56 protein-coding genes (2 of these 56 only partly in view) are annotated in these 55853 nt (G+C 60.6%); 21 read left to right on the top strand and 35 right to left on the bottom strand.

The genetic code is table 11. The annotated features are described in order from the left end of the window. Positions 1-988, bottom strand: partial view of an L-cystine transporter gene (locus ACWKV5_RS24515; protein WP_483843361.1) — the 5' portion only. The gene continues 404 nt to the left of window position 1, outside the view; only the first 988 of its 1392 coding nucleotides appear in the window; it begins with the start codon at positions 986-988; its stop codon lies beyond the left edge, outside the window. A 257-nt stretch (positions 989-1245) separates the two neighbouring features. Here ACWKV5_RS24515 and ACWKV5_RS24520 point away from each other — a divergent pair, with 257 nt between their 5' ends. Further along, positions 1246-2301, top strand: a complete 1056-nt coding sequence (locus ACWKV5_RS24520; protein WP_483843362.1) for an HAD family hydrolase — start codon at positions 1246-1248, stop codon at positions 2299-2301. A 192-nt stretch (positions 2302-2493) separates the two neighbouring features. Here ACWKV5_RS24520 and ilvD read toward each other — a convergent pair whose 3' ends face one another. The 5 genes from ilvD to ACWKV5_RS24545 all read right to left on the bottom strand — a co-directional run bounded on the left by ilvD (position 2494) and on the right by ACWKV5_RS24545 (position 9470). Next, complete coding sequence (gene ilvD / locus ACWKV5_RS24525; RefSeq protein ID WP_214379546.1) at positions 2494-4335, bottom strand: dihydroxy-acid dehydratase; 1842 nt, start codon at positions 4333-4335, stop codon at positions 2494-2496. A 258-nt stretch (positions 4336-4593) separates the two neighbouring features. Further along, complete coding sequence (locus tag ACWKV5_RS24530) at positions 4594-5802, bottom strand: MFS transporter (RefSeq protein WP_483843363.1); 1209 nt, start codon at positions 5800-5802, stop codon at positions 4594-4596. Next, positions 5795-6772 carry a diiron oxygenase gene (locus tag ACWKV5_RS24535; protein WP_483843364.1) on the bottom strand — a complete coding sequence of 326 codons (978 nt, stop codon included), beginning with the start codon at positions 6770-6772 and terminating at the stop codon, positions 5795-5797. Before ACWKV5_RS24535 ends, ACWKV5_RS24530 begins: the two co-directional genes overlap by 8 nt. Beyond that, complete coding sequence (locus ACWKV5_RS24540; RefSeq protein WP_483843426.1) at positions 6769-7848, bottom strand: SagB family peptide dehydrogenase; 1080 nt, start codon at positions 7846-7848, stop codon at positions 6769-6771. The genes ACWKV5_RS24535 and ACWKV5_RS24540 overlap by 4 nt, the downstream gene beginning before the upstream one ends. A gap of 425 nt (positions 7849-8273) precedes the next feature. Further along, entirely contained in the window at positions 8274-9470 is a 1197-nt protein-coding gene (locus ACWKV5_RS24545) for a class I SAM-dependent rRNA methyltransferase (RefSeq protein WP_007945535.1), read from the bottom strand. A 229-nt stretch (positions 9471-9699) separates the two neighbouring features. On the opposite strand from ACWKV5_RS24545, the gene ACWKV5_RS24550 reads away from it, so the two are divergent. Genes ACWKV5_RS24550 through ACWKV5_RS24560 form a run of 3 tightly spaced genes read left to right on the top strand, consistent with a single transcriptional unit; the run spans position 9700 to position 11734 of the window. Further along, the gene (locus ACWKV5_RS24550) at positions 9700-10515 is read left to right on the top strand and encodes an HDOD domain-containing protein (RefSeq protein WP_483843427.1); all 816 of its coding nucleotides are present in this window, start codon (positions 9700-9702) and stop codon (positions 10513-10515) included. 28 nt (positions 10516-10543) lie between these two features. Further along, on the top strand, positions 10544-11356 hold the full coding sequence (gene mutM, locus ACWKV5_RS24555; protein ID WP_483843365.1) for a bifunctional DNA-formamidopyrimidine glycosylase/DNA-(apurinic or apyrimidinic site) lyase: 813 nt from the start codon (positions 10544-10546) through the stop codon (positions 11354-11356). Between the two features lie 54 nt (positions 11357-11410). After that, positions 11411-11734, top strand: coding sequence for a multidrug transporter (locus ACWKV5_RS24560; protein ID WP_483843366.1), 324 nt, complete (start codon positions 11411-11413; stop codon positions 11732-11734). Positions 11735-11856: 122 nt separating this feature from the next. Here ACWKV5_RS24560 and ACWKV5_RS24565 read toward each other — a convergent pair whose 3' ends face one another. The 5 genes from ACWKV5_RS24565 to ACWKV5_RS24585 all read right to left on the bottom strand — a co-directional run bounded on the left by ACWKV5_RS24565 (position 11857) and on the right by ACWKV5_RS24585 (position 16501). Further along, complete coding sequence (locus ACWKV5_RS24565) at positions 11857-12108, bottom strand: YfhL family 4Fe-4S dicluster ferredoxin (RefSeq protein ID WP_007945532.1); 252 nt, start codon at positions 12106-12108, stop codon at positions 11857-11859. A 139-nt stretch (positions 12109-12247) separates the two neighbouring features. Next, a complete protein-coding gene (coaD, locus tag ACWKV5_RS24570) occupies positions 12248-12727 on the bottom strand; it encodes a pantetheine-phosphate adenylyltransferase (protein ID WP_007945531.1) in 480 nt (159 codons plus the stop codon). Positions 12728-12842: 115 nt separating this feature from the next. Next, positions 12843-14438 (bottom strand): GMC family oxidoreductase, encoded by a 1596-nt coding sequence (locus ACWKV5_RS24575; protein WP_483843367.1) that lies wholly within the window; start codon positions 14436-14438, stop codon positions 12843-12845. A gap of 58 nt (positions 14439-14496) precedes the next feature. Continuing rightward, positions 14497-15042, bottom strand: a complete 546-nt coding sequence (locus ACWKV5_RS24580; RefSeq protein WP_483843368.1) for a twin-arginine translocation pathway signal protein — start codon at positions 15040-15042, stop codon at positions 14497-14499. A gap of 28 nt (positions 15043-15070) precedes the next feature. Then, complete coding sequence (locus tag ACWKV5_RS24585; protein WP_483843369.1) at positions 15071-16501, bottom strand: coniferyl aldehyde dehydrogenase; 1431 nt, start codon at positions 16499-16501, stop codon at positions 15071-15073. Positions 16502-16647: 146 nt separating this feature from the next. On the opposite strand from ACWKV5_RS24585, the gene ACWKV5_RS24590 reads away from it, so the two are divergent. After that, positions 16648-17319, top strand: a complete 672-nt coding sequence (locus ACWKV5_RS24590) for a TetR/AcrR family transcriptional regulator (protein ID WP_483843370.1) — start codon at positions 16648-16650, stop codon at positions 17317-17319. Positions 17320-17352: 33 nt separating this feature from the next. Beyond that, positions 17353-18207: a sulfurtransferase gene (locus tag ACWKV5_RS24595; RefSeq protein ID WP_483843371.1), complete on the top strand. Its 855-nt coding sequence runs from the start codon at positions 17353-17355 to the stop codon at positions 18205-18207. 31 nt (positions 18208-18238) lie between these two features. On the opposite strand, the gene ACWKV5_RS24600 is transcribed toward ACWKV5_RS24595, so the two are convergent. From ACWKV5_RS24600 to ACWKV5_RS24620, 5 genes are read right to left on the bottom strand one after another with little or no spacing between them, the layout of a single operon-like run. Next, positions 18239-19078: an AraC family transcriptional regulator gene (locus ACWKV5_RS24600; RefSeq protein ID WP_483843372.1), complete on the bottom strand. Its 840-nt coding sequence runs from the start codon at positions 19076-19078 to the stop codon at positions 18239-18241. 3 nt (positions 19079-19081) lie between these two features. Further along, the gene (locus ACWKV5_RS24605; RefSeq protein ID WP_483843373.1) at positions 19082-20080 is read right to left on the bottom strand and encodes a hydrolase; all 999 of its coding nucleotides are present in this window, start codon (positions 20078-20080) and stop codon (positions 19082-19084) included. 55 nt (positions 20081-20135) lie between these two features. Further along, positions 20136-20747 (bottom strand): 16S rRNA (guanine(966)-N(2))-methyltransferase RsmD, encoded by a 612-nt coding sequence (gene rsmD, locus ACWKV5_RS24610; protein ID WP_033060498.1) that lies wholly within the window; start codon positions 20745-20747, stop codon positions 20136-20138. After that, entirely contained in the window at positions 20747-22237 is a 1491-nt protein-coding gene (locus ACWKV5_RS24615; protein ID WP_483843374.1) for a M16 family metallopeptidase, read from the bottom strand. Before ACWKV5_RS24615 ends, rsmD begins: the two co-directional genes overlap by 1 nt. Beyond that, positions 22230-23585 carry a M16 family metallopeptidase gene (locus tag ACWKV5_RS24620; RefSeq protein WP_123434745.1) on the bottom strand — a complete coding sequence of 452 codons (1356 nt, stop codon included), beginning with the start codon at positions 23583-23585 and terminating at the stop codon, positions 22230-22232. Before ACWKV5_RS24620 ends, ACWKV5_RS24615 begins: the two co-directional genes overlap by 8 nt. A 345-nt stretch (positions 23586-23930) precedes the next feature. Here ACWKV5_RS24620 and ftsY point away from each other — a divergent pair, with 345 nt between their 5' ends. The 4 genes from ftsY (at position 23931) to rpoH (ending at position 28069) form a co-directional block, all read left to right on the top strand. Continuing rightward, positions 23931-25415 (top strand): signal recognition particle-docking protein FtsY, encoded by a 1485-nt coding sequence (gene ftsY, locus ACWKV5_RS24625; RefSeq protein WP_483843375.1) that lies wholly within the window; start codon positions 23931-23933, stop codon positions 25413-25415. Continuing rightward, a complete protein-coding gene (ftsE, locus tag ACWKV5_RS24630; RefSeq protein WP_123434743.1) occupies positions 25412-26083 on the top strand; it encodes a cell division ATP-binding protein FtsE in 672 nt (223 codons plus the stop codon). The genes ftsY and ftsE overlap by 4 nt, the downstream gene beginning before the upstream one ends. Further along, the gene (gene ftsX, locus ACWKV5_RS24635; RefSeq protein WP_483843376.1) at positions 26080-27102 is read left to right on the top strand and encodes a permease-like cell division protein FtsX; all 1023 of its coding nucleotides are present in this window, start codon (positions 26080-26082) and stop codon (positions 27100-27102) included. Before ftsE ends, ftsX begins: the two co-directional genes overlap by 4 nt. A gap of 112 nt (positions 27103-27214) precedes the next feature. Beyond that, positions 27215-28069 (top strand): RNA polymerase sigma factor RpoH, encoded by an 855-nt coding sequence (gene rpoH / locus ACWKV5_RS24640; protein ID WP_007897890.1) that lies wholly within the window; start codon positions 27215-27217, stop codon positions 28067-28069. Positions 28070-28180: 111 nt separating this feature from the next. Here rpoH and mtgA read toward each other — a convergent pair whose 3' ends face one another. Next, positions 28181-28903, bottom strand: coding sequence for a monofunctional biosynthetic peptidoglycan transglycosylase (mtgA, locus tag ACWKV5_RS24645; RefSeq protein ID WP_027926549.1), 723 nt, complete (start codon positions 28901-28903; stop codon positions 28181-28183). Between the two features lie 74 nt (positions 28904-28977). Between mtgA and ACWKV5_RS24650 the strand changes: the two genes are divergently transcribed. The 4 genes from ACWKV5_RS24650 to trmB all read left to right on the top strand — a co-directional run bounded on the left by ACWKV5_RS24650 (position 28978) and on the right by trmB (position 31230). Then, complete coding sequence (locus ACWKV5_RS24650) at positions 28978-29349, top strand: DUF423 domain-containing protein (protein WP_483843377.1); 372 nt, start codon at positions 28978-28980, stop codon at positions 29347-29349. Between the two features lie 90 nt (positions 29350-29439). Beyond that, complete coding sequence (thiS, locus tag ACWKV5_RS24655; protein WP_008026157.1) at positions 29440-29640, top strand: sulfur carrier protein ThiS; 201 nt, start codon at positions 29440-29442, stop codon at positions 29638-29640. Positions 29641-29700: 60 nt separating this feature from the next. Further along, complete coding sequence (locus ACWKV5_RS24660) at positions 29701-30495, top strand: thiazole synthase (protein WP_483843378.1); 795 nt, start codon at positions 29701-29703, stop codon at positions 30493-30495. A gap of 9 nt (positions 30496-30504) precedes the next feature. Then, on the top strand, positions 30505-31230 hold the full coding sequence (trmB, locus tag ACWKV5_RS24665; protein WP_483843379.1) for a tRNA (guanosine(46)-N7)-methyltransferase TrmB: 726 nt from the start codon (positions 30505-30507) through the stop codon (positions 31228-31230). 132 nt (positions 31231-31362) lie between these two features. Here trmB and ACWKV5_RS24670 read toward each other — a convergent pair whose 3' ends face one another. The 10 genes from ACWKV5_RS24670 to ACWKV5_RS24715 all read right to left on the bottom strand — a co-directional run bounded on the left by ACWKV5_RS24670 (position 31363) and on the right by ACWKV5_RS24715 (position 38352). Continuing rightward, complete coding sequence (locus ACWKV5_RS24670) at positions 31363-31686, bottom strand: DUF3392 domain-containing protein (protein WP_140671083.1); 324 nt, start codon at positions 31684-31686, stop codon at positions 31363-31365. Positions 31687-31708: 22 nt separating this feature from the next. Next, complete coding sequence (gene hemW, locus ACWKV5_RS24675) at positions 31709-32914, bottom strand: radical SAM family heme chaperone HemW (protein ID WP_483843380.1); 1206 nt, start codon at positions 32912-32914, stop codon at positions 31709-31711. Then, positions 32911-33507 (bottom strand): RdgB/HAM1 family non-canonical purine NTP pyrophosphatase, encoded by a 597-nt coding sequence (gene rdgB, locus ACWKV5_RS24680; RefSeq protein ID WP_483843381.1) that lies wholly within the window; start codon positions 33505-33507, stop codon positions 32911-32913. Before rdgB ends, hemW begins: the two co-directional genes overlap by 4 nt. Then, positions 33504-33938 carry a DUF4426 domain-containing protein gene (locus tag ACWKV5_RS24685; protein WP_483843382.1) on the bottom strand — a complete coding sequence of 145 codons (435 nt, stop codon included), beginning with the start codon at positions 33936-33938 and terminating at the stop codon, positions 33504-33506. Before ACWKV5_RS24685 ends, rdgB begins: the two co-directional genes overlap by 4 nt. A gap of 26 nt (positions 33939-33964) precedes the next feature. Then, positions 33965-34585 (bottom strand): methionine biosynthesis protein MetW, encoded by a 621-nt coding sequence (gene metW / locus ACWKV5_RS24690; RefSeq protein WP_027926558.1) that lies wholly within the window; start codon positions 34583-34585, stop codon positions 33965-33967. A gap of 7 nt (positions 34586-34592) precedes the next feature. Next, positions 34593-35732: a homoserine O-succinyltransferase MetX gene (metX, locus tag ACWKV5_RS24695; RefSeq protein WP_483843383.1), complete on the bottom strand. Its 1140-nt coding sequence runs from the start codon at positions 35730-35732 to the stop codon at positions 34593-34595. Between the two features lie 181 nt (positions 35733-35913). Beyond that, complete coding sequence (locus tag ACWKV5_RS24700; RefSeq protein ID WP_483843384.1) at positions 35914-36210, bottom strand: DUF167 domain-containing protein; 297 nt, start codon at positions 36208-36210, stop codon at positions 35914-35916. Continuing rightward, positions 36210-36797, bottom strand: coding sequence for a YggT family protein (locus ACWKV5_RS24705; protein ID WP_027926561.1), 588 nt, complete (start codon positions 36795-36797; stop codon positions 36210-36212). Before ACWKV5_RS24705 ends, ACWKV5_RS24700 begins: the two co-directional genes overlap by 1 nt. A gap of 24 nt (positions 36798-36821) precedes the next feature. Further along, positions 36822-37640 (bottom strand): pyrroline-5-carboxylate reductase, encoded by an 819-nt coding sequence (gene proC / locus ACWKV5_RS24710; RefSeq protein ID WP_483843385.1) that lies wholly within the window; start codon positions 37638-37640, stop codon positions 36822-36824. A 25-nt stretch (positions 37641-37665) separates the two neighbouring features. After that, positions 37666-38352, bottom strand: a complete 687-nt coding sequence (locus ACWKV5_RS24715) for a YggS family pyridoxal phosphate-dependent enzyme (protein WP_483843386.1) — start codon at positions 38350-38352, stop codon at positions 37666-37668. A 57-nt stretch (positions 38353-38409) separates the two neighbouring features. Between ACWKV5_RS24715 and ACWKV5_RS24720 the strand changes: the two genes are divergently transcribed. Beyond that, complete coding sequence (locus ACWKV5_RS24720; RefSeq protein WP_483843387.1) at positions 38410-39444, top strand: type IV pilus twitching motility protein PilT; 1035 nt, start codon at positions 38410-38412, stop codon at positions 39442-39444. 137 nt (positions 39445-39581) lie between these two features. Here ACWKV5_RS24720 and ACWKV5_RS24725 read toward each other — a convergent pair whose 3' ends face one another. Continuing rightward, positions 39582-40199, bottom strand: a complete 618-nt coding sequence (locus tag ACWKV5_RS24725; RefSeq protein WP_123434727.1) for a C40 family peptidase — start codon at positions 40197-40199, stop codon at positions 39582-39584. A 250-nt stretch (positions 40200-40449) separates the two neighbouring features. On the opposite strand from ACWKV5_RS24725, the gene ACWKV5_RS24730 reads away from it, so the two are divergent. Beyond that, positions 40450-40881, top strand: coding sequence for an NINE protein (locus ACWKV5_RS24730; protein WP_483843388.1), 432 nt, complete (start codon positions 40450-40452; stop codon positions 40879-40881). Between the two features lie 92 nt (positions 40882-40973). Here the strand turns inward: ACWKV5_RS24730 and ACWKV5_RS24735 are convergent, their stop codons facing one another. From ACWKV5_RS24735 to gshB, 7 genes are all read right to left on the bottom strand, one after another. Next, positions 40974-42245 (bottom strand): dihydroorotase, encoded by a 1272-nt coding sequence (locus tag ACWKV5_RS24735; protein WP_059182019.1) that lies wholly within the window; start codon positions 42243-42245, stop codon positions 40974-40976. Beyond that, positions 42242-43246 (bottom strand): aspartate carbamoyltransferase catalytic subunit, encoded by a 1005-nt coding sequence (locus ACWKV5_RS24740; RefSeq protein WP_046029744.1) that lies wholly within the window; start codon positions 43244-43246, stop codon positions 42242-42244. Before ACWKV5_RS24740 ends, ACWKV5_RS24735 begins: the two co-directional genes overlap by 4 nt. Positions 43247-43273: 27 nt before the next feature. Next, on the bottom strand, positions 43274-43777 hold the full coding sequence (pyrR, locus tag ACWKV5_RS24745; RefSeq protein ID WP_483843389.1) for a bifunctional pyr operon transcriptional regulator/uracil phosphoribosyltransferase PyrR: 504 nt from the start codon (positions 43775-43777) through the stop codon (positions 43274-43276). Between the two features lie 99 nt (positions 43778-43876). Next, complete coding sequence (gene ruvX, locus ACWKV5_RS24750; RefSeq protein WP_007945492.1) at positions 43877-44314, bottom strand: Holliday junction resolvase RuvX; 438 nt, start codon at positions 44312-44314, stop codon at positions 43877-43879. Further along, entirely contained in the window at positions 44314-44886 is a 573-nt protein-coding gene (locus ACWKV5_RS24755; RefSeq protein ID WP_483843390.1) for a YqgE/AlgH family protein, read from the bottom strand. Before ACWKV5_RS24755 ends, ruvX begins: the two co-directional genes overlap by 1 nt. 98 nt (positions 44887-44984) lie before the next feature. Then, the gene (locus ACWKV5_RS24760) at positions 44985-45884 is read right to left on the bottom strand and encodes an energy transducer TonB (RefSeq protein ID WP_483843391.1); all 900 of its coding nucleotides are present in this window, start codon (positions 45882-45884) and stop codon (positions 44985-44987) included. 77 nt (positions 45885-45961) lie between these two features. Next, positions 45962-46915: a glutathione synthase gene (gene gshB / locus ACWKV5_RS24765; protein ID WP_123434720.1), complete on the bottom strand. Its 954-nt coding sequence runs from the start codon at positions 46913-46915 to the stop codon at positions 45962-45964. Between the two features lie 224 nt (positions 46916-47139). On the opposite strand from gshB, the gene pilG reads away from it, so the two are divergent. From pilG to ACWKV5_RS24790, 5 genes are all read left to right on the top strand, one after another. Beyond that, a complete protein-coding gene (pilG, locus tag ACWKV5_RS24770) occupies positions 47140-47544 on the top strand; it encodes a twitching motility response regulator PilG (RefSeq protein ID WP_027926573.1) in 405 nt (134 codons plus the stop codon). Between the two features lie 57 nt (positions 47545-47601). Then, positions 47602-47967, top strand: a complete 366-nt coding sequence (gene pilH, locus ACWKV5_RS24775; protein ID WP_027926574.1) for a twitching motility response regulator PilH — start codon at positions 47602-47604, stop codon at positions 47965-47967. Positions 47968-47977: 10 nt separating this feature from the next. Next, positions 47978-48511, top strand: a complete 534-nt coding sequence (locus ACWKV5_RS24780; protein WP_483843392.1) for a chemotaxis protein CheW — start codon at positions 47978-47980, stop codon at positions 48509-48511. A 72-nt stretch (positions 48512-48583) separates the two neighbouring features. Beyond that, entirely contained in the window at positions 48584-50641 is a 2058-nt protein-coding gene (locus ACWKV5_RS24785) for a methyl-accepting chemotaxis protein (protein WP_483843393.1), read from the top strand. A gap of 49 nt (positions 50642-50690) precedes the next feature. Beyond that, positions 50691-55853, top strand: the 5' portion of a protein-coding gene (locus tag ACWKV5_RS24790) for an Hpt domain-containing protein (RefSeq protein WP_483843394.1). It continues 738 nt past the right edge of the window; the window shows 5163 of its 5901 coding nt (coding positions 1-5163); it begins with the start codon at positions 50691-50693; its stop codon lies off the right edge, out of view.

Here is a 55853-nt window from a genome sequence, read left to right on the forward strand (position 1 = left end):
TGGACTGGGGAATACCCAAGCGGCGAGTCTGCGCTTCGATACTCAATGGAATCGTTGCCGCGCTCGAGCGGCTGGTGAACGCAAACGTCAGCACCGGCCAGACTTTGCGGAAGAACCGCAGCGGGTTGATCCCGGCTGCCGACACCAGCAGGCCATGCACCACAAACATCAGACCCAGGCCGATGTAGGACACCACGACAAAACTGCCGAGCTTGATGATGTCTTGCAGGTTGGAACCGGCGACCACTTTGGTCATCAGCGCCAGCACGCCGTACGGGGTCAGCTTCATCACCAGGCGCACCAGACGCATCACCCAGGCTTGCAGGGTGTCGATGGCATTGATCACTTTCTGCCCTTTCTCGACGTCATCCTTCAGCAATTGCAGGGCGGCGACGCCGAGGAACGCCGCAAAAATCACCACGCTGATGATCGAGGTCGGTTTGGCGCGCGCCAGATCGGCAAACGGGTTTTGCGGGATGAACGAGAGCAACAGCTGCGGCACGTTCAGGTCCGCCACCTTGCCGGCGTAGTCGGTCTGGATGGTTTGCAGGCGCGCCATTTCTTGCGTGCCGGCGATCAGGCCTTCGGCGGTCAGGCCAAACAGATTGGTCAAACCGATGCCGATCAACGCCGCGATGGCGGTGGTGAACAGCAGCGTGCCAATGGTCAGGAAGCTGATCTTGCCCAATGACGACGCGTTGTGCAGACGGGCCACTGCGCTGAGGATCGAGGCGAACACCAACGGGATCACGATCATTTGCAGCAACTGCACGTAACCATTGCCCACCAGATCGAACCAGCCGATCGAGGCTTTCAAGACCGGATTGCCGGCGCCATAAACGGTGTGCAGCGCCACACCAAACACCACGCCCAACACCAGCGCAAGCAGGACTTTTTTCGCCAGGCTCCAAGTGGTGTGGCGGGTTTGTGCCAGGCCGAACAGCAGGGCAAGGAACACCAGCAGATTGAGGATCAGCGGCAGATTCATAAAAACTCCGATCAGACATGTGCCAGCTACCTTCCGGGGCAGCCGCGAACCGGCAAGCCTAACAGCTTGATATCTAATGAATTAATATCAAAATCAGAGGTGAGCTGTCGTTTTTGGAATAAGCCGGTGTCGCTGTCAGGAATGCAGCTGGCGCGATGGGTACGGTAGCGGTCGCTGACAGACGAGGACTGTCACACTTATTTGTTAGCGTGGATGTCTTCCAAATTCAGGGACTTTTAATAAGGAGAAGCAGGTCGATGAAATTCATACCAAAAATACTGGCTGCAGCCATTTGCCTGGGCCTTGCGGGCCAGGCATTCGCCACCGACTTGAAACACTGGCCGGCCGATCAGGCCAAGGCGCTGGACGCAATGATTGCCGCTAACGCCAACAAAGGTAACTACGCGGTGTTCGACATGGACAACACCAGTTACCGCTACGATCTGGAAGAGTCGTTGCTGCCATTCATGGAGAACAAGGGCCTGATCACCCGCGACAAACTCGACCCTTCCCTGAAACTGATTCCGTTCAAGGACACCGCTGACCACAAGGAAAGCCTGTTCAGCTACTACTACCGCCTCTGCGAAATTGACGACATGGTGTGTTACCCATGGGTCGCGCAAGTGTTCTCCGGCTTCACCCTCAAAGAACTCAAAGGCTATGTCGACGAGCTGATGGCGTCCGGCAAACCGGTGCCGGCCACTTATTACGAAGGCGACGTGGTCAAAAAACTCGACGTCAACCCGCCGAAAGTCTTCACCGGCCAGGCCGAGCTGTACAACAAGCTGATGGAGAACGGCATCGAGGTCTACGTGATGACCGCCGCCTCCGAAGAGCTGGTGCGCATGGTCGCTTCCGATCCGAAGTACGGCTACAACGTCAAGCCGCAGAACGTCATCGGCGTGAGCCTGCTGCTCAAGGATCCGAAGTCCGGCGAGCTGACCACTGCGCGTAAACAGATCACCGCAGGCAAGTACGACGAGAAGGCCAACCTCGGCCTCGAACTGACCCCGTACCTGTGGACCCCGGCGACCTGGATGGCCGGCAAGCAAGCCGCAATCCTGACCTACATCGATGAGTGGAAAAAACCGGTACTGGTCGGCGGCGACACCCCGAGCAGCGATGGTTACATGCTGTTCCACAGCGTCGACGTGGCAAAGGGCGGCATTCACTTGTGGGTTAACCGCAAGGACAAATACATGACTCAGATTAACGGCATGATGGCCAAGAACGCGGCGGCCCAGGCCAAGGAAGGGCTGGAGGTTACTGCGGACAAGAACTGGGTGATCGTGAAGCCGGAAGAAATCCAGTAAGCCCACACAGATCCAAATGTGGGAGCGAGCCTGCTCGCGAAGACGGTGTGTCAGTTGTCATCTCTGTTTCTGACATACAGCTTTCGCGAGCAGGCTCGCTCCCACAGGGGGTCTACAGTGTTTGGGAGGTTTTGGTCAGACAAAAAAAATGCCCCGCACTTGGCGGGGCATTTTTATTTCTGCGATTGACGCTTACAGCCCGTCGAGCATCGCCTTGTTACGCACGGCACCCTTGTCGGCGCTGGTCGCCAGCAGGGCGTAGGCTTTCAGTGCGGTGGTCACCTTGCGTGGACGTTTTTCCACAGGCTTCCAGCCTTTCTGATCCTGCTCGGCACGACGCCCGGCCATTTCTTCGTCGCTGATCAGCAGGTTGATCGAGCGGTTCGGAATGTCGATCAGCACTTTATCGCCGTCCTGTACCAGACCAATCGCGCCGCCCGCTGCCGCTTCTGGCGAAGCGTGGCCGATGGACAGGCCTGAGGTGCCGCCGGAGAAGCGACCGTCGGTGAGCAGGGCGCAGGCTTTGCCCAGGCCTTTGGATTTCAGGTAAGACGTCGGGTACAGCATTTCCTGCATGCCCGGGCCGCCTTTCGGGCCTTCATAACGAATGATCACGATGTCGCCGGCCTTCACTTCGTCAGCGAGGATGCCGCGTACGGCGCTGTCCTGGCTTTCGAAGATCTTCGCGTTGCCTTCGAAGACGTGGATCGATTCGTCGACGCCTGCGGTTTTCACTACACAGCCGTCCAGTGCAATGTTGCCGTAGAGAACGGCCAGGCCGCCTTCTTTTGAGTAAGCGTGCTCGACACTGCGGATGCAGCCGTTCTCACGGTCGTCGTCGAGGGTTTCCCAACGGGTCGACTGGCTGAACGCGGTCTGCGTCGGAATGCCTGCCGGGCCGGCCTTGAAGAAGTGATGCACGGCTTCGTCGTCAGTCTGGGTGATGTCCCACTTGGCGATGCCTTCGGCCAGGGTCTTGCTGTGCACGGTCGGCAGGTCGGTGTGCAGCAGGCCGCCACGGGCCAGCGAGCCGAGGATGCTGAAAATCCCGCCAGCACGGTGCACGTCTTCCATGTGGTACTTCTGGATGTTCGGCGCGACTTTGCACAGTTGCGGCACGTGGCGGGACAGGCGGTCAATGTCGCGCAGGTCGAAATCGATCTCGGCTTCCTGGGCCGCGGCCAGCAGGTGCAGGATGGTGTTGGTGGAACCGCCCATGGCGATGTCCAGCGTCATGGCGTTTTCGAACGCCTTGAAGTTGGCGATGTTGCGCGGCAATACCGACTCGTCGTTGTCGGTGTAGTAACGCTTGCACAGCTCGACGATGGTGCGGCCCGCTTGCAGGAACAATTGCTCGCGGTCGCTGTGGGTGGCCAAGGTCGAACCGTTGCCCGGCAATGCCAGGCCCAGGGCTTCGACCAGGCAGTTCATCGAGTTGGCGGTGAACATGCCGGAGCACGAACCGCACGTCGGACAGGCGCTGCGCTCGTACTCAGCGACTTTCTCGTCAGAAGCGCTGGAGTCGGCGGCGATCACCATGGCGTCGACGAGGTCGAGACCGTGGCTGGCCAGTTTGGTCTTGCCGGCTTCCATCGGGCCGCCGGAAACGAAGATCACCGGGATGTTCAGGCGCAGGGACGCCATCAGCATGCCTGGGGTGATCTTGTCGCAGTTGGAGATGCAGACGATGGCGTCGGCGCAGTGGGCGTTGACCATGTACTCGACGGAGTCGGCGATGATCTCGCGGCTCGGCAGCGAATACAGCATGCCGTCGTGGCCCATGGCGATGCCGTCATCCACGGCAATGGTGTTGAATTCTTTTGCCACACCGCCGGCGCGTTCGATTTCGCGGGCGACCAGTTGGCCCAGGTCCTTGAGGTGGACGTGGCCCGGTACGAACTGGGTGAAGGAGTTGGCAATGGCGATGATCGGCTTTTTGAAGTCGTCATCTTTCATCCCCGTGGCGCGCCACAGTGCGCGGGCGCCGGCCATGTTGCGGCCGTGGGTGGATGTTTTCGAGCGGTAATCAGGCATGAAGCACTCCGGGCGGCTAATCAGGTATCAAAAGGGAAGTGAGCTTCTATTGACGTCTGGAACACTCAGAAATGGCCGTGTGTCCGGAAGTTGCCGATAACTTTGCGGGATCGCCGCGCGCTTCAGCTTGAGCTCATAAACCCGCCGGGGGATGACTGGCGATGAATGTCGCGATTCTACACGGCTGGCGTCAGGAGGGAATGCCGGCAAGCGTTGATCCAGTGCTGACTGCGCGGGCGAGATGACGACTGGCACGTATCACCCGGTATTGAGTGCCTGTTCAGTCTTGTGGTTGATCACGGCGTTCACCCCAAGTCCTGCAACGCTCAGCATCAGGAAGCCCAGGGCCAGAGTCGTGGTCAGGTTGTCGGGCGTCAGATTGATCACCGAACTGATTACACCGCCGAACATGAAAATCAGCATGGCCCCGACCGAGGTGGAGGCACCGGCATTCTCCGGGTGAAGGCTCATCGCCTTGGAGTTGACGATTGGCCTGGCGATAGTGGTGCCGATGGTGCAAACCAGCATCGAAATCAGCACCGTCGCCGTAGAAAGACCGAACTGGCGAGTCAGCCACAGCATGAGCCCGCCTGAAACGGCGATCAGGCCCAGGCCGATAATGATCTGGGTGTTGGCCTTCAGGTATCGATGCAACACGCTGGCTAATACCCCACCGAACACATAAGCCACGCCATACAGCAGCAACGCCCAGGCGAATTCATATGGCGAGAGCGCCAGACGCTCCATGAAAATGATGGGCGAAGAAACGATGAACGAAAAATGGCAAGCGAAGGCCAGGGCTGAAATCAACCAGTAACCCATGAAGCGAACATCCGAACACAAGCGCCAATAAGCACTAAAAACCCCCGTATGCGCAGCCCGGCGCACTGGCGGTATTTGCTTGAGCAGCCGGTAGGTGCCGACCCATGCAACAAATGCCAGTGCCATGAATACATAGAAACTGCCTTGCCAGCCGAGGCACGATTGCAGCCAGGTTCCCAGCAGGGGCGAAATCGAAATGAATACTCCGCCTGCCGTCACCATCCAGATTCTGATGCGCTCTCGTTCACGACCGACGAACAGGTCCTGGATCAGTGCCTGCGACAATGAAAATGATCCGCAGCCGATCGCCTGAACCATGCGAAACGCCAGAAACCAGCGGTAGTCGCTGGCGAACACGCAGCCAACCGCTCCAATTGCCGCGATGGCAATACCTCCCAGCAGCAGCTTCTTGCGCCCCCACGCATCCGACAATGGCCCGACCAGCATCACGGAGAGTGCCAGGCTGATGGCGAACACGCTGACGGACAGGGAAATCCCGGACGACGAGGTCTGAAAGTAATCGCCAAGATCGGGAAAGGACGGGAGCACGACATCGAGGGGAAAGACACCCAGCAGCGTCATGGTCATCAACAGCGTGACCGTGGCCCGGCGTTTGACGCTGGCCGCATCGTTTCCTTCACTCATCAAGAAGCCCGGCCTGGGTGAACAGTTTCCGGTTAGAAGACAGATCGAAGAACCCGGCGTTTTTCAAGGCATCCAGGGTAGCGCTGGCGCCCGAACGGGCCCGTTGCAGAGTGGCTTGCGCATCGGACAGTCCTTCGATGATTTCCAGGCAGGCTGTCTCGCTGAGACCGACACTGCGAAGGCTCGTCCTCAGCCAGCGCTCATCGACCTCAAAGAAAACCCGGATGAGCTCCGGCAGCAGACTGGCGCAGAACAGGCGTTGAGCGCTGGTCAGGTGCAGCCACAGATAATGGAACACTTCGCAGAAATAGCGACTGTGTCGCGCCTCGTCGGCGAGGTGGTCCCTGAGCATTTCCTGAACGCCGTCCACCAACGCATCGCGACAGATGTCGAGCAGATCCTTGGCGATGATCGTCTCGGAGACAAAACCGGTGAGGAACCAGGCCAATGGCTTGTGCCGGTCAGGTGCGCGCTCGAGCAGGGCGTGCAGCCGGCTGATTCGCTGCGGCATGACGGGCCGATCAAACATGCCGTAGAACTCGGCAATCTGCTCGGCGAGGCTGTTGGAAAAGAGCGCGTGATAGCCCTCGTCGGTGTAGAGCTGCAGCGCAGCGTTTTTCATCCGCTGTGGAATGCTCACACCGAGCTCGTCATGGACGATGGTTTCGACCGATCGATTGACGATGCGGTGTTCGAGCAAGGTGGTGTAGTCGAGGAAATACACCAGGTGATTGGCTGACAGTCGATGAGTGATCTCCGGGCCGGCGTCTTTGACGGCCAGGTGATTCAAATAAGGCAGGAAGGCCGGCGGGAACCAATGCCGGGTTTCCAGTTGCTGTTCAATATCGGGCGGCAATAAATAGGTGTGTTTGCTGGTTCGCACCGCGGCGCGGTTATCCCAGTCGCCGAGGGTAAAGCGATCGGCCCAGCCAGTGGGAGGCGTTGCCTGTTCAAGGCGCGTGTCGGTCATGATGGCGAGTCCTGACGGTTCAGCAGCGCCTTCAATTCCTTGCACAGCACGTCCCCGTTGCTCTTGCCGCAACCGACAAAAAACAAGGGCTGCTCCGGACTGTCATTGAGTCCCAGCAGCATTTCAACCTGATCGTCCGTCAGTGCTCCGGTCAGCCAGGTGTTCAGGCCCAGCGAAGTGGCCACCAGCTGAAAGGTCTGGGAGATATGCCCGGCTTCAACGTAGGCCATTCGGTACGCGCGTGAGTGTTCATATTTCCACCACAGCTTGTCGAAACGGCTGGTGATGAACAGCCCCACGGGCAGGTTGTTGATGAAGTGCTGCCCGCACAGAAGTTGCCCCAACGGCCAACCGGGCAGTGGGTTGACGAATCTCAGCGCATGCCCGGTTGGAAGGTAGGCATAGAGCCCGGGCTTCAGGCCGCTGACATTTTGAACAAGCAGGAAGCCTTCACAGGCGTTTAGCCCGCCGCCGGAGGGACTGGTACGCCGGGCGCCAAATCCTTCGACACAGTTTTCGTCAATGGCGTCTTCACGTTCTCGCAAGTAGCCCAGCGACAAGTAGAGCAACGTGCTGACCACTTCAAGCGAGAGGGCGTCCCCGGTGAAGGTGCGGCAGGTTTTTCGGTCGATCAGGGTGTTGGCCAACGTGCCTTCTGGCAGGCATGCAGGTTTTGGCAGCGAAATCAGTTCGCCTGCCAGGCGTTCGGCAAGCCTGTTGCCGGGAACCGGTGTGGCCAGAACTTCGTTGCAATGGTCCAGATACTCTCTCGACCACTCGTGAATATCTTGTGGTGTATGTTGGCAGGGGATGTTCTTGGTGCCGATATGGAATATTTTCGACAGTTCATCCCAGCCCCATTCAATAATGACAGGTGCTGAAGAGGTGAGTATTCCGGCATCAAGAAGTTGTATGTCTATGCTGTTGCTGTTACTGAACTTGTCGGGGTTGCTGATAAGTTCTGCAAGTCGGGTTGAATACTCTAGATCCAGTTCGTATTGTTTGTGGTTTTTGTAATCCCAGACTATTTGACCGGGCGTGCGTGGAAGTATGAAGAGATGAGGGTTTATCTGCATGATAGGCGGTTTGCTCTGGAGTTTTTTCATGGAAAACGCTGGGTAGCCGGCACTCCCCAGCGCTTCATCTACTTAGCGGGCTTTCGGGGCAACCAGGAAAGACAGGTTGGCGATGGCGTTTGCTTCCAGAGTAATTGCTTTCATGTTTGTAACTCCTTGTCATTGATAATGAGCGTCACTTCAATGTGACAACTCAATCATAGTTGGTAATGAATCCTTATCAAGGAGAAATTGAGTAGGAATATTCTAGTAGTTTTGTCGGATCAGTCGCGGGCACGAGCCAATTTTGTAAGGCGTATTCTCTTAAATAAAAGATACAGAGAAATGTCCTGCATATCGTCCGGATTGCAAGTGTAGGAAGTTGTAGGAATGTATTTCGAATAATAGAACGGGGAGCCGATGGGCTCCCCGTCAAACCGGCGTAATCAGCTGTTTGGCAGCAGGCGGCAAGTGATGCTCTTGATGTAGCGGGTTTCAGCGATGGCCGGGTGAACCGGGTGATCCGGGCCCTGAGCGCCACGCTCCAGCAACTGGATGTTGCGGTCCAGGTGACGGGCGCTGGTCAGCAGGATGTTTTGCAGGTCGTCTTCTGGCAGGTGCATCGAGCACGAAGCGCTCACCAGGATGCCGTCCTTGCTGAGCAGGCGCATGGCTTGCTCGTTCAGGCGACGGTAGGCGCCTTCGCCGTTCTTCATGTCTTTCTTGCGTTTGATGAACGCCGGCGGGTCGGCCACGATCACGTCGAAGCGTTCTTCGCTGGCTTTCAGCTCTTTGAGGGCTTCGAACACATCGCCTTCAATGCAGGTCATTTTGTCGGCGAAACCATTCAGGGCGGCGTTACGCTCGACGCCGTCGAGGGCGAAGGCCGACGCGTCGACGCAGAACACTTCACTGGCGCCGAAGGCGGCTGCTTGTACGCCCCAACCACCGATGTAGCTGTACAGGTCGAGCACGCGTTTGCCTTTGGCATACGGGGCCAGGCGTGCGCGGTTCATGCGGTGGTCGTAGAACCAGCCGGTTTTCTGGCCTTGCATGACCGGGGCTTCGAATTTCACGCCGTTTTCTTCCAGCGCGACCCACTCCGGCACCAGGCCGAACACGGTTTCGACGTAGCGGTTGAGGCCTTCGGCATCACGGGCGGCGGAGTCATTCTTGAACAGAATGCCGCTTGGCTTGAGCACTTGGGTCAACGCGGCGATCACGTCTTCTTTATGAGCTTCCATGGTCGCCGAGGCGATCTGTACCACGAGGATGTCGCCGAAACGGTCGACCACCAGGCCTGGCAGCAGGTCGGAGTCACCGTAGACGAGGCGATAGAACGGCTTGTCGAACAGGCGATCGCGCAGCGACAGGGCGACGTTGATGCGGTGAACGAGCAACGACTTGTCCAGCGGCAACTTGATGTCGCGCGACAGCAGGCGGGCGCAGATCAGGTTGTTCGGGCTCATGGCAACAATGCCCAGCGGCTTGCCGCCGGCGGCTTCGAGGATCGCCTGATCACCGGCCTTGAAGCCGTGCAATGGGGTGGCGGCGACATCGATTTCGTTGCTGTAGACCCACAAGTGGCCGTTTCGCAGGCGACGGTCGGCGTTGGCTTTGAGGCGCAGGCTAGGCAGGGACATGACGTCGCTCCGGAAAAAAGAGCGGGAGTATAGCGTGTTGCGCAAGGCCACGGTTTGGCGGATGGACATGCGGTGAAGGGCGCGCCAAAGATGAAACTTCAGCAGATGCACCCTCCAAGGTGTCGGATCCAACTTTTAGAAGCTAGAATCTGCGCCTGGCCCAGAGTGTGTACTTATGTCCCAAGAGCTGACTACCGAACAGATTCAACAGTCCCTGCAAGGCATCAGCGTGCCCGCCCAGCCGCAAATCATGGTGGATTTGCAGATGGAGCAGTACATGCCCGACCCGGACCTGGAAGTGATCGCGAAACTGATCTCCCAAGACCCGGGCCTCTCTGGCGCCTTGCTGAAGATCGTCAACTCGCCGTATTACGGCTTGAGCAACAAGATCGCCTCGATCCAGCGAGCGGTGAACCTGTTGGGTAGCCGTTCAATCATCAACCTGATCAACGCCCAGTCGATCAAGGGCGAGATGAATGACGACACCATCGTCACGTTGAACCGCTTCTGGGACACGGCTCAGGATGTGGCGATGACCTGCCTGACGCTGGCCAAGCGCATTGGTGCCCAGGCCGGCGACGAAGCGTACGCGTTGGGCCTGTTCCACGACTGCGGCGTGCCGCTGATGTTGCAGCGTTTCCCCAACTACATGACGGTTCTGGAAGAGGCCTATGCCAACGCCAGCGCCGAATGCCGAGTGGTGGACACCGAGAACCGCGAGTTCAACACCAACCATGCCGTGGTCGGTTACTACACCGCCAAATCCTGGCGCCTGCCGGACCATGTGACCGCCGCGATCGCCAATCACCACAACGCGTTGGCGATTTTCAGCGATGAGTCGTCGCGCAATGCCCAGCTCAAGAACCTGCTGGCGATCCTCAAGATGGCCGAACACATTTGTGCATCCTATCGAGTGCTGGGCAACCAGAACGAAGACCACGAATGGAACAGCATCGGGCATCTGGTGCTCGACTATGTCGGCCTCTCGGATTACGACTTCGAGACGCTCAAGCAATCCATTCGCGACCTTGGCGCTCACCACTGAGTCCCGGATAGCCTGATTCGAGTGCACCATGCCTGAACTGCCGGAAGTCGAAACCACCCGCCGCGGAATTGCGCCGCACCTGGAAGGCCAGCGGGTCAGTCGGGTGATCGTGCGTGACCGGCGCCTGCGCTGGCCGATTCCCGAAGACCTCGATGTGCGGTTATCCGGGCAGCGCATCGTGCTAGTGGAGCGGCGCGCCAAATACCTGCTGATCAATGCCGAAGTCGGCACGTTGATCAGCCATTTGGGTATGTCGGGGAATTTGCGCCTGGTGGAAGTTGGCCTGCCGGCGGCCAAGCATGAGCACGTGGACATCGAGCTGGAATCCGGCCTGGCGCTGCGTTATACCGACCCGCGACGGTTTGGTGCGATGCTCTGGAGCCTTGACCCGCTCAACCACGAATTGCTGATTCGCCTGGGGCCGGAGCCGTTGACCGACCTGTTCGATGGCGAGCGCCTGTTCCAGCAATCTCGCGGGCGTTCCATGGCGGTCAAGCCGTTCATCATGGATAACGCCGTGGTGGTCGGTGTCGGCAATATTTACGCGACCGAAGCGCTGTTCGCCGCTGGCATTGATCCGCGCCGCGAAGCCAAGAGCATTTCCCGGGCGCGTTATTTGAAACTGGCGATCGAGATCAAACGCATCCTCGCCGCCGCCATCGAGCGCGGCGGCACCACGTTGCGCGACTTTATCGGCGGTGACGGCCAACCGGGTTACTTCCAGCAGGAACTGTTCGTGTACGGCCGGGGCCATGAGCCCTGCAAGGTCTGCGGCACGGAGCTGCGGGATGTGAAACTCGGGCAGCGCGCCAGCGTCTTTTGCCCGCGCTGTCAGAGCTGAGAACTCCCACGGTCTATAGTCAGTGTTCTCACTGCCTCGCATAAGGACCGTGCCATGAACCTGTTCCGAACCCTTGTCGTTGTCTGGCTGCTGGGCGCCAATGCCTGCGCGCTGGCGGCAAACAACGGCAGCGGCGACCCGCTCTACACCATCCAGAATCCCCCGGCGTACGCCATGATCGGTGATTTGCTGATTGCCCGACCGTTGCTGGTCGTGGCGACGGTGATTGGTGCTGGGGTGTTTGTGGTGTCGTTGCCGTTTACCGCGCTCGGTGGCGGCGTTGGCGATGCGGGGCAGGCGTTGGTGGTTGACCCGGCGAAAGCGGCGTTTGTGCGGTGTCTGGGGTGTATCGGGGAGGGGTTTGAGCAGCGGGAGTGAAGGCAGGTATATCTTGGTGTGGCTGATGACGCCTTCGCGAGAAGGCTCGCTCCCACATTAGACCGCGATCAACTGTGGGAGCGAGCCTGCTCGCGAAAGCGAGAGGGCAGGCTGCAAAAATCTCAAGCCTTACCGGTAATCTTCCGGTACTTCTCCATCAACTCGTCTTCAGTCTCCGGATGCGCTTCGTCCAGCGGAATGCAATCCACCGGGCACACTTGCTGGCACTGAGGTTCGTCGTAGTGGCCGACACACTGTGTGCACAGGTTCGGGTCGATCACATAGATCTCTTCGCCTTGGGAAATGGCGGCGTTTGGGCACTCGGGTTCGCAGACGTCGCAGTTGATGCAATCGTCGGTGATGATCAGGGACATGCTAACTCCAGCCAGGGCGGCAGGCCCGGGCGCAATAAACCAATGCGCGCAATTGTGCCGCATTGGCGCCCGCAGTGCACGCGGGCGCGACGTTTTGCGGATCGCAGGCTTCGCCAGCTCCTACAGTCGGCGTCCGGCTTTATTTCTTGAAGCGTTCCGTGAGGGCATCCGCCACCGCAGGGTGGACAAACTTGGTGATATCACCGCCCAGCGCCGCGATTTCACGGACCAGCGTCGAGGAAATGAACGAATAACGCTCGGAAGGCGTAAGAAACAGGCTCTCCACATCCGGCGCCAGCTGACGGTTCATGTTGGCCAGCTGGAATTCGTATTCGAAGTCCGACACCGCACGCAAGCCACGCAGGAACACGTTGGCGTTCTTCTCTTTGGCAAAGTGCGCGAGCAGCGTCGAGAAACCGACGACTTCAACGTTCGGCAGATGTTTAGTGACCTCGCGGGCCAGCTCCACACGCTGTTCCAGAGGAAACAACGGGTTTTTCTTGGGGCTGGCGGCGACGGCAATGATCACATGATCGAACAGGCGCGCGGCGCGTTCGACCAAGTCGCCATGGCCCTTGGTAATCGGGTCGAAGGTACCTGGGTACAACACTCGGTTCATCGCGTCGTCCTGGCGGGAGTCCGTTGGGGAGTCGGATGGTATCGCAGCCTTCCCGGTCGGCCAAGTCGCCTGTTGGGTAAGAAAGCACTATAGACGATACGAATATTCTCCCTTTTCATGGGTTTTTCAAACGTTCGGCCAGCGAAGTGGCCAGTTGCGCCGTCAGCCCGTACACCGACAACTGCGGGTTGGCGCCAATGCTGGTGGGGAACAGCGAGCCGTCATGGATCGACAAATTGCTCAGCTGGTGATGACGGCCGAGGCTGTCGGTCACGGCGTTTTTCGGGTCTTCGCCCATCGCACAACCGCCCATTACGTGGGCGCTGCCCAGGCGTGTGCGGTACAACTCAAGGCTCAAGCCATCGATCAGCGTGCGCGCTTCCGCCAGGGTTTTCACGTAGCGTGCATCGGCGTGCATCGGCATTACCGCGTTGGCGCCCCCGGCGAACTGGATTTCGGCCATGGTGTGGAAGGCTCGGCGCAATCCGTCCCAGGCATAGGGCGAGACCTGATAGTCGAGCACCGGCGTATTGTCGCCGCGCAATTCGACGCTGCCGCCGGGGCTGTCCGGGTGGAAACCGTCGCGCAACAACGCGAGCATCGCGTGGGTATGGGGCAGGTGCTCCATGTGCTGGGCGTTTTCCTTGCCGAAACCGCCGAGCAGGGTGGTCGCCAGCGCCGGGTGCAGCGGCGGGACTTCGAGTTTGTAGCCCATTTTCCCGGTGGTGCCGTCCTGCCATTGGAAATGGTCGGAATAGATCGACTGCGGTGCGCCGTAGAACGGGTTGATCACTTCGTCGAACAGCCCGGCGGACATGTTCACCAAATGCAGGAATGTGCGTTTGCCCAGACGTTTGTGCGGGTCCGGCGCGTCGGAGCGCAAGAGCAGCGCCGGGCTGTTGATCCCGCCGCCGGCCAGGACGTAATGGCGCGCCTTGACCGTGATCGTGCGCCCGGTCGGCGCGACGCAACGGTCGTCCATCGCCACGCATTGCAGGCCGGTGACCTTGCCATCCTTGATCGACAGCTTTTCGGCGCGGGCCAGGTACAACAGCTCGCCACCTTTTTCCAGCGTCGCCGGAATGGTCGTGACCAGCATCGACTGCTTGGCGTTGGTCGGGCAGCCCATGCCGCAATAGCCGAGGTTCCAGCAGCCGCGCACGTTGCGCGGGATGACGTGCCAGCTGTAGCCGAGTTTTTCACAGCCTTTGCGGATCACGTCGTTGTTGGCGTTGGGCGGCACCATCCACGGCGCGACGCCGAGGCGTTGTTCCATTTTCTCGAACCACGGCGCCATTTCGGCGGGAGAGTGGCCTTTGACGTCGTGCTCGCTGGCCCAGTGTTCAAGCGTCGGCGTGGGCGTACGAAAGCTCGATGTCCAGTTGATCAGCGTGGTACCGCCCACCGCGCGGCCCTGGAGGATGGTGATCGCGCCATCCTTGCTCATGCGCCCGATGCCTTCCTGATAGAGGCTGGTGTAGGCCTGGTCTTCGAGCATCTTGAAGTCGCTGCTGGTCTTGAGCGGGCCTTCTTCGATCAGCAGCACTTTGTAGCCGGCCGCGCTGAGGATTTCCGCCGTGGTGCCACCGCCGGCACCGCTGCCGATGATCGCGACGTCCGCTTCGAGGGTCAGGTCTTGGGTCAGTTGCGCGCCGTTGTAGGTTTTCCAGCCACGGGACAGGCCTTCTCGGAACGGGTCGGGTACAGGCATTCTCAGGTTCTCTTTTTTATTTTGTTTTGGGTGGTGAGGCGATGGCATCGACCCGGTCTCAAACCGCAGGTGGACCGGGATACCCGCAATGCACCCATGATTCCGCCCGGGTGTACCACGCCATCATCACCAGTTGCTGCAGCGAGCTATGCCCCATGCGCAACAAGCTCAACGAACTGTTTTCCCAGCGATCAAGAAAACGCCGGATCTCATCACCACTGGCATTTTCCCAACTGCCCCAGATCCCGGTCAGCGGTCCGCGCGTTACGGCCATCCCCAGCACATCGAACAGTTGCTGAGTCAGCTTGAGCATTTCCGGCGACAGGTGATTCAGGCTGTTATCCAGGCAGTGCAAGGTCTGGTCGACCGACGCCGGCATTTTCTCGGCAGCGATAGCGCCCTCGAGCATCACCGGGATCAGTGCGCGCAAAAACAGCAGGTCGCCGCTGCGCAGGATCACGAAACCGTTCGCCGCAGTGCTCGACGAGCAGCCGCTGAGGCTTGCGCCCAACCCGGCCGTGGCCAGGAAGGCGCTGGCGCCGAGGCTGAATTTCAGCAGGCCGCGGCGTGACAGCGCGGGTGTATCGGTCAGGCTTGGGCTCATTATTGTTGTTACCCGGTGGTGGTGATCGTTAGCGGATGAACAGCTTCTGGATCAGTTTCTGGATGGATTTTCCGTACGGTGGGTAGATCAGCTTCGAGGCGTTGAAGCGCTGCTTGATCAACACCCCTTTGGCCTTGCTGAAGGTCAGGAACCCTTCGTGGCCGTGGTAATGGCCCATGCCCGACGCACCGATGCCACCGAACGGCATGTCGTCCTGAGCGACGTGCAGCAGCGTGTCGTTGAGGCAGACGCCACCGGAGTGGGTTTCGTGGAGCACACGGTTCTGTTCGCGCTTGTCGTAGCCGAAGTAGTACAACGCCAGTGGGCGAGGGCGTTGGTTGATGTAGGCAAACGCCTCATCCAAATGCTTGTACGGCACGATCGGCAGCAGCGGGCCGAAGATTTCGTCCTGCATCACGGTCATGTCGTCGGTGACATTGAGCAGCAGGCTGTGACTCATGCGCCGGCCCTGACCCTGGTCGAACAGCGGAATCAGCTGTGCCCCTTTGCCGGTGGCATCGCTGATGTAGCCGTTGAGACGCGCCAATTGCCGCTCGTTGATGATGGCGGTGTAGTCCGGGTTGTCAGCCAGTGTCGGATAAAACCCCCGAACCACCTGACGATAAGCCTCGACGAAACCCTCGACGCGGTCTTCCGGCACTAATACGTAGTCCGGGGCCACGCAGGTTTGCCCGGCGTTCAGGGTTTTGCCGAAGGCGATGCGTTCGGCGGCGTCTTTCAATGGCACGTCATGCGACACAATGGCCGGGGACTTGCCGCCGAGTTCGAGGGTCACCGGGGTGAGGTTCTCGGCCGCCGCACGCATCACGTGTTTGCCGATGCTGGTGGCGCCGGTGAACAGCAGGTGATCGAAACGCAGGCGGGAGAACGCGACACCGACATCGGCTTCGCCCAACACCACGCAGACCAGGTCTTCAGGGAAGACCCGGGCGAGCAATTCCTTGAGCAGCAAACCGGTGACGGGGGTTGATTCGCTGAATTTGAGCATCACCCGATTACCGGCCGACAGCGCGCCCACCAATGGGCCGATGGCCAGGTACAGCGGGTAGTTCCACGGCACGATCACGCCGACCACGCCCAGCGGTTGGTAAACGACTTTGGCCGCCGCCGGTTGAAATGCGATGCCGACCTTGCGCCGCGAGGCTTTCATCCAGCCTTTGAGGTGCTGGCTGGCGTAATGAATGCCGTGCAGGCTGGGCATCAGTTCGGCGAGCAGGGTTTCATCGGCGCTGCGGTGACTGAAATCCTGACTGATCGCCTCGATCAGTGCCTGGCGCTCGCTGCTCAACAGGTCGCGCAGGGCTTTGAGCCATTGCTGGCGCTGGGCGGCCGGCGGCATCGGGTTGGCGGCGTAGGCGGCGCGTTGGGCGTCGAACAGGGTTTGCAGTTCTTCCAGAGGCTGATTCAGGTTCTGAAGGTAGGCGATGTCGGCAGTCATGGTCGGCTCCGGATTTATTGTAATGAGTGACTTTTTAGAGTCTATGCTCTAGAAAGTCAAATGACATCCTGGAACAGCATTGTTTTATCCACTCGCGGATAGGTCGTAAGATGCCTGTCATCGCACTCTGAATTAAAGCTCAAGCCATGGCCCCTCGGATCAAAACCAGCGAGCGCATCGTGCAGAACAGCCTGGAGCTGTTCAATCAGCAGGGTGAGCGCAGCATCAGCACCAACCACATTGCTGCCCACATGGAAATTTCACCGGGCAACCTGTACTACCACTTCCCCAACAAGCAGGCGATCATCGCCGTGTTGTTCAGTGAGTACGAAAGCCTGGTGGACAGCTTCCTGCGCCCGCCTCAGGGGCGTGCCTCGACGGTGGACGACAAGCGCTTCTACCTTCAGGAACTGCTGGCGGCCATGTGGCGCTACCGGTTTTTGCATCGCGATCTCGAGCACTTGCTCGACAGCGATGCGGAACTCGCCGCCCGTTACCGACGGTTTTCCCAGCGCTGCCTGATCCATGGCACGCACATCTACGCGGGCTTCGTCGAAGCCGGCATCCTGCAGATGGACAAGGTCCAGATCGAATCCCTGACGCTGAATGCGTGGATCATCCTGACGTCTTGGGTGCGATTCCTCTGCACCACGCGGGAAAACTCCAATCACCTGAGCGAGCAAGCCATTAAACGGGGCGTGTATCAGGTGCTGGTGCTTGAGGCCGGTTTCGTCACCGATCAGGCGCGCGATGCGGTGGATGCGCTGTACGAAGAGTTTTACGTGCCATTGGCCCAAGCCCTCGAAGAAGTGCAGTAGGATCGAACAACGACTTAGTCACAGGAGCCCGCTATGCCCATTGCGCAACTGATCAGCCCGCAAGCACTGGACCTGAAGAAGGACCAGCCGGGGTTGGTGATTCTCGATTGTCGTTTTGCCCTCGAAGACCCGGATTACGGCCAGCGCAGCTATGCCGAAGGGCACATCGCCGGTTCGAAGTTTGCCGATCTCGAGCGTGATTTGAGCGGGACTGTGGTCAAGGGCGTGACCGGGCGTCATCCGCTGCCTGAAGCGGATGACTTGATTGAGCGCCTGCAAGCGTGGGGCATCAACGCTGACAGCGAAGTGGTTTTGTACGATGACGGCCCCGGTGCCTTTGCGGCGAGGGCCTGGTGGTTGCTGGCGTGGTTGGGCAAGCGTGACGGCGTGTTTATTCTGGATGGCGGGCTCAAGGCCTGGCATGCGGCGGGTTTGCCGCTGAGTCTGGATGCGTGCGACACCAAGCGTGGCACCTTCAGCGGCAAACCGGATAACGCGCTGATCTTGAGTGCGCAACAGCTTGAGCAGCGTCTTGGCCAACCTGAGTTGACCTTGCTCGATGCCCGTGCCTTGCCGCGTTTCAAGGGTGAAGTGGAGCCGATTGATCCAATTGCCGGACACATTCCGGGGGCACAATGTGCGGCATTTACCGACAACCTCGGCGGTGACGGGCGGTTTTTGCCGGCCGATCAACTCAAGCAGCGATTTGCCGCGAAACTCGGTGATCGTTCGCCGGCCGATCTGGTGGCGTACTGCGGGTCTGGCGTAACGGCGTGCCATAACCTGTTTGCGCTGTGCCTGGCGGGTTATCCGTTGGGGGCGTTGTATGCCGGGTCGTGGAGCGAGTGGATCAACGATCCCGCACACGGTATCGCCATCGGCGAATAAACACAGATCCAAATGTGGGAGCGAGCCACGCTCAATCCCTGAGCGATTGCCGGGCACTTCGATACGCGCCCGGCCCCACCCCGTAAACCTGCTTGAACTGCCGACTCAGATGACTCTGATCGGCAAACCCCAATTGCGTGGCCACTTCCAGCGGCAAACACCCGTTCTGCAACAGCGCCCGAGCCTGGGCGATGCGTTGTTGCATCAGCCAGGTGTGCGGTGGCATGCCGGTCGCTCGGCGAAACACCCTGGCGAAGTGAAAGGGCGAAAGATTCACCGCCGCCGCCAGTTCTTCCAGGGATGGTGGCGCCGCCAATCGTGCATGCAGCAATTCCTTGGCCCGTGTCACCGCGCGGTGCTCCTTGCCGGGCTGGCCGGCAATTGGCACGGCCGCGTGTCGTTGCAGCAACGACAACATCATTTCCCGCCACACCGTTTGCTGTTGCAGCGCCGTGGTCGGGCTTTCCAGCAAGCGTTGCAGTTGGCAAAAACCCTTCACGAGGTCGGGGTCGTGGTACAGCGTGGCGCCAAACATGGGCAAGTGACGGGTCGGCAATTCCAGTTCGGCCAACAGCGACAGTAACTGGCCGCTGTCCGGATAAAACGCCCGGTACAGCCAGCCATCCTCGGTGCCTTTGTGGCCGGTGTGCAGTTCATCCGGATTGATCAACACCAAGGTGCCGCTGCCGGCCAGGTGTTCGGCGCCGCGATAGCGATAGCGCTGGGCGCCGGCCATGATCATGCCGATCACATAACCATCGTGCACATGGGGCGCGAAGCGGTGGTCGATGTAACGCGCGGACAGCAACTCGACCCCGGCCAGCGGCGCCGTTTGCCAGAAGCGGATCGACTCGCCCTGATCGACGTCCATCGGCTACTCGCGACCCACGGCGGCCAGCCACTGCGGGATGCGCCGTTCCAGGTAATAACCCGGTTGCCGGAACGAGCCATCGACGAAGCCGACATGCCCGCCCTTGGCCTGTAATTCCAGTTGCGTGCAGGGCGACAATTCATCGGCGTGCGGCAGGCTGTGGGGGAAGACGAAGGGGTCGTCGGCCGCCTGAATGATCAGGGTCGGTGTGCGAATCTCCCCAAGAAAATAGCGGCTCGACGCGCGACGGTAGTAATCGTCGGCATCGATAAAACCATTCAACGGCGCCGTGACCCGGCCATCGAAATCCCAGAAGGTGCGCATGTTCTCCAGCGAGCCCAGCGCCGCCAACGCAGCGAGTCCCTCTTCGCGTCCGTCATGCTGGAACTGGCGCTGTTTGTTCTTGATGTACGCGAGCATCTCGCGCATGAAGTGCGCCTGATAGACCTTGGAAAATCCCTGGCCGATACGATCCGCGCATTGGTCGAGGCGAAACGGCACCGACACCGCGACTGCACCGGCCACGCCGCTGTCACTGCCGGACTCACCCAGGTGCTTGAGCAGGACATTGCCGCCCAGCGAGTAACCCACCACGTACAGCGGCGCCAACGGACGTTTGGCTCGCAGGTGCCGGATGGTTTCGGCGAGGTCTTCACTGGCGCCGGAATGGTAGCTGCGCGCCAACAGATTCGGTTCGCCCGAACAGCCACGCCAGTTCAACGCGACACTGGCCCAGCCTTCGGTGGCGAGGGACTTTTGCACGCCGGCCACATAGGGTGAATTCGACGAGCCGGTCAGCCCGTGCAACACCAGCACCAACGGTGCCGTCGCGCTGTGTGGGCCGTGCCAGTCGAGGTCGAGAAAGTCGCCATCTTCGAGCCACAAGCGTTCGCGCTCGCGTTCGATGTGCGTGGTTTTGCGCCAAAGCGGTCCCCACAAGGTTTGCAAGTGCGGATTGCCAAGGCCCAAGGCGGGGGTGAAGCGGTCTGGCGGATGGGACACGATTGCTCTCGATGCAGCGGTGCGCAACGGGTGCGCACCTTTTCAGGCCGGTCGATTAACCGGCAATCTCTGCCATACGTTGCCACAACGCGTAGTAAACCCGCCCGGATTTCTGCTCACGGTGCAGACGCCAGTTGCCTGGCAAGCCGAGGGACGACGGCGCGTTTTCGCTTTCAGTGTAGATCCAGGCCTCGTCGGCCAGCCACTGACGCTCTTCCAGCAGAGCGCAAACGCCCGGCAGCAGGTTCTGGTTGAACGGCGGGTCGAGGAACACCAGGTCGTACGCCGTGGCGGTCTGGGTTTCCAGATAGCGCAGGGCGTCGGCAGTCTGAATCTGGCCAGTGGTGCAACGCAGTGTACCCAGGTGTTCCTTGATGCTGGCGACCGCGATGTTGCTGGCGTCCAGCGCCTGGCCCATGGCCGCGCCACGGGACAGGGCTTCGAGGAACAGTGCACCGCTGCCGGCGAACGGGTCCAGCACCTTGGCGCCCGCGACATACGGCGCGAGCCAGTTGAACAGGGTTTCACGCACCCGGTCCGGCGTCGGGCGCAGGCCCGGGGCATCGGGGAAGCTCAGCTTTCGGCTGCCCCATTCGCCGCCGATGATGCGCAGTTGATTCACGCCGTTATGGACGTTGTGAACAGGTTTTTTAGGGCGCGTGGCCATTAATGCTCCGGAACCCCGAGCGGCTGCTCGGCAGGTTTATCAGATGGGGCCGGTAACGGCTTTTGTGGCACGGTCGGGCCAGCGCTGACGATGACCATTTTGTCCGTGCTCAAGTGTTTGTTCAGTGCGGTCTTGACCTGGTCGACGGTCAGGCTCTGGGACTCACGCATGAAGTCATCCAGATAATTGAGCGGCAGGTTGTAGAAACCCATGGCACCCAACTGGCCGACGATATCGGCGTTACTGGCGGTGGACAGCGGGAAGCTGCCGGCCAGTTCACGCTTGGCGTCATCGAGTTCTTTTTGCGTCGGGCCGGTTTTAAGGTAGTCGGCCAGCACGTCCTGCACCAGCTTCAGCGTGCCTTCGCTCATCTCGGCGCGGGTCTGCAGGTTGATCATGAACGGGCCGCGCGCCTGCATCGGGGTGAAGCCCGAGTACACGCCATACGCCAGCCCGCGTTTTTCACGCACTTCGCTCATCAGACGGGTGCCGAAACCACCGCCGCCGAGGATCTGGTTGCCCATGGACAGGGCGGCGTAGTCCGGATCGTCACGGTCGATGCCCAGTTGCGCGAGCATCAGGTTGGTTTGCTTGGACGGAAACTCGATGTGGCCGACGCTGGCTTTCGGTTCTTGCGGCTGCGCGATTTTCGCCAGTGCCGGGCCTTTCGGCAGTGCGCTGGAGACTTGCGCGGCAATCGCCTCGGCCTCGGCGCGGGACAAGTCGCCGACCAGCGCAATCACCACGTTGCCGGCGGCGTAGGCTTTCTCGTGGAAGGCTTTGAGCTGAGCTAGCGTGATCGCAGGAACGGTTTTCGCCGTGCCATCGCTGGAGTGCGCGTAAGGGTGATCGCCGTACAAACGGTTCATCAGCTCCAGGCTCGCCAATTTGCCGGGGTTCTGTTTCTGGTATTCGAATCCGGCGAGCATCTGGTTCTTGATGCGCGCGAAAGAGTCGGCGGGGAAGGTCGGTTTGCCGATCACTTCGGAGAACAGCTTCAGGGCCGGTTCACGTTTGTCCTTGGCGCTGAGGCTGCGCAAGGAAGCCAGCGCCATGTCCTTGAATGCGCCGTTGCCGAAGTCAGCGCCCAGGCCTTCGAAACCCTCAGCGATGGCGCCGACATCTTTGCCGGCCACACCTTCGTTGAGCATCGCGTTGGTCAGCACCGCCAGGCCTGGCGCAGTGCCGTCCTGGCTGCTGCCGGCGGCGAAGATCAGGCGCATGTCGAACATCGGCAGCTCGCGAGCTTCGACGAACATCACCTTGGCGCCTTCGGCGGTGTTCCAGGTCTGCACGTCGAGTGTGCGGTGGCTCGGTGCCTTGCCGTCGAGTTCGGTCAGCGATTGCAACTTCTGGCTGGACCTGGCTTTGTCCAGGGCCTCGCTGGCCTTGGACTCATCGGTTCTGGACAAGTAGAAAACGGCGGAGCCGATCAGGGCGACAGCGATCAGGCCGATAAGGGCCAGGCGTGGTTTTTTGCGCTCACTCATGAGTCGTCTCCAGTGGCAGGACATGGGCGACGCTGAGACGTTCGCGGGTGAAATACAGCTTGGCGGCGTTCTGGATGTCTTGCGGGGTCACGCTTTCCAGATCGCTGAGTTCGGTGTCCATCAGTTTCCACGACAGGCCGACGGTTTCCAGTTGGCCGATGGACGTGGCCTGGCTGGTGATCGAATCACGCTCATAGACCAGACCGGCAATCACTTGAGCTCGAACGCGCTCCAGTTCTTCGGCGGACGGCGCAGTGGTTTTCAGCTGTTCAAGCAGCTTCCACAGACCGGCTTCGGCCTGGGCCATGGTTTTCTTTTTCTGCGTGTTCGGCGTGGCCGACAAGGTGAACAGGCTGTCGCCACGGGTGTAGGCGTCGTAGCTCGACGAACCGCCAGACACCAGCTCTTCGCCGCGCTCCAGTTGCGCCGGGATGCGACCGCTGTAGCCGCCGTCGAGCAGGGCCGAGATCAGGCGCAAGGCATTCACCGAGCGTTTGTCTTCGGCGGTGGCAATGCTTGGCACGTTGAAGCCCAGCATCAGGCTCGGCAATTGGGTTTGCACGTGCAGGGTGATCAGGCGCTCGCCAGGCTCGGCCAGTTCCAGCGGGATTTTCGCCGGGGGCACGTCGCGCTTGGCGATCGGGCCGAAATAACGCTGGGCCAAGGCCTTGACCTCGTCCGGGGTCACGTCACCGACCACCACCAGCGTGGCGTTATTCGGCACGTACCAGGATTGGTACCAGTGACGCAGTTCTTCGACTTTCATGCGGTCCAGGTCCGCCATCCAGCCGATGGTCGGCGTGTGGTAGCCGCTGGCCGGGTAAGCCATCGCCTTGAAGCGCTCGTAGGCCTTGGACATCGGTTTGTCGTCGGTGCGCAGGCGACGTTCTTCTTTAATGACTTCGATCTCGCGGGTGAACTCGTCAGCCGGCAGGCGCAGGCTGGCCATGCGGTCGGCTTCCAGTTCGAAGGCCACGCCCAGACGGTCGCGGGCCAGTACCTGGTAGTAGGCGGTGAAATCGTCGCTGGTGAACGCGTTCTCTTCGGCGCCGAGATCACGCAGGATCAGCGAGGCTTCGCCGGGGCCGACTTTCTCGCTGCCCTTGAACATCATGTGTTCCAGTGCGTGGGAAAGACCGGTCTGACCCGGTGTTTCATAGCTGGAGCCGACCTTGTACCAGACCTGGGACACCACCACCGGCGCACGATGGTCTTCGCGCACGATAACTTTCAAGCCGTTATCGAGGGTGAATTCGTGGGTGGGTTGTGGATCGGCAGCCAAGGCTGACAGTGGCAGACAAACTGTGCTGAGCAGCAGGCCTGCAGCGCGGCGGGCTAGAGCATTCATTCGTTTTTTAAACCTGTTGGGCTGCCCGCTTGGTCTTAGCGTCAGCGGGCGAGAGGGTGCTAGGATAACGGTCCGTTTTACTGGCGGCCACGCCTATCAGGCCTTTGATCGGTCTGCAGGTTGTTTGGGTTTGCGGCGCAAGCTATGAGTTTGACAGCTAAACTCTGCGTTTTCGCCGACGATGCCGTTCCAGTCCTTCGTATTAGTCGACCTTTGGGGTGCGAGTTGCACCTCGACAAAATGTTGCGCGTGAACAAGCTGGATCAATCGCAGTCTGTTCTGCATCGAATATTTATTTGCCGAGGCGCTCTTTGGCGCGTCGCTACCGTGAGATAGCCGTCCTCCATGTTTGGTTCCAACGACGACAAGAAAGCCCCAGCTGCGGCTGGCGAGAAGAAAAGCCTGTTCGGATGGCTGCGCAAAAAGCCGCAGGAAACCGTCGTCGAACAGCCACAGCCACTTTCCGAGCCCGCGCCGGCGCCGGTAATAGAAGAAGAGCTCGCGCCGATTGTCTTGCCGATCGCCGAGCCGGTGCTGCAACCGGTGGTCGAGCCTGATCATGTTGCCGAAGCCGTTGCACAACCCACCCTGACCCCGATTGCCGAGCCCTGGCTGACGCTGCCAGTGGCCGAAGAGCCGGTTGCCCTCGTTGAAGACGAGTTGGCACCGCACATTACGCCGCCGATTCCAGCTCCGATTGCGTTTGTGCCGGAGCCTGTTCAGGTTCCGGTGGTTGAACCGGTTATAGCGCCAGTAGTTGTGACCGAACCTGAACCGGTTGTTGCAGAACCGTTGGTTCCTGCTTTCGTTGCTCCGGTTGCTCCGGTTGTCCAGGCACCAGCACCAGTCGTCGCGCCCTTAGAAACGCCCGTAGAGCCGCCGCGTACTGAAGAATCCAAAGCCGGCTTCTTCGCCCGTCTCAAGCAAGGCCTGTCCAAGACCAGCGCCAGCATTGGCGAAGGCATGGCCAGTTTGTTCCTGGGCAGAAAGGCCATCGATGACGAACTGCTCGAAGACCTCGAAACCCGCCTGCTGACCGCCGACGTTGGCGTCGAAGCCACGTCGGTGATCATCCAGCGCCTGACCCAAAAGGTCGCGCGCAAGGAACTGGCCGATTCCGATGCCCTGTACAAATCCCTGCAAGCCGAGCTGGCTGCCATGCTCAAGCCGGTCGAGCAGCCGTTGAAAATCACCTCGCAGAACAAGCCGTTCGTGATTCTGGTGGTGGGCGTCAATGGCGCCGGCAAGACCACCACCATCGGCAAGCTGGCGAAGAAGCTGCAACTTGAAGGCAAGAAAGTCATGCTCGCGGCCGGTGACACCTTCCGTGCTGCAGCGGTCGAGCAATTGCAGGTCTGGGGCGAACGCAACAAGATCCCGGTCATCGCCCAGCACACCGGCGCCGACTCGGCTTCGGTTATCTTCGATGCCGTGCAGGCCGCCAAGGCCCGTGGCATTGATGTGCTGATCGCGGACACCGCCGGTCGTCTGCACACCAAAGACAACTTGATGGAAGAGCTGAAGAAAGTTCGCCGGGTAATCAGCAAGCTCGACGCCGATGCGCCGCACGAAGTGCTGTTGGTGCTCGATGCCGGCACCGGCCAGAACGCTATCAGCCAGGCTAAACAATTCAACCAGACCGTCGAACTGACTGGCCTGGCGCTGACCAAGCTCGACGGCACCGCCAAGGGTGGGGTGATTTTTGCCCTGGCCAAGCAGTTTGGCCTGCCGATTCGCTACATCGGCGTCGGGGAAGGCATCGACGATTTGCGTACTTTTGAAGCAGAACCCTTTGTCCAGGCACTGTTTGCCGAGCGGGAGCGTTCATGATTCGTTTCGAACAGGTCGGTAAACGCTACCCGAACGGTCACGTCGGCTTGCATGAGCTGAGCTTTCGAGTCCGTCGGGGCGAATTCTTGTTTGTGACCGGCCACTCCGGCGCCGGTAAAAGCACCTTGTTGCGCCTGTTGCTGGCGATGGAGCGTCCGACCACCGGCAAATTGCTGCTGGCCGGCCAGGACCTCGCCACCATCAGCAATGCGCAGATTCCTTACCTGCGCCGGCAGATCGGCGTGGTGTTCCAGAATCACCAGTTGCTGTTCGATCGCACGGTGTTCAACAACGTCGCGCTGCCCTTGCAGATCCTGGGTCTGTCGAAGGCCGAGATCGTCAAGCGCGTGGATTCGGCCCTGGAACGCGTGGCGCTCTCGGACAAAACCGATTTGTACCCGGGCGACCTGTCCACCGGTCAACAACAGCGCGTCGGCATCGCCCGCGCCATCGTTCACCGCCCGGCCTTGCTGCTGGCGGACGAACCGACCGGTAACCTCGACCCGCGCCTGGCCGCCGAAATCATGGGTGTGTTCGAAGACATCAACCGCCTGGGCACGAGTGTGCTGATCGCCAGTCACGATTTGGCGCTGATCGCCCGTATGCGTCACCGCATGCTGACCCTGCAACGTGGCCGATTGATCGGCGACGGGGAGGCTGCCGAATGAGCGCGACCCGCAGCCCCAAAGTTGCCGAGCGTGTAGCCCCGAAGGCCGCCGATCCGCAACCGCAGAAGAAAAAACGTGACGATGACGACGGCCCGGACTTCGCGACGTTGTTTCGCGCCTGGGTTGAAAGCCACCGCGCCAGTCTGCTGGACAGCTTGCGTCGCTTGGGCAAGCAGCCGATTGGCAGCTTTTTCACCTGCATGGTGATGGCCGTTGCGCTGAGTTTGCCGATGGGCCTGTCACTTTTGCTAAGTAACGTCGAGCGTCTGGGCGGGTCTTGGCAGCGTGCAGCGCAGATTTCCCTGTACCTGCAACTGGAAGCCAGTCCTGAACAGGGTGAGGCGCTGCGCGAGCAGATCAAAGGCATGCCAGGCGTAGCTGATGCGGAATATGTCGGACGCGACCAGGCGCTGGAAGAGTTTCAGCAGCAGTCCGGCCTGGGCGAGGCACTGAAGGAGTTGCCGGAAAACCCGCTGCCTGGCGTGGTCCTGGTGACGCCGAACGAAGTCGACAAGCCCGCGCTTGAAGCATTAAGACAAAAACTATCCGAGCTGCCGAAGGTACAACAGGCGCAACTTGATCTAGTCTGGGTCGAGCGTCTGGCAGCCATCCTCAAGCTGGGTGACCGTTTTGTCTTCGGTCTGACCGTGCTTCTGGTTTCTGCATTACTTTTGGTGATAGGCAATACCATTCGTCTTCATATTGAAAACCGCCGCACAGAGATAGAAGTGATTAAACTCGTCGGCGGCACGGACAGCTATGTGCGCAGGCCCTTTCTATATATGGGCGCGCTGTATGGCTTCGGTGCGGGGATGCTGTCTTGGGGCGTACTGGCGTTCGGCCTGAACTGGCTGAACGACGCGGTGGTTGGGCTGGCCGGTTTGTACGGCAGTGATTTCGCGCTGGCCGGAGTGCCAGTTGCCGACGGTCTGTCTCTCTTGCTTGGCGCGGTGCTGTTGGGGTATATCGGTGCATGGATTGCAGTCGCACGCCACCTGAGGGAGCTTGCGCCTAAGTAGTATCATTTTGCTCGTATTGACCTTTCAGCGTTTATGGGAACTTGTCTTTCGGTTTCCGGTCAATTTTCGCAGTGCTGAACTGCACGAGTTTGTAAGTCGGAGGTTTTGTCGTATGACCAATTCTTTGCAACCTGCATATGCTCTGGTCCCGGGTGCGAACCTGGAGGCCTATGTGCACACCGTGAACAGCATTCCATTGCTGACGCCGGAGCAGGAGCGTGAACTGGCCGAGAGTCTCTATTATGAGCAGGATTTGGGGGCGGCTCGGCAGATGGTGCTCGCCCACCTGCGTTTTGTTGTACATATCGCCCGTAGCTATTCCGGCTACGGTCTGGCTCAGGCTGACCTGATCCAGGAAGGTAACGTCGGCCTGATGAAGGCCGTGAAGCGCTTCAACCCGGAAATGGGTGTGCGTCTGGTGTCGTTTGCTGTGCACTGGATCAAGGCGGAAATTCACGAGTTCATCCTGCGCAACTGGCGCATTGTGAAAGTCGCGACCACCAAGGCCCAGCGCAAGCTGTTCTTCAACCTGCGCAGCCAGAAGAAACGCCTGGCGTGGCTGAACAACGAGGAAGTCCACCGTGTGGCGGAAAGCCTCGGTGTAGAGCCTCGGGAAGTGCGCGAGATGGAAAGTCGCCTGACCGGCCATGACATGGCTTTCGACCCGGCCGCAGAAGCGGACGACGACAGTGCTTTCCAGTCGCCAGCCAATTATCTGGAAGACCACCGGTACGACCCGGCGCGTCAGCTGGAAGACGCAGACTGGAGCGACAACTCCAACCACAACCTGCACGAAGCGCTGGAAGTGCTGGACGACCGCAGCCGTGACATCCTTTATCAGCGCTGGTTGGCTGAAGAGAAAGCCACGCTGCACGACCTGGCGCAGAAGTACAACGTGTCGGCCGAGCGTATCCGTCAGCTTGAGAAGAGCGCGATGAACAAGCTCAAGCTGTCGATCGCGGCATAACCTGCGAACCGGCAATAAAAAACGCCCCGATCATTGATCGGGGCGTTTTTGTTTGTGCCCGGTTTTCTGCAACACCACAGAGGATTTTCAGTGTTCGGGAATTGTGTTCGGCTACTGGGCCCAAGGCGCCCGCCGCGAATCATTGAGGCCCAGCAGATAACTGTCACCCCCCAACTGACTCATCTGCTGCCGAATCCACCCGGCCCGTCGAGCGACGTAGTTGGTCGGATGGCTCGCGCTCCACACTCTTGGGTTGGGCAACACGGCAGCCAGCAAGCTCGATTGCTGACGGCTCAGGCTTTTAGCGCTCACGCCAAAGTGATGCCGCGCCGCAGCTTCCGCCCCAAAAACCCCGTCATCCCACTCAACACTGTTGAGGTACACCTCAAGAATCCGCTGCTTGGGCCAGAACACTTCGATCAATCCAGTGAACCAGGCTTCCAGGCCCTTGCGCAGCCAACTGCGTCCCGACCATAAAAACAGGTTCTTCGACACCTGTTGGCTCAGCGTGCTGGCGCCACGAATCGAGCCGCCCAGCTCGTTATGAGCCAGTGCCGCCTGAATCGCCCCGAAGTCAAAACCCCAGTGCTCCGGGAATTTCTGATCCTCACCGGCAATCACCGCGACTTTCAGGTCGTCGGAGATTTCATCCCACGGCTTCCAGGTCCGTTGCAGGTCGATCGGCTCGCCGTCGAACCAGGATTCGATCTTGCGTTCGACCATCAACGCCGTTCCCGGCGGCGGCACCACGCGAAAGATCAGCACCAGCAAGACGCTGCCGCCCGCGAACCAGAGCACGGCCTTGGTGAATCGTCGTAAAAATATACGCAGCATAGAGATGGCTTGGCCGAACCCGTTGAGCGGGCCATTATACAGACCCTGTTGATCGAGTCTGACTGGAGTTCTTCATGCTGCGTGGCTTTTTGATGCTGGCCGCTTTCTTCGGCTTCACGGGCGTTGCCCTCGGCGCGTTCGCCGCGCATGGCCTGAAAAACCGTCTGACCCCCGAATATCTGGCCATTTTCCACACCAGCGTCACTTACCAACTGGTGCACACCCTGGCGTTGCTGGGCGTAGCGCTGCTGGCCACGCAGATATCCGGGCGTTTGATCACCTGGGCCGGAGCCTCGTTTGCCATCGGCATCCTGCTGTTTTCCGGCAGTCTGTACCTGCTGACCCTGACCGGCATCAGCAAGCTCGGAATCATTACGCCCTTCGGCGGGCTCGCATTCCTGGTGGGCTGGGCGTGCCTGGGGCTTGCCGCCTGGCGGTTGAGCTGACCGGGTGGTCCATTTCATGACGAATGGCTTGGGTCGCCAAGACTGATCGGGCTAGAATGCCAGCCCCTAAAAATGATGGCGGCATTCGGCATGCGCATTCAGTTGAACGGCGAATCCCTTGAACTGCCCGACGGTGAAACCGTTGCGGCCCTGCTGACCCGTCTGGAACTGACCGGACGCCGGGTGGCGGTCGAGCTCAATCTGGATATCGTCCCGCGCAGTCAGCATGCCGACACCACGCTGAACGACGGCGACAGTGTCGAAGTCGTTCACGCCATCGGCGGCGGCTAGCCTCCCGGCCCGCAAGGGCCCAGAATTCTGCAAGAACCTCACCCCTACAGAGGATTTCCCATGAGCATCGTTCGTAGCGACAAGCCCTTCGTCCTGGCCGGTCGTACTTACCAGTCGCGTTTGCTGGTAGGCACCGGCAAGTACCGCGACATGGAAGAAACCCGCCTGGCCATCGAAGCCTCGGGCGCCGAGATCGTCACCTTCGCCGTGCGCCGCACCAACCTCGGCCAGACCCCGGGCGAACCGAACCTGCTCGAAGTCCTGTCGCCGGATCGCTACACCTTCCTGCCGAACACCGCCGGTTGCTTCGACGCTACCGAGGCCGTGCGCACTTGTCGCTTGGCCCGTGAGCTGCTCGGCGGCCACAACCTGGTGAAGCTGGAAGTGCTGGCCGACCAGAAAACCCTGTTCCCCAACGTGATCGAAACCCTCAAGGCCGCCGAAGTGCTGGTCAAGGAAGGCTTCGACGTGATGGTCTACACCAGCGATGACCCGATCATCGCTCGTCAACTGGCGGAAATCGGCGTTATCGCGGTGATGCCGCTGGCCGGTCTGATCGGCACGGGCCTGGGGATCTGCAACCCGTACAACCTGCAGATCATCCTCGAAGAAGCCAAGATCCCTGTGCTGGTGGATGCCGGTGTCGGCACCGCCTCCGACGCCACCATCGCCATGGAACTGGGTTGCGAAGCGGTGCTGATGAACTCGGCCATCGCCCACGCCCAGCAGCCGATCATGATGGCTGAAGCCATGAAACACGCCATCGTTGCAGGTCGTTTGGCCTACCTCGCCGGCCGCATGCCGAAAAAACTCTATGCCAGCGCCTCCTCGCCGCTGGATGGTCTGATCAAGTAAGAGCCATTGATGACTGAATCAAACAAAACGCCTATCCAGCCGGAAGAAGGCGAAGAGCGCCAACACCGCCGCATCAAGAGCTTTGTGATGCGCGCCGGGCGCATGACCGAAGGCCAGCAAAAAGGTCTGGAGCAGGGCACGCCGCTGTTCGTGTTGCCTCTGGCCGATGCGCCGGTGGACTTCGATCAGGTGTTCGGTCGTTCGGCACCGCGCTCGCTGGAAATCGGTTTCGGCATGGGCCATTCGCTGCTGGAAATGGCGGCAGCCTCGCCGGAACAGGATTTCATTGGCGTGGAAGTTCACCGTCCGGGTGTCGGCGCGCTGCTCAATGGCGTGCTGACGCAGGGCCTGACTAACCTGCGGGTCTACGATTGCGACGCGATCGAAGTGCTCAACCGCTGCATCGCCGATAACAGCCTCGATCGCCTGATGCTGTTTTTCCCGGACCCTTGGCACAAGAGCCGTCACCACAAGCGCCGTATCGTTCAGGCATCGTTCGCTGAACTGGTGCGCAGCAAGTTGAAGGTCGGCGGTGTGCTGCACATGGCCACCGACTGGGAGCCGTACGCCGAGTACATGCTGGAAGTGATGAACGTCGCGCCGGGTTATCGCAACCTCGCCGAAGACGGCAAGTGCGTACCGCGCCCGACCGAACGCCCGATCACCAAGTTCGAACGCCGCGGCGAACGTCTTGGGCACGGCGTGTGGGACCTGAAGTTCGAAAAGCAGTCCTAAGCCTTATCGCAATAAAAACTGTGGGAGCGAGCCTGCTCGCGAAAGCGGTCTGACAGTCAACAGAGATGTTGGATGTTATGGCTTCTTCGCGAGCAGGCTCGCTCCCACATTTGTTTTGCGTTGGGTTTGGCATCAGCGGCGGTCAGCGACCACGCCGATCAGCACCAGCACCACCAACAACACCGGCGCCAGGCTGTAGTTGTTGAACTGGCTCAGGCCGCGAACAACCCACGGCGTGGCGTAGATCAACGCGGCGCCGCTGCCGACCATGCACAACAGGGCCATCAGCGGGACGCGCAGGGCACCGGCGATGCTGCCCAGGCGTTGCTCGACCCAGGTCTTGAAATCCGAACCGAACAGCACCAGCAGACAGCCCACCAAAGCCAGGGCGATTTCCGACAGGTTACTGCGGCTCCAGCGGGACACGGTGGCGAGCAGGTCGAGTATCAAATCCATTCGTTTTCCCTTAAGGCTGAAATCAGCTCAGAAATGTCTGCAGCAAGTCATTGAGAAACAGCTGTCCGCGCTCGGTGGCCGCCAGACGTGACGGTTCGACCTGCAACAAGCCACTTTGTTCGGCTTCGCGGCGGTGTTCGGCGAGGCTTTCCAGGGTCATCCCGGTGCGTTCCGGATACAGCCGCGATTCGACGCCCTCGGTCAGGCGCAGCGCGTTCATCAGGAACTCGAACGGCATCTCATCGTTGGTCAGTGCTTTCTCGCCGGCCTTGAAGCTTTTCGCCGGGTTGAGATAGTCCTTGGGCAGGCGGGTCTTCCAGGTGCGCACGATGCGCCCGTCCGGATGACTGAGCTTGCCGTGGGCGCCAGCGCCGATGCCGATGAAGTCACCGAAGCTCCAGTAATTGAGGTTATGCCGCGCCGGGCGACCCGGTTGCGCATAAGCCGAGACTTCGTATTGTGCGTAACCGTGATCGGCGAGCAGCGCCTGACCCGCTTCCTGAATGTCCCACAACGTGTCGTCTTCCGGCAGCGTCGGCGGCTGGTTCCAGAACACCGTGTTCGGCTCCAGCGTCAGCTGATACCAGGACAGGTGCGTCGGTTTCAGGGCGATGGCTGTACGCAGGTCGTTCAGGGCATCTTCCAGCGACTGATCGGGCAAGCCGTGCATCAAGTCCAGGTTGAAGTTATCAAACCCGGCCTGACGCGCCATGCCGGCGGCACGTACTGCTTCGTCACCGTTGTGAATCCGCCCCAGCGCCTTGAGTTTCTCTTCCTGAAAGCTCTGGATGCCAATCGACAGGCGATTGATCCCCAGTTTCCGGTACGCCACGAACTTGTCTTGCTCGAACGTCCCCGGATTGGCTTCCAGGGTGATTTCGATGTCGCTGGCAAACGGAATGCGTTGCTCGACGCCTTTGAGCAAACGGCCCAAGGCCTCGGCGCTGAACAGGCTCGGGGTGCCGCCGCCAAAGAAGATCGAGCTCAGTTCACGGCCGTACACCGCGTGCAGGTCCTGATCGAGGTCGGCGAGCAAGGCGTCGACGTACTCTTCTTCCGGCAACACCGGGCTGGCGGTGTGGGAGTTGAAGTCGCAATATGGGCATTTACGCACACACCACGGAATGTGGATGTACAGCGCCAAGGGCGGCAGCACTGGCAGTGCCGCCCGTGGCGATTGGGCGTCGCCGCCGTAGATCAGCGGAGACGCGGATGAGTCGTGGGTCATTTCAGGCCCAGACGCTGGCGCAGCAGATCCATTGCACGGGCGCGGTGGCTGATCTGGTTCTTGTCGCTCGGGCTCAGCTCGGCGCTGGAGCAATCGCGCTCCGGGACCCAGAACAGCGGGTCGTAACCAAACCCGTGCTCGCCACTGGCGGCCCGCAGGATACGCCCGTGCCACAGGCCTTCGCAGAGGATCGGCAACGGATCATCGGCATGGCGAACCAGCGCGAGGACGCAGACGAACTGCGCGCCGCGTTCGGCTTCCGGCACGTCTTTCAACGCGTCGAGCAGTTTGGCGTTGTTCGCCGCATCGCCCTTGCCGTCAGCATAACGAGCCGAATAGATACCCGGCGCACCGCCGAGGAAATCCACTGCCAGCCCGGAGTCGTCGGCCAGCGCCGGTAAACCGGAAATGCGCGCGGCGTTGCGGGCCTTGAGAATGGCGTTCTCGACGAACGACAGGCCGGTTTCTTCAGGCTCGACAGTGCTGAACTCGCCGATTGAGCGCAGTTGCACCGAGTCACCGAGCATGGCCTGGAGTTCCTTGAGTTTGCCGGCGTTATGGCTGGCCAGTACGAGTTGCGTGAAGTTGATCATTCGCCGGGGAAAAGCTCTTGGTTGAAATTGATGGTGTTGATTTTGTCACCGTTCTGCACCTTGATTTCGAAGGTGCGGATTTCCTGCTGATCCACCGGGTATTGGGCGATGTAGTAAATCGCGCCCTGTTCGGTGATCTGTTTGAAGTTCAACGGCACGGTCTGGCTGGTCAGGTCTTTGACCGAACCGTTCACTTCAGCGGTCAGCGGCTTGCCGTCCTTGATCACGGAGACATTGATCACACCCTGGTTCTTGCTTCGGGTCAGACCGGCCGCTTTAGCGATGTCCGGAGTCAGGTACGTGGAGTTGAAGGTGTTGTAGTGCACCGTCGTGTCGCCGAAGGTTTCCTGGCGTTCGCCCTTGATGACGTCAGCGGCCATGGCGGTGACGCTCAGGCAGGCAGTAAGTACAAACAGCGCTAGACGACCCATGTTCGTTCTCCTTGGAATGTCGTGGTTCAGACCGCGACCTTGTGATCCTGCAGCCCGGGGCTGCTGACGCGGTAAATACCGATCTCACCTAACAGATTAGGCCATAGCTTACTGGCCCACCCGTGCCGATGCTGTTGATCCACGGCAAGCCGATCAATGACCTTGGCTTCACGTTCGCGACACAACGCCTCAAAGTCTTCAAAAGTACAGAAGTGGATGTTCGGCGTGTTGTACCAGGTGTACGGCAGAAACTCGGAAACCGGCATCCGGCCCTTGCTCGCCAGGTACCAGCGGCAGCGCCAGTGACCGAAGTTGGGGAAGGTGATGATGCACTGGCGACCGACCCGCAGCATTTCGTCGAGGATCTTGTCCGGGTAATGCACGGCTTGCAGCGCCTGGGTCATGACCACGATATCGAAGCTGTTGCTGGCAAAGTTGCCGAGGCCCTTGTCCAGGTCCTGCTCGATGACGTTGATGCCCTTGGCCACGCACTCGGCGATGTTGTCCGGGTCGTTTTCCAGGCCATAGCCAGTCACTTGCTTGTTGTCGCGCAGCCAGGTCAGCAGTTCGCCATCACCGCAACCGAGGTCGAGCACGCGGCTGCCGGCGGGGATCCATTCCTGGATGATTTCCAGATCAGCTCTCATGGCTTTCTCACAACGCAATGCGGTTCATGTAATTGCTGAAGGCCTGCAAGTAACGCGGGATCGGAATCAGGAAGGCGTCGTGGCCTTGCGGAGCATCGATCTCGAGGTAGCAGACGTCTTTCTTGGCCGCCATCAGCGCGTCCACCAGTTCCCGCGAGCGGGCAGGGGAGAAGCGCCAGTCCGTGGTGAACGACATCACGCAGAACTTGGCCTGGGCATTGGCGAAGGTTTTCGCCAGGTCGTCGTCGAAGTTCGCTGCAGGGTCGAAGTAGTCCAGCGCCTTGGTCATCAGCAGGTAGGTGTTGGCGTCGAAACGTCCGGAGAACTCTTCGCCCTGATAACGCAGGTAGCTTTCGACCTGGAACTCGACGCTGTGGAAGTCGTAGTTGAGCTTTTCGCTCTTGAGGCCGCGGCCGAATTTCTCGCCCATGGAATCGTCGGACAGGTAGGTGATGTGCCCGACCATCCGCGCCAGCATCAGCCCGCGCTTGGGGATCACGCCGGCTTCCTGGAACGAACCGCCGTGGAATTCGGGGTCGGTGAGGATGGCCTGGCGCGCCACTTCGTTGAAGGCGATGTTCTGTGCCGACAGCTTAGGTGCCGAGGCGATGGCCAGGCAGTGACGAATGCGCTCGGGGTAGGTGATGCTCCATTGCATCGCCTGCATGCCGCCGAGGCTGCCGCCAATCACCGCCGCCCATTGGCTGATGCCGATACGGTCGGCCAGTCGCGCCTGGCTGTGCACCCAGTCTTCCACGGTCAGCACCGGGAAATCGGCGCCGAAGGGCTTGCCGGTCTCCGGGTTGATGCTGCTCGGGCCAGTGGAGCCGTTGCAACCGCCGAGGTTGTTCAGGCTGACCACGAAGAATTTGCTGGTGTCGATCGGCTTGCCGGGACCGATGCAGCTGTCCCACCAACCGGGTTTACGGTCGTCGGCGCTGTGAAAGCCGGCAGCGTGATGGTGACCGGACAACGCATGGCAAATCAGCACGGCGTTGCTCGCCGTGGCGTTCAGCGTGCCGTAGGTTTCGTAGATCAGGTCATAGGCTGGAAGCGAACGCCCGCAGGCCAGGGCCAGGGGTTCGCTGAAGTGCGCCACTTGCGGCGTCACCAGACCAACAGAATCGGGGGGAAAGGCAGTTGGCATCGACCCTGCTCTCGTTGAAATGAGGCGTAAGTCTAAAGACCGGTGGGGTTAGCGGCAAGCAAAGGGCAGGCCTGATTTCATTCAGTCAGACCGAGGTGCGCCATTCGCGAGCAGGCTCGCTCCCACAGGGGAACGCATTCCATTGTGGGAGCGAGCCTGCTCGCGAAGAACGATGCCGTGGTCAACCTGCCGGACGCGCCAGATCAGGCAACTCCGGCAGCTTCTTCGGCGAACAGATCCGCACCCGTTTCTGCCGGTTCAACTCGCCGCTGATCAAACTGACCTGGCTTTTGGAAACCCCAAACGCCTTGGCCAGAAACGCCATCAGATACGCATTGGCCTTGCCTTCAACCGGCGGCGCAGTCAGGCGGATTTTCAGGCGATCGCCGTGCAGCCCGCAGAAATCATCGCTGCGGGCCGCCGGTTGCAGGTGACACTCCAGAATCAGGTCGTCACCTTCCCAGCGAAAGTAGCTCATCAGATCAAGCCGAGCAGCCCCTGCGGCATGAAGGCGAAGTACGCCAGGCGCGGGATCAGCCAGCTTTGCAGCAGCTGGATCACGATGAAGGCGAAGATCGGCGAAATGTCGAGACCACCCAGGTTCGGGATGATCCGGCGGAACGGCGCGAGGACCGGTTCAGTAATCTGCGCAACCAGTTCGGCGCCCGGATTGTGGCTGCCCGGGGCGACCCACGACAGGATCACGCTGATGATCATGGCGTAGAACAGAATGTTCAAGAACAGCGAGAACAGCGCGATCAGGGCCCACGGCACCAACAGCAGCCAGTCGACCATGAAGCCTTTGAGCGCCAGGATCACCGCGATCAGCAGCATCTGGATGATCAGCGCCAGCACCAGCGACGACATGTCGAGCCCGAACATGCTCGGGATCACCCGACGCAACGGCTTGAGCAACGGCTGAGTGGCTTTGACGATGAACTGGCAGAGCGGGTTGTAGAAGTTCGCCCGAACCAGTTGCAGGATGAAACGCATCAGTACGATCAGCAGGTACAGGCTGCCAAGGGTTTTAATGATGAAAATGGCAGCGTCATTGAGTCCGAGCATCGTTGATTCCTTTGTAAGAGCTGATTAGCGACCGAGTTGCTCAGCCATCTCGGCCGAGCGATGCGCAGCGGCGCCGAGTGCTGTTTCGACCAGGGCTTCGAAGCCACCGGCCTGGAATGACTTGATCGCAGCTTCCGTGGTGCCCGCAGGCGACGTTACACGACGACGCAGTTCGGCGGCGTCAACATCGCTGGCAACCGCCATGTGTGCGGCGCCCAGCGCGGTTTGCAGGGTCAGTTGCGAGGCGATGTCTGCCGGCAGGCCGAGTTTCACGCCGGCGGCGGTCATGGCTTCGATCAGCAGGAAGAAGTACGCCGGGCCCGAGCCGGACACCGCAGTGACCGCGTCCAGTTGCTGCTCTTCGTTCAGCCACAGGGCGATGCCGACGGCCGACAGCAGTTCTTGAGCTTGTTGGCGTTGATCGACGTTCACTTCGGCGGTGGCATACAAACCGCTTACGCCCTGACGCAGCAGCGCCGGGGTGTTGGGCATGCAACGCACGATCGGCTGGGCGCCGAGCCAGTTGTTCATGCTGGCGCAGGTGATGCCCGCGGCAATCGACACCACCAATTGATTCGGTTTCAGGCTCGGGCGAATCGCTTCACACACGGCTTTCATCGCCTGGGGTTTGACCGCCAATACGACGACGTTGGCATCCTGGATGGCCTCGGCATTGTCGGCGAAGACTTCGATGCCGTGTTCGGCAGCCACCTTGGCGCGGGTTTCGGCGCCCGGATCGCTGGCGCGGATTTGCGAGGCGTCCAGACCCTTGGCGCGCAGGCCGCCGATCAGGCTGGCGGCCATGTTGCCGGCACCGATAAAGGCAATACGAGTTTTGCTCATGTCAGGTCCTTAGAAAAGAAAGTGGTCAAGGCTGGCTGTAGTCGCGGGCGCCGAACAGGGCCGTACCGATACGGACCCATGTGGCGCCTTGGGCGATGGCCGACTCGAGGTCATGGCTCATGCCCATGGAAAGTGTGTCCAGCGGCAGGTTCAGGCTGGCTTGCAGGCTTTGTACGGCCGCAAAAGCGGCATCCTGTTCGGCACGATCATCGGTCGGCTCGGGAATCGCCATCAACCCGCGCAGATTAAGGCGTGGCAATTCGCTGATGGCCTTGGCCAGGGCCGGCAGGTCGGCCGGGGTGCAGCCGGATTTGCTGGCTTCACCGCTGACGTTGACCTGGATGCAGATGTTCAGGGGCGGCAGATCGGCAGGACGTTGTTCGGACAGGCGTTGTGCGATTTTCAATCGATCCACGGAATGCACCCAGGCGAAGTGCTCGGCGATAGCGCGAGTCTTGTTCGATTGAATGGGGCCGATGAAGTGCCAGATCAAGGGCAGGTCGGCCAGTTCGAGCTGTTTGCCCAGGGCCTCCTGCAGGTAGTTCTCGCCAAAGTCGCGCAGGCCGGCGTCGTACGCTTCGCGCAGGGCTTCGGCGGGTTTGGTCTTGCTCACGGCCAGCAGTTGAACGCTGTGCTCATCGCGCTGGGCGGCCAGGGCGGCGGCACGGATGCGTGAACTAACCTGAGCAATGTTGTCTGCTATCGTGGACATTCAATGTGCGCCAGCGGTCTGAAGGTTCGCGGCATTCTACTGGAATTGAGGGGCGCTATGGATATCACTGAACTGCTGGCTTTCAGCGCTAAACAGGGCGCATCCGACTTGCACTTGTCCGCCGGCCTGCCACCGATGATCCGTGTCGACGGCGACGTGCGACGCATCAACCTGCCGGCCCTGGACCACAAACAGGTGCAAGAACTGATCTACGACATCATGAACGACACCCAGCGGGTGGACTTCGAGAAACACCTGGAAACCGATTTTTCCTTTGAGGTGCCCGGTGTGGCGCGCTTCCGGGTTAACGCGTTTAACCAGAACCGTGGCGCAGGCGCCGTGTTCCGGACCATTCCGTCGAAGGTCCTGAGCATGGACGACCTCGGCATGGGTGAGGTGTTTCGAAAAATCACCGACGCGCCGCGCGGGCTGGTGCTGGTGACGGGCCCGACCGGCTCCGGCAAGTCCACCACCCTGGCGGCGATGATCGATTACCTGAACAACCATCGCCATCACCATATCCTCACCATCGAAGACCCGATCGAGTTCGTCCACGAATCGCGCAAATGCCTGATCAACCAGCGCGAAGTGCATCGCGATACGCGCAGTTTCGCCACGGCCCTGCGCTCGGCGTTGCGGGAAGACCCGGACGTGATTCTGGTAGGGGAGATGCGCGACCTGGAAACCATTCGCCTGGCGCTGACCGCCGCCGAGACCGGGCATCTGGTGTTCGGCACGCTGCACACCACCTCAGCGGCGAAAACCATCGACCGGGTGGTGGATGTGTTTCCGGGGGATGAAAAATCGATGGTGCGTTCGATGCTGTCCGAGTCGTTGCTGGCGGTGGTGTCACAGTCGCTGGTGAAGAAGATCGGCGGCGGGCGGATTGCGGCTCACGAGATCATGCTCGGCACATCGGCGATCCGTAACCTGATCCGCGAAGACAAGGTCGCGCAGATGTACTCGTCGATTCAGACCGGCGGGAACCTGGGGATGCAGACGCTGGATATGTGCTTGAAGGACTTGGTGACCAAGGGCTTGATCAGCCGCGAGCATGCGCGGGAGAAGGCGCGGTCGCCGGATAATTTTTGAGATGCGGTGTTCTCACGGGGCCCCTTCGCGAGCAGGCTCGCTCCCACAGGATTGATGCAGTCCATGTGGGAGCGAGCCTGCTCGCGAAAGGGCCATCATGCACAAAAAAATCCCGGGGCAGGCCCGGGATTTTCGGATCAGCGCTGAACGACGCGCATCTGATTCGGTTCTTTCGGCAGAACCCGCTTGGCAACCACGTAGTGGCTTTCCCAGTACGGCTTCTTCAGCGTGTCGATGGTCACCGACTTGCCACGACGGGGTGCGTGGATGAAGCGGTCGTTGCCCAGGTAGATGGCAACGTGATTGACCCGACGGCTCTTGATGTTGAAGAAAATCAGGTCGCCCGGCTTCAAATCGCTGCGATCGACTTTCTCGCCGTGACCGCTGGCCATGGCGTTAGAGGTGCGCGGCAGGTCAAACGTGGCGTCGTTGAACGCATATTTCACCAGGCCGCTGCAGTCGAACCCTTTACTTGGGCTGCTGCCGCCCCAACGGTATGGAGTACCGAGGACGTTTACAGCGCGGCTCAGCACGTTGCTGCTGGTCTTGCTCGCCATCGGCGGAACAAGCTTGCTGTTGTCACTCAGCTGGGCCGAGTGTTTTGCATTTTGTTTGTTTTTACTCGAAGGAGCAGAAACATGGGATTTTGGGGTGTAACCATTAACGTTTGGAAGACGTTGCTCACGATTGGTGGCGTGGGCGGCCAGTGGCATCAAAAGGCAAATGGTTAGCCATGTCTTGAAAAATGGACGCATTAGGCAGGGCTCGAATAGGTGAACGCGCAACTTTATAACAGCTTTTTTTGCCCTTCCGAGGCCGTTGGTCGATTCAACCTGGTGGTCAATGGAACCAAACAAGCGGCAAATGGACGCAATTGTCGGACAGAAGTCAGGTGCTATAAGGCTTTGACGGACATCAAGGTAGCATCTGCCATACGTCGGCAACCTGTAAAAAAGTCACAAAGATTTAAAGAATATTTATCTATCGTGTGAATCGAGGTGCTCCATGAACAGCTATCAACAGTCCGCCGCGCATCAAGATACGCACAGCAAAGTGATCGGATATCTGCTGTGGATTTTCGGCTTTACCGGCGCTCATCGCTTCTATTACGGCAAGCCTGTGACCGGGACGATCTGGTTCTTCACCTTTGGCTTGCTGGGAATTGGCTGGCTGATCGACCTGTTTCTGATTCCGGCAATGGACCGTGAAGCGGATCTTCGGTTCACCGCGGGGCCGATCGAATACAACGTGGCGTGGATTCTGCTGACGTTTCTCGGGGTATTCGGCGTACACCGGATGTATCAGGGGAAGTGGATCAGCGGGTTGCTGTACCTGGTGACGGGCGGGTTGTTCTTTGTCGGGGTGCTGTATGACTTCTGGACGCTGAATGACCAGGTATCCCTGCGCAACGCCCAGAACAGAGGCGCTTTCCAGTAAGCCTTCGCGAGCAGGCTCGCTCCCACAGGGGATTTGTGAACGACACAGATCCAGTGTGGGAGCGAGCCTGCTCGCGATTGAAGGCAACTCGGTTACGCCTGGTGGCTAATCCGCCCATCCACCAAGGTGTAGCGCACCACGCCCGGCAGGCTATGCCCAATGAACGGGCAGTTCTCACCCTTGGACAGCCAGGTTTCACCCGCCACGGTCGACGCCGCAGGGTCGAACAGCACGATATCCGCCGGCCCACCCACCGCCAACTTACCGGCCGGCAAGCGCAATGCTTCGGCAGGCCCGGCACTCAAGCGCGCCAGCAACGTCGGCAGGTCCAGCAAACCATCCTCCACCAGCGTCATTGCCAGCGGCAGCAGCAGTTCAACACTGCTGATGCCCGGCTCTGTCGCGCCGAACGGCGCCAGTTTGGCATCCCGCTCATGCGGTTGGTGATGGCTGGAAATGGCCGAGATCACCCCCGATTTCACCGCCGCACGCAGGCCGTCGCGGTCGGCGCGGGTGCGCAGCGGCGGCTGGACGTGGTAGAGGCTGCTGAAGTCGATCAAGGCTTCGTCCGTCAGGATCAGCTGATACAGCGCGACATCGGCGGTCACCGGCAGCCCACGGGCCTGGGCCTGAGCGATCAGGGCCACGCCGCGAGCGCTGGTGAGCTGGCTGAAGTGCGCGCGTACGCCGCTTTGCTCGACCAGCAACAGGTCTCGGGCCAGGGCCACGGTTTCAGCGGTTTCCGGAATGCCCGGCAAACCGAGAAAACTCGCGGTCGGGCCTTCATGGGCCAGGCCACCTTCGGCCAGGTCGTGGTCCTGCGAGTTGAAAATCACCGTCAGGTCGAACGTCGCCGCGTATTCCAGCGCCCGGCACAGGGTGCGGGTATTGCGGAAGCTGTCCAGGCCGTTGCCGAAGGCCACGCAACCGGCATCGCGCAAGGCCACGAGCTCGGCCAGTTGCTCGCCGTCCAGGCCTTTGCTCAGGGCGCCGATCGGGAAGACTTTGGTGTTGCCGGCTTCACGGGCGCGGTCGAGGATCAATTCGGCCACGGCCGAGGTGTCCAGCACCGGTTTGGTTTTCGGCGGGCAGCACAGGCTGGTCACGCCACCGGCGGCCGCGGCGCGGGTTTCGCTGATGATCGAGCCTTTGCGGCTGTAGCCCGGCTCGCGCAGGGCGACGTTCAGGTCAACCAGCCCGGGAGCGGCCACCAGGCCTTGGGCGTCGAGGGTGTCGACGGCGACAAAACCGGCTGGGGCGGCGCCGAGGGCGACGATCTTGCAGGCTTCAATGTGGATGTCAGTCACTTTATCCAGGCCAGAGGCTGGATCAATTACGCGTGCGCCGAGAATGCTGAGCTTCACTGGGCGTTCTCCTGCTCGAATTGACGTTGCGCAGTCTGCCCGCTCATGGCCATGGACAGCACGGCCATACGAATCGCAATACCGTAGGTGACCTGGTTGAGGATCACCGAGTGCGGACCGTCGGCCACCGCCGATTCAATCTCCACCCCGCGGTTGATCGGCCCCGGGTGCATGACGATGCAATCCGGCTTGGCCCCGGCCAGGCGCGCGGTGGTCAGGCCGAACAGGCGGTAGAACTCGCCCTCGCTCGGCAGCAGGCCACCGGCCATGCGCTCGCGTTGCAGGCGCAACATGATCACCACATCGACGTCTTTGAGGCCTTCGGTCATGTCGGTGTAGACCTTCACGCCGTACTGCTCGATGCCGATCGGCAGCAGGGTTTTCGGGGCGATCACGCGGATGTCCGGGCAGCCGAGGGTTTTCAGCGCCAGCATGTTCGAGCGCGCGACCCGCGAGTGCAGGATGTCGCCGACGATGGCCACCGAGAGGTTTTCGAAGCCGCCCTTGTGGCGACGGATCGTCAGCATGTCGAGCATGCCCTGCGTCGGGTGCGCGTGCCGGCCGTCGCCGCCGTTGATGATCGCCACTTGCGGACAGACATGTTCGGCGATGAAGTGTGCGGCACCGGAGTCACCGTGACGCACGACAAACATGTCGGCGGCCATGGCTTCCAGGTTGCGCAGGGTGTCGAGCAGGGTTTCGCCCTTGCTGGCCGACGAGGTCGACACGTTCAGGGTAATCACGTCTGCCGACAGCCGCTGGGCCGCCAGTTCGAAGGTGGTGCGGGTGCGGGTGGAGTTTTCGAAGAACACGTTGCACACGGTCTTGCCGCGCAGCAACGGGACTTTCTTCACCGCCCGGGCGCCAACTTCGAGGAACGAGTCGGCGGTGTCGAGGATTTCCGTCAGCAGCTCGCGGCGCAAACCGTCGAGCGAGAGGAAGTGGCGCAGCTGGCCCTGATCATTGAGCTGCAGCGGGCGCTTGGTATCTAGAGGCGTCATCGCGAGGGGGACTCTCAATAGGGCGGATTAAAGGGCGAGGTCTTGCAGTTCAAGCTTGAGCTCGGGGCCGGACAGCTTGACCCGCTCATGGGCGGCCAGCGGCAGCGTCGCGCCAACTACATTCGGGCTGATCGGCAACTCGCCGGCGTCGAGGTCCAGCAGGCAGACCAGCGTTACGCTGGCCGGGCGGCCGTAGTCGAACAGTTCGTTCATGGCGGCGCGGATGGTCCGGCCGCTCATGAGCACGTCGTCGATCAGCACCAGGTGCTGGCCTTCGATCTCGAACGGCAGCGCCGACGGGCGAACCTGCGGGTGCAGGCCGTTCTGGCTGAAGTCGTCACGGTAGAAGGACACGTCCAGGGTGCCGAGCGGCGCGTCGCTGCCCAGTTCTTCGAGCAACGCCTGGGCGACCCAGACACCGCCGGTACGGATACCGATGTAACGCGGTTCGCTGATGCCACGGTGTTCCAGGTGTGCCTTGAGACGGATCGCCATCTGGCTGATCAGTTCGGCGGGATTGGGCAGGCTCATGGTTGCTCCTTCTTGGGCCCGAGCCGGATGCTGCTTGAAGGGTGGCTCGGGTTGTCGCTATAGAGAGTCGCTTGCGGCGGCTCTTGAGGATTCGTTGCTTCAGGACTCGAACAGTGCGCTGTTTTCGTCGAGCCAGCCTTGCAGCAGCAGGGCGGCGGCGATGGCGTCGACCGGGTTGTCGCGGTAACTGCCTTTTTGCCCGCCGCGATCACGTCGCTCGCCTTTGGCTTCAAACGTGGTCAGGCGTTCGTCGTGGGTATAGAAGGGCAAGTTGTAGCGACCGTTGAGGCGCCGGGCGAATTTTTCCGCGCGCAGGCACATGTCGCTCGGGGTGCCATCCATGTTCAGGGGCAGGCCGACCACCACGGCGTCGGGCTTCCACTCCTTGATCAGGGCTTCGACCTGATTCCAGTCGGGAACGCCGTTCTGCGCCTTCAAGGTGCACAGCTCGCGAGCCTGGCCGGTAATCACCTGGCCGACCGCAACGCCGATCTGTTTGGTGCCGTAGTCAAAACCCAAAATCAGGCGCAGGGCCATCAGGCGTGCCCCGCCTGGCTGGTCAGCAGGCTGAGATTGACGCCCAAATGTTTGGCCGCCGCTTCGAGGCGCAGTTCGCTGCTGGTGTTGAACAGGATGTCGGCGTCGTACGGGCAGGTCAGCCAGGCGTTCTGCGCCAGTTCGGCATCCAGCTGGCCGGCTTCCCAGCCGGCGTAACCGAGGGCGATCAGGCTTTTCGCCGGGCCTACGCCGTCGGCGATGGCGAACAGCACGTCCTGGGAAGTGGAAAGAGACAGTTCGTCTGCCAGATCAACGGTCGCCTGATAGCTCTCGCCCTTGGGATGCAGGACAAAACCACGATCGGTCTGCACCGGGCCGCCGATGAAAATCGGTACATGCCGGCACAGCGCTGGCGGCTCGATGTCCGGGCGCAGCTGCTCGAGGATCTCGGCCAGATTTAGGTCTTGCGGGCGGTTGATCACCAGCCCCATGGCACCATTGGCGGTGTGCTCGACGATGTAAGTCAAGGTGTGCGCAAAGTTCGGGTCGGCCATGTGAGGCATGGCGATCAGGAAGTGATGCTTGAGGTAGCTGGGGCTGACGTTCTTCATGAGCGCTAGTGTGGCGTTGGAGGGGCAAACTGACAAGCTGGGGATGCCGCATTTTGGCAGTCGACACAGATCAAATGTGGGAGCGGGCTTTGTGTGGATCAGTTACTGGAGAGCCTGTCCCCACGCGCAAACTTCCACGTGCGGATGATTTCCAGGCGGTCGATGTCCGAAAGGTCCCCGGTAAACGGCGCAAACGGCGCCGCAAGCCTGACGATCCGCTGCGCCGCCTGATCCAGCAACGGTTGCCCGGACGACTCCAGCACCAGCACTTCATACAGCGAGCCATCGCGGTTGATCGAGACCATCAAGCGCAAATTGCCGTAAATCTGTTGGCGGCGGGCTTCATCGGGGTAGTTGAGGTTGCCGATGCGCTCGACCTTCTTGCGCCATTCGTCCTTATACCAGGCGCCTTTGTCTTTCATGGTCGAGGCCGCGCTCAAGCGGTGGATACGCGGGCGTTTGGCGTACAGCTGTTGTTCGTTGGCCAGTTCCGCTTCGAGGCTGGCGATGTCGCTGGACAGCTGGGAACTGTCAAACGTCGGCGCGGCCACTTCCGCTTTGGTTGTCGGCTTGACCTCTTCGTTCTTGGCCGGGGCTTTTTTCGGCTTCGGTGCGATGGTCGTCACGGCAGCCTTGGGCGGCGCTTCCTGTACTTCAGGCTTGGCGGCGGGCGGTGGCGTGACTTTTTGCACCTTGTTGTCCTGGAACGGCGCGACCTCGGTGGTCTTGGGAATAGCCTTTTTATCCAGGGTGCCGCTGCCTTGCTGATTTTCCTGGGCGAGGAAATCGGCTTTTTCGGGCTTCTTTTCGCTTTTGAAGGTGGCGAGGGTGATTTCCAGGGTTTTGCTGATGGTTTTGGGTTCGACCATCGTAAAGCCGACGCCCAACAGCAAGGCCAGGTGAATCAACGCCGCGAGAAACAGGGTAAAACCGAGGCGATCGGCCGGGCGCACGCCACGATGGGCGAGTTCAGCGGGCAGATCGGACGGGAGCGTCATGACAAGAAGACCAACATCGCGTTTTTCACAGGCCGCGCATGATAACGCAATGTTGATCGTGTCTTGGCTGTTCTATATCAACGAGCCTTGAGCTTCTGATCGATGGCATCCATCAGCAGGCCACCGATGTCGGTGCCGAACGCATTATCAATCTCGCGAATGCACGTCGGGCTGGTGACGTTGATCTCGGTCAGGTGCTCGCCGATTACGTCCAGACCCACGAACAGCAGGCCTTTCTCGCGCAGGGTCGGGCCGACTTGGGCGGCGATCCAGCGATCCTTGTCGGTCAACGGGCGAGCTTCACCACGACCGCCGGCCGCCAGGTTGCCTCGGGTTTCGCCAGCGGCAGGAATGCGCGCCAGGCAATAATCCACCGGCTCGCCGTCGATCATGAGGATACGCTTGTCGCCGTCCTTGATGGCCGGCAGGTACGCCTGGCCCATGATCTGCTGGGTGCCCAGCGCGGTCAGGGTTTCCAGAATCACCGACAGGTTCGGGTCGCCAGCACGGTGACGGAAAATCGAAGTGCCGCCCATGCCGTCCAGCGGCTTGAGGATCACGTCGCCGTGCTTGGCGGCGAATTCACGCAGCACATCGGCGCGACGGCTGACCACGGTCGGCGGCGTGCATTGAGGGAACAGCGTGGCGAACAGCTTTTCGTTGCAGTCACGCAGGCTCTGCGGTTTGTTGACCACCAGCACGCCGGCGCGCTCGGCCTGCTCCAGCAGGTAGGTGGAGTACACGAACTCCATGTCGAACGGCGGATCCTTGCGCATCAGGATCACGTCCAGATCGCTCAGCAGCGCGTCGGTCTCGGCTTCGAGTTCGAACCATTTTTCCGGGTTGGCGAAGACTTTCAGCGGTCGCATCCGCGCCCGTGCTTCACCTTCGCCCTGGTACAAATCGCGCTGTTCCATATAGAACAGTTCCCAGCCGCGCTTCTGCGCGGCTAGCAGCATGGCCAGCGAGCTATCCTTTTTATAGGAGATGCTGGCAATAGGATCCATGACAATCCCGACGCGAACGCTCATGGGTTTTTCCTCGAAAATGAATGGTCCGAACGGACATGAAAAAGTGGCGTCAGAGTGGCGCTGAGTGTGTTCCCGGTCAAGGAAAAACCACCGCAAAGACCGGCCGATAGATTGCATTTGGAGACTGTGCTAAAAAGGCTGCCATGCCGTGCTGGCCCTTGAGCATCAAGGGTTCCAGCCACCAAACGGACAATTTGTTTCGCAAAGGCGACGGTAGAGCATTTATGGATCAGCATTCCAGCGCCTTGAAGGTCATGGTGATCGACGATTCGAAGACGATTCGTCGTACCGCCGAAACGCTGTTGAAGAATGTGGGTTGTGAAGTCATTACGGCCATCGACGGTTTCGATGCGCTGGCCAAGATTGCCGATAACCATCCCGGCATCATCTTTGTCGACATCATGATGCCGCGTCTGGATGGCTATCAGACCTGCGCTTTAATCAAGAACAACAGTGCGTTCAAGTCCACGCCAGTGATTATGCTGTCGTCCAAGGACGGGCTGTTCGACAAGGCCAAGGGGCGCATCGTCGGCTCCGACCAGTTTTTGACCAAGCCTTTCAGCAAGGAAGAACTGCTGAACGCGATCCAGGCCCATGTTCCGGGCTTCGCCGCCGTTTTGCCGCAGTAGGACACGCACAGTGACGCTCGGCCAACGGGCCCGGCGTCGACAAGAATGGGGAAGACCATGGCACGTATTCTGATCGTCGATGATTCGCCGACCGAAATGTACAAACTGACCGGCATGCTGGAAAAGCACGGTCACGAAGTGTTGAAAGCCGAGAACGGCGCCGACGGCGTGGCCCTGGCCCGTCAGGAAAAACCTGACGCCGTGCTGATGGACATCGTCATGCCTGGCCTCAACGGTTTTCAGGCAACCCGCCAGTTGACCAAAGACCCGGACACCGGGCACATCCCGGTGATCATCATCACCACCAAGGATCAGGAAACCGACAAGGTCTGGGGGACGCGCCAGGGCGCCAAGGACTACCTGACCAAACCGGTCGATGAAGAGACCCTGATCAAAACCCTCAACAACGTCCTGGCCGGTTGATCGTCGGGCCATGACCGAGTCGCTGACGGCTTTCGAACTGCTGCTGCAGATCGACCAGCGCTGTCGTCTGCTGGCGGCGGACCTGCCGTCGCAACCGACCCGCCAGGACAGCTGGAGCGGCATCGGTTTTCGCATGGGCGAAGAGTGGTACGTCGCGCCCATGGGCGAGGTCAGCGAAGTCCTGCATGAACCGCGTTTCACTCAGTTGCCGGGCGTCAAATCCTGGGTCAAAGGGGTCGCCAACCTGCGTGGGCGACTGCTGCCGATCATGGATCTGTGCGGTTTCTTTGGCCACGAAGTCTCGGCGCCGCGCAAGCAGCGGCGGGTGTTGGTGGTGGAACATAACGAGGTGTTTGCCGGGTTGCTGGTCGACGAAGTCTTCGGCTTGCAGCACTTTGCCCAAGACACCCTGGAACCGGCAGATCAGGCGAGCGGGCCGATGTCGGCGTTCGTCAAAGGCCGGTTCCAGCGCGAGCAGGCCTGGCAAGTGTTCAGCCCGTTTGCGCTGGCGCAGTCGCAAGGCTTTATGCACGTGGCGGTTTGATCCAGTGGGAGCAAGCTCCCTCGCCACAGGTTCTTCGGCGGGTTCTAAAGGTTGGTTAACAGGCGAGGACCGATGATAAAAGCAAAAACAGGCAAGCCAGAAGGATCGCGCAGCCGCTCGCAGATCATCGTGCTGTTTATCGCGCTGATCGTGTTCATCATGCTGCTGTTCGCCAACTTCGCTTACCTCAATACCCAGGCGACGTACGACAAACAGTACATCGGCCACGCCGGCGAGCTGCGCGTGCTCTCCCAGCGCATCGCCAAAAACGCCACCGAAGCCGCCGCCGGCAAAGCGGCTGCGTTCAAGCTGCTCAGCGATGCGCGCAACGACTTTGCCTTGCGTTGGGGTTACCTGAAGAAGGGCGACCCGGCCACCGGCCTGCCGCCCGCGCCGTCCACCGTGCGCCCGGAAATGCGCGCCGTGCAGCTCGATTGGGAACGCCTGCTGAAAAACACCGACGCCATTCTCTCCAGCGAACAGACCGTGCTGTCGCTGCATCAGGTTGCCGCGACACTCGCCGAAACCGTCCCGCAGTTGCAGGTCGAGTACGAAAAAGTCGTCGAGATCCTCCTGCAACGGGGCGCCCCGGCGGCTCAGGTGGCGATGGCCCAGCGTCAATCGCTGCTGGCCGAGCGCATTTTGGGCGCAGTGAACACCGTGCTGTCCGGCGACGAAAACTCGCAGCAGGCCGCCGATGCCTTCGGCCGCGACGCCGCGCGTTTTGGTCAGGTGCTCAACGGCATGCTTCAGGGCAACGTCGCACTGCGCATCAGTCAGGTCGAAGACCGCGACGCACGCGCCCGATTGACCGAGATTTCCGAACTGTTCGAATTCGTCTCGGGCTCGGTGGATGAAATCCTCGAAACCTCGCCCGAACTATTCAAGGTCCGTGAGTCGGCCACCAACATTTTTACCCTGTCGCAGACCCTGCTCGACGAAGCCTCGCACCTGGCCACCGGTTTCGAAAACCTCGCCGGCGGGCGCAACACCGACACCATCGGCGGCTACGTATTGGGTTTGCTGGCGCTGATGTCGATCATCCTGATCGGTCTGGTGATGGTGCGCGAAACCAACCGCCAGCTTCAGGAAACCGCCGAAAAGAACGAACGTAACCAGAACGCGATCATGCGCCTGCTGGACGAAATCGAAGACCTGGCGGACGGCGATTTGACCGTCACCGCCTCGGTGACCGAAGACTTCACCGGGACCATCGCCGACTCGATCAACTATTCCGTCGACCAATTGCGCGACCTGGTGGCGACCATCAACCTCACCGCCGGCCAAGTGGCCGCCGCCGTGCAGGAAACCCAGGCCACCGCCATGCACCTGGCGCAGGCCTCGGAGCATCAGGCACAGCAGATTTCCGAAGCCTCCACGGCCATTAACGACATGGCCCAGTCCATCGATCAGGTCTCGGCCAACGCTGCCGAATCGTCGGCGGTGGCCGAGCGCTCGGTGGAAATTGCCAACAAGGGCAACGAGGTGGTGCACAACACCATCCACGGCATGGACAACATTCGCGAGCAGATTCAGGACACCGCGAAACGCATCAAGCGTCTGGGTGAGTCTTCCCAGGAAATTGGCGACATCGTCAGCCTGATCGATGACATTGCCGACCAGACCAACATCCTCGCGCTCAACGCAGCGATTCAGGCGTCGATGGCCGGTGACGCCGGGCGTGGTTTTGCGGTGGTCGCCGACGAGGTGCAGCGCCTGGCCGAGCGCTCGTCCGCCGCCACCCGACAAATTGAAACCCTGGTGCGGGCGATCCAGACTGATACGAATGAAGCGGTTATTTCCATGGAGCAGACCACCACCGAAGTGGTGCGTGGCGCACGGCTGGCGCAGGATGCCGGTGTGGCTCTGGAAGAAATCGAAGGCGTATCGAAGACCCTCGCCGCGTTGATCCAGAGTATTTCCAACGCGGCGCAGCAACAAACCTCTTCGGCCGGGCAGATTTCCCTGACGATGAACGTGATTCAACAAATCACCTCGCAGACCTCGTCCGGCTCCACTGCCACCGCCGAGAGCATCGGCAACCTGGCGAAAATGGCCAGTCAGCTGCGGCGTTCGGTGTCCGGCTTCACCTTGCCGGCCGCCAAGGCGCAGGCGGCAGACAAAGTGTGAACCGTCCACAGGCGTATGATTTTTGATTGGCGTAGGGACTGGAGTGGTTATGGGTGATCGGCACGACTATGTGGCCCTTGAGTGGGTCAAAGGCGAGATTGCCGAAACGCTGAAGCTGGCTCATCAAGCCATCGAAACCCTGCTTGATGACCCGCAGGCGTTGTACGCCTTGAGCGATTGCCTGGCGTACATCCATCAGGTTCACGGCAGTTTGCAGATGGTTGAATTCTACGGCGCGGCGTTGCTCGCCGAAGAGATGGAACAGTTGACCAGCGCCTTGCAGCACGACCGCGTCAGCCATCGTGACGAGGCACTGCACCTGTTGCTGCAAGCCCTTGGGCAACTGCCGATTTACCTCGACCGGGTGCAAAGTGCGCGCCGGGACTTGCCTTTGGTGGTGTTGCCGCTGCTCAACGATTTGCGCAGTGCCCGGGGTGAAACCCTGCTCTCGGAAACCAGCCTGTTCAGTCCGCAACTGGCGGATCTGCCGCCGTTGGACGAAGCTTCACTGATCCGGCTGGAGCCTGCGGACTTCGACAATGTGCTGCGCAAATTACGCCAGATGCTGCAGGTGGCGCTGGTCGGGTTGCTGCGCGAGCAAGATGACCAGACCCACCTCGATTACCTGGGGAGGGTTTTTTCACGCCTCGAAGGGCTGTGCGCAGGGGCGCCCCTGAGCCCGTTGTGGCAAGTCGCCTCGGCGCTGGTCGAAGGCATGCGCGCCGGCGTGATCGCCAACAGTCCGGCGTTGCGCAGCCTGTTCAAGGAGGCCGACCATGAGCTCAAGCGTCTGCTTGAGCAAGGCTTCCACGGCATTAATCAACCGGCACCGCCGGAGCTGCTCAAGAGTTTGCTGTTCTACATTGCCAAGGCCGACCATCCCACCGGGCAGATGCTGACCATGAAAGATCGCTACTCACTGGACGATGCGTTGCCCGACAGCGCGATGGTCGATGAAGAACGTGCGCGACTGGCCGGCCCCGACCGTGATGCCATGCGTTCGGTACTGGCTGCGCTCTGTGAAGAACTGGTGCGGGTCAAGGAACGCCTCGACCTGTTCGTGCGCAGCGACCGCCAGCACACTTCGGACCTCGACAGCCTGCTGGCGCCACTGCGGCAGATCGCCGACACCCTGGCGGTGCTGGGGTTTGGTCAACCGCGCAAAGTCATCATCGATCAACTGGCGGTAGTGCTGAGCCTGGTTCAGGGCCAGCGCGAACCGAACGACGCGATCCTCATGGACGTCGCGGGCGCCTTGCTCTATGTCGAAGCCACCCTGGCCGGCATGGTCGGCACCGTGGAACCCGAGAGCCGGGAAGAAAGCCGCCTGCCGACCACCGACCTGACGCAGATCCACCAGATCGTCATCCGCGAAGCGCGCATCTGCCTGCAAGAAGCCAAGGACATGATCGTCGACTACATCGACGCCGACTGGGATCGTCAGCACCTTCAGGCATTGCCTGCGTTGCTGACCCAGGTGCGCGGCGCGTTGGCGATGATTCCGTTGAGCCGGGCGGCGAGCCTGATCGAAACCTGCAATCACTTCATCCGCGAGCATTTGCTGCTGGAGCCGGATCAACCCGGTTGGCAGGAACTGGACAGCCTCGCAGACGTGATTTCCAGCATCGAGTATTACCTCGAACGCCTGAGCGACGACCCCGAGGCACCGGGCGAAAAACTGCTCGATGTCGCCGAAAAAAGCCTGGCAGCGCTCGGGTTTTTCCCCAGCGAACTGCACGTGCCGATGCTCGACGATGTGCTCAGCCCAAGTGAAGCCCAGGTGATGCAGGACCAGCAGGAACTCGATGACCCCGAGATCGTGCAGTCGCTGGCCGATGTGCTGGCCAGTCCCGTGTCCTCAGTCAATCCACCGGCCCTGACCACGCCGGGCAGCCTGTTACCGCCGCCCGCCGACGAAGAACCGGTGGACGATGAGCTGCGTGAAGTCTTTCTCGAGGAGACCGATGAAGTCCTCGATATTCTCCATGAATACTTGCCGCGTTGGGCCGCCAACCCCGACGACAAACCCGCCCTGAGCGAATTGCGCCGCGCCTTCCACACGTTGAAAGGCAGTGGCCGGATGGTCCGGGCACTGGTATTGGGCGAGCTGGCATGGGCGGTGGAAAACCTGCTCAACCGCGTGCTGGAAGACAGCGTTCCGCCGGGCGCCGCCGTGCAGCAACTGCTCACCGACGCGCTGGATTTACTGCCGGAACTGGTAGCCGAGTTCGCCGGCAATGCCCAGAGGCAACGCAACGATGTCGACCAGTTGGCGGCGCGTGCGCACGCCCTCGCCAAGGGCGATGCGCCGGCCAGCGATGAAGACACACAGGACGTCGCGGCCCTCGACCCGTTGTTGCTGGAGATCTTCCGCAAAGAAGCCGAAACCCACCTGGCCAGCCTCAACCGCTTTCTCGATCAGGCCGCCGAGCATGTACCGCTGCAGGCCAGCGACGAGTTGCAGCGCGCCTTGCACACGCTCAAGGGCAGCGCCTCGATGGCCGGGGTCTTGCCGATTGCCGAGCTTGCGACGCCGCTGGACCAACTGGCCCGCGAATACAAGGCGCACCTGATCGCGCTGGACCTGGACGAAGTCGAGTTGTTGCTGGAAGCCGAAGGGCTGTTCCGGCTCGGCTTGCGCCAGCTCAAGACTGATCCGCTGGCCGAGATTCGCGGTGCCCGCTCATTGATCGAGCGCACCCAGGCGTTGCTCGCCGAACGTCTGCAATCGCTGTTGAGCACACCCAATACCGCGCTGCGAACCAAACGTGATCCGCAGCTGATCAACAACTTCCTGGCCCAGGGCATGGACATCCTGCTGGACGCCGAAAGCCTGTTGCAGCGCTGGCAGCAGCATCCCGGCGAACGTCAGGAGCTGACCGCGCTGCTCGATGAGCTGACCACCCTCGGCGAAGGCGCGCACCTCGCCGACCTGCACCCTGTGGACGCCCTCTGTGAAGCCTTGCTCGACCTGTATGGCGCGGTGGAAGAGAGCAGCCTGGCGGTCAGCGAACGGTTTTTCCATGAGGCACAAAGTGCTCACGAAGCGCTGATCAACATGCTCGACGAACTGGCTGCCGGCCAGGAAGTCAGCCCGCAACCGGAACGCATCCGGGCTTTGCGCGGTTTGCTCGATGAAAGTCTGGATCCGTCGTCCATGGGCCTGATCCGCAGTGACGGCAGCCGGACCCTGAGCATTCGCGAACTGGGCAGCGCCACCGCCGAGCTGGAGCAGGCCGCGACCCAGGTTGATCTGGACGATGAAATCGTTTCGATCTTCCTCGAAGAAGCCGTGGATATCCTCGAAAGCGCCGGCCAGGCTCTGCAGCGCTGGCTGAGTGACCCGGATAACGCCGCACCGCTGTCGTCCTTGCAGCGCGATTTGCACACGCTCAAGGGCGGGGCGCGGATGGCTGAAGTCGAGCCGGTCGGCGACCTCGCGCATGAATTGGAAAGCCTTTACGAAGGCTTGGTGGACCGCCGTTACACCCACAGCGAAACCCTGGCGCAGTTGCTGCAACAGAGCCATGACCGGCTCGCGGTGCTGCTGGAGCAGCTACAGAATCAACAATCGCTGGGGACGCCGAGCGAGTTGATCGAGGCGATTCGCCAGTTTCGCCAAGGCAACGTCAACGCCGCCGAAGTGACGGAGCCCGCGCCGGTCAAGGATTCGCCGGGGCATGATCCCGAGTTGCTGGAAATCTTCCTCGAGGAAGGTTTCGACATCATCGAAAACTCCGGCGCCGCCCTCGTGCGCTGGCAAGCCGAACCGTCGAGCCGGCAGGAAATCGAAACCCTGCTGCGTGACCTGCACACGCTCAAGGGCGGTGCACGCATGGTCGAAATCGGCCCGATTGGCGACTTGGCCCACGAGCTGGAATTTCTCTACGAAAGCCTGTCGGCGGGCACCCTGCAACCGAGTGCAGCGTTGTTCACCCTGCTGCAAAGCAGTCACGACCGCCTGGCGCAGATGCTCGATGCGACCCGCGCCGAACAGCCCTTGCCGCCGGCTGACCGGCTGATCGACGCGATCAAGAACTTCAGCCATCCGGCCGTGCTGCAACCCGTTGTTGTCGCGCCTGTCGCCGCCAAGCCCGAGGCGCCCGCGCTGCAAGCCGACGCGGGCGCCGACATGGTCAAGGTCTCGGCGGAGCTGCTCGACGACCTGGTCAACCTGGCCGGTGAAACCTCGATCTTCCGCGGCCGTATCGAACAGCAGGTCAACGATGCGCGCGTCACCTTGAGCGAGATGGAAACCACCATCGAACGGATGCGCGACCAACTGCGCCGGCTCGATACCGAAACCCAGGGGCGGATTCTCAGCCGTCAGCAAGTCGATGCCGAACGCCTGGGCTACGAAGAATTCGACCCGCTGGAAATGGACCGCCACTCGCAATTGCAGCAACTGTCGCGTGCGCTGTTCGAATCGGCCTCTGACTTGCTGGACCTGAAGGAAACCCTCGACCGACGCAATCAGGACGCGGAGAACCTGCTGCAACAGCAGGGCCGCATCAATACCGAGTTGCAAGAAGGCCTGATGCGCACGCGCATGGTGCCGTTCGAACGGATGCTGCCGCGTTTGAAGCGCATCGTTCGGCAGGTCTCCAGCGAGCTGGGCAAAGACGTGGAATTCATCGTCGGCAACGCTGAAGGCGAGATGGACCGCAACGTCCTCGAACGCATGGCGCCGCCGCTGGAGCACATGCTGCGCAACGCCGTGGACCATGGGCTGGAATCGGCCGAGGTGCGCATCGCCGCCGGCAAACCAGCCAAGGGACGGATCACCCTCGACTTGTCCCGCGAGGGCGGCGACATGATTTTCGATATCCGCGACGACGGTGCCGGCGTGCCGCTGGACGCTGTGCGGCGCAAGGCGATCAAGCGTGGTTTGCTCGCCGAAGATGCGGATATCAGCGACCGCGATGTGTTGCAGTTCATCCTGCAACCGGGGTTTTCCACGGCCGAGAAGATCACCCAGATTTCCGGGCGTGGCGTCGGCATGGACGTGGTCCATGAAGAAGTCCGCCAGCTCGGCGGCACCATGGTCATCGACTCGGTGCCGGGGCAGGGCGTGCATTTCCGCATACGTCTGCCGTTCACTGTGTCGGTCAACCGTGCGTTGATGGTGCAGTGTTTTGAGGACCAATACGCGATCCCGCTGAACACCATCGACGGCATCGTCCGCGTGCTGCCCAACGAACTAGAAGGGCAT

This window comes from Pseudomonas oplopanacis (genome assembly GCF_057128725.1).

Coding starts and splice junctions, on each gene's coding strand:
- ACWKV5_RS24520 (WP_483843362.1), top strand. CDS start 1,246: ATGAAATTCATACCAAAAATACTGGCTGCAGCCATTTGCCTGGGCCTT.
- ilvD (WP_214379546.1), bottom strand. CDS start 4,335: ATGCCTGATTACCGCTCGAAAACATCCACCCACGGCCGCAACATGGCC.
- ACWKV5_RS24530 (WP_483843363.1), bottom strand. CDS start 5,802: ATGAGTGAAGGAAACGATGCGGCCAGCGTCAAACGCCGGGCCACGGTC.
- ACWKV5_RS24535 (WP_483843364.1), bottom strand. CDS start 6,772: ATGACCGACACGCGCCTTGAACAGGCAACGCCTCCCACTGGCTGGGCC.
- ACWKV5_RS24540 (WP_483843426.1), bottom strand. CDS start 7,848: ATGCAGATAAACCCTCATCTCTTCATACTTCCACGCACGCCCGGTCAA.
- ACWKV5_RS24545 (WP_007945535.1), bottom strand. CDS start 9,470: ATGTCCCTGCCTAGCCTGCGCCTCAAAGCCAACGCCGACCGTCGCCTG.
- mutM (WP_483843365.1), top strand. CDS start 10,544: ATGCCTGAACTGCCGGAAGTCGAAACCACCCGCCGCGGAATTGCGCCG.
- ACWKV5_RS24560 (WP_483843366.1), top strand. CDS start 11,411: ATGAACCTGTTCCGAACCCTTGTCGTTGTCTGGCTGCTGGGCGCCAAT.
- ACWKV5_RS24565 (WP_007945532.1), bottom strand. CDS start 12,108: ATGTCCCTGATCATCACCGACGATTGCATCAACTGCGACGTCTGCGAA.
- coaD (WP_007945531.1), bottom strand. CDS start 12,727: ATGAACCGAGTGTTGTACCCAGGTACCTTCGACCCGATTACCAAGGGC.
- ACWKV5_RS24575 (WP_483843367.1), bottom strand. CDS start 14,438: ATGCCTGTACCCGACCCGTTCCGAGAAGGCCTGTCCCGTGGCTGGAAA.
- ACWKV5_RS24580 (WP_483843368.1), bottom strand. CDS start 15,042: ATGAGCCCAAGCCTGACCGATACACCCGCGCTGTCACGCCGCGGCCTG.
- ACWKV5_RS24585 (WP_483843369.1), bottom strand. CDS start 16,501: ATGACTGCCGACATCGCCTACCTTCAGAACCTGAATCAGCCTCTGGAA.
- ACWKV5_RS24590 (WP_483843370.1), top strand. CDS start 16,648: ATGGCCCCTCGGATCAAAACCAGCGAGCGCATCGTGCAGAACAGCCTG.
- ACWKV5_RS24595 (WP_483843371.1), top strand. CDS start 17,353: ATGCCCATTGCGCAACTGATCAGCCCGCAAGCACTGGACCTGAAGAAG.
- ACWKV5_RS24600 (WP_483843372.1), bottom strand. CDS start 19,078: ATGGACGTCGATCAGGGCGAGTCGATCCGCTTCTGGCAAACGGCGCCG.
- rsmD (WP_033060498.1), bottom strand. CDS start 20,747: ATGGCCACGCGCCCTAAAAAACCTGTTCACAACGTCCATAACGGCGTG.
- ACWKV5_RS24615 (WP_483843374.1), bottom strand. CDS start 22,237: ATGAGTGAGCGCAAAAAACCACGCCTGGCCCTTATCGGCCTGATCGCT.
- ACWKV5_RS24620 (WP_123434745.1), bottom strand. CDS start 23,585: ATGAATGCTCTAGCCCGCCGCGCTGCAGGCCTGCTGCTCAGCACAGTT.
- ftsY (WP_483843375.1), top strand. CDS start 23,931: ATGTTTGGTTCCAACGACGACAAGAAAGCCCCAGCTGCGGCTGGCGAG.
- ftsE (WP_123434743.1), top strand. CDS start 25,412: ATGATTCGTTTCGAACAGGTCGGTAAACGCTACCCGAACGGTCACGTC.
- ftsX (WP_483843376.1), top strand. CDS start 26,080: ATGAGCGCGACCCGCAGCCCCAAAGTTGCCGAGCGTGTAGCCCCGAAG.
- rpoH (WP_007897890.1), top strand. CDS start 27,215: ATGACCAATTCTTTGCAACCTGCATATGCTCTGGTCCCGGGTGCGAAC.
- mtgA (WP_027926549.1), bottom strand. CDS start 28,903: ATGCTGCGTATATTTTTACGACGATTCACCAAGGCCGTGCTCTGGTTC.
- ACWKV5_RS24650 (WP_483843377.1), top strand. CDS start 28,978: ATGCTGCGTGGCTTTTTGATGCTGGCCGCTTTCTTCGGCTTCACGGGC.
- thiS (WP_008026157.1), top strand. CDS start 29,440: ATGCGCATTCAGTTGAACGGCGAATCCCTTGAACTGCCCGACGGTGAA.
- ACWKV5_RS24660 (WP_483843378.1), top strand. CDS start 29,701: ATGAGCATCGTTCGTAGCGACAAGCCCTTCGTCCTGGCCGGTCGTACT.
- trmB (WP_483843379.1), top strand. CDS start 30,505: ATGACTGAATCAAACAAAACGCCTATCCAGCCGGAAGAAGGCGAAGAG.
- ACWKV5_RS24670 (WP_140671083.1), bottom strand. CDS start 31,686: ATGGATTTGATACTCGACCTGCTCGCCACCGTGTCCCGCTGGAGCCGC.
- hemW (WP_483843380.1), bottom strand. CDS start 32,914: ATGACCCACGACTCATCCGCGTCTCCGCTGATCTACGGCGGCGACGCC.
- rdgB (WP_483843381.1), bottom strand. CDS start 33,507: ATGATCAACTTCACGCAACTCGTACTGGCCAGCCATAACGCCGGCAAA.
- ACWKV5_RS24685 (WP_483843382.1), bottom strand. CDS start 33,938: ATGGGTCGTCTAGCGCTGTTTGTACTTACTGCCTGCCTGAGCGTCACC.
- metW (WP_027926558.1), bottom strand. CDS start 34,585: ATGAGAGCTGATCTGGAAATCATCCAGGAATGGATCCCCGCCGGCAGC.
- metX (WP_483843383.1), bottom strand. CDS start 35,732: ATGCCAACTGCCTTTCCCCCCGATTCTGTTGGTCTGGTGACGCCGCAA.
- ACWKV5_RS24700 (WP_483843384.1), bottom strand. CDS start 36,210: ATGAGCTACTTTCGCTGGGAAGGTGACGACCTGATTCTGGAGTGTCAC.
- ACWKV5_RS24705 (WP_027926561.1), bottom strand. CDS start 36,797: ATGCTCGGACTCAATGACGCTGCCATTTTCATCATTAAAACCCTTGGC.
- proC (WP_483843385.1), bottom strand. CDS start 37,640: ATGAGCAAAACTCGTATTGCCTTTATCGGTGCCGGCAACATGGCCGCC.
- ACWKV5_RS24715 (WP_483843386.1), bottom strand. CDS start 38,352: ATGTCCACGATAGCAGACAACATTGCTCAGGTTAGTTCACGCATCCGT.
- ACWKV5_RS24720 (WP_483843387.1), top strand. CDS start 38,410: ATGGATATCACTGAACTGCTGGCTTTCAGCGCTAAACAGGGCGCATCC.
- ACWKV5_RS24725 (WP_123434727.1), bottom strand. CDS start 40,199: ATGCGTCCATTTTTCAAGACATGGCTAACCATTTGCCTTTTGATGCCA.
- ACWKV5_RS24730 (WP_483843388.1), top strand. CDS start 40,450: ATGAACAGCTATCAACAGTCCGCCGCGCATCAAGATACGCACAGCAAA.
- ACWKV5_RS24740 (WP_046029744.1), bottom strand. CDS start 43,246: ATGACGCCTCTAGATACCAAGCGCCCGCTGCAGCTCAATGATCAGGGC.
- pyrR (WP_483843389.1), bottom strand. CDS start 43,777: ATGAGCCTGCCCAATCCCGCCGAACTGATCAGCCAGATGGCGATCCGT.
- ruvX (WP_007945492.1), bottom strand. CDS start 44,314: ATGGCCCTGCGCCTGATTTTGGGTTTTGACTACGGCACCAAACAGATC.
- ACWKV5_RS24755 (WP_483843390.1), bottom strand. CDS start 44,886: ATGAAGAACGTCAGCCCCAGCTACCTCAAGCATCACTTCCTGATCGCC.
- ACWKV5_RS24760 (WP_483843391.1), bottom strand. CDS start 45,884: ATGACGCTCCCGTCCGATCTGCCCGCTGAACTCGCCCATCGTGGCGTG.
- gshB (WP_123434720.1), bottom strand. CDS start 46,915: ATGAGCGTTCGCGTCGGGATTGTCATGGATCCTATTGCCAGCATCTCC.
- pilG (WP_027926573.1), top strand. CDS start 47,140: ATGGATCAGCATTCCAGCGCCTTGAAGGTCATGGTGATCGACGATTCG.
- pilH (WP_027926574.1), top strand. CDS start 47,602: ATGGCACGTATTCTGATCGTCGATGATTCGCCGACCGAAATGTACAAA.
- ACWKV5_RS24780 (WP_483843392.1), top strand. CDS start 47,978: ATGACCGAGTCGCTGACGGCTTTCGAACTGCTGCTGCAGATCGACCAG.
- ACWKV5_RS24785 (WP_483843393.1), top strand. CDS start 48,584: ATGATAAAAGCAAAAACAGGCAAGCCAGAAGGATCGCGCAGCCGCTCG.